Source organism: Streptomyces sp. NPDC031132 (assembly GCF_055570595.1).
In genome coordinates, this window is sequence record NZ_JBVIGX010000016.1 from 1 (window position 1) to 57,142 (window position 57,142).

At 74.7% G+C, this 57,142-nt stretch carries 46 protein-coding genes, 1 tRNA gene and 2 pseudogenes (1 of these 49 cut by a window edge); 33 read left to right on the plus strand and 16 right to left on the minus strand.

Annotation, left to right across the window (positions count from 1 at the left end):
- The 3 genes and pseudogenes from ACZ49B_RS23385 to ACZ49B_RS23395 form a co-directional block, all read left to right on the plus strand.
- Positions 1–95 (plus strand): annotated as a pseudogene (locus ACZ49B_RS23385) (ABC transporter permease); the annotation flags it as partial.
- Between the two features lie 17 nt (positions 96–112).
- Complete coding sequence (locus tag ACZ49B_RS23390; RefSeq protein ID WP_468309261.1) at positions 113–892, plus strand: sirohydrochlorin chelatase; 780 nt, start codon at positions 113–115, stop codon at positions 890–892.
- Between the two features lie 118 nt (positions 893–1,010).
- Complete coding sequence (locus tag ACZ49B_RS23395; RefSeq protein WP_468309032.1) at positions 1,011–1,451, plus strand: hypothetical protein; 441 nt, start codon at positions 1,011–1,013, stop codon at positions 1,449–1,451.
- A gap of 86 nt (positions 1,452–1,537) precedes the next feature.
- Here ACZ49B_RS23395 and ACZ49B_RS23400 read toward each other — a convergent pair whose 3' ends face one another.
- Positions 1,538–2,539 carry a ketopantoate reductase family protein gene (locus ACZ49B_RS23400; RefSeq protein WP_468309034.1) on the minus strand — a complete coding sequence of 334 codons (1,002 nt, stop codon included), beginning with the start codon at positions 2,537–2,539 and terminating at the stop codon, positions 1,538–1,540.
- Positions 2,540–2,584: 45 nt separating this feature from the next.
- Here ACZ49B_RS23400 and ACZ49B_RS23405 point away from each other — a divergent pair, with 45 nt between their 5' ends.
- Both ACZ49B_RS23405 and ACZ49B_RS23410 read left to right on the plus strand, forming a co-directional pair.
- Positions 2,585–3,433 (plus strand): aldo/keto reductase, encoded by an 849-nt coding sequence (locus ACZ49B_RS23405; protein ID WP_468309037.1) that lies wholly within the window; start codon positions 2,585–2,587, stop codon positions 3,431–3,433.
- 136 nt (positions 3,434–3,569) lie between these two features.
- Positions 3,570–5,432 (plus strand): DNA/RNA non-specific endonuclease, encoded by a 1,863-nt coding sequence (locus tag ACZ49B_RS23410; RefSeq protein ID WP_468309039.1) that lies wholly within the window; start codon positions 3,570–3,572, stop codon positions 5,430–5,432.
- Here ACZ49B_RS23410 and ACZ49B_RS23415 read toward each other — a convergent pair.
- Positions 5,429–5,998 carry a DUF1697 domain-containing protein gene (locus ACZ49B_RS23415; RefSeq protein ID WP_468309042.1) on the minus strand — a complete coding sequence of 190 codons (570 nt, stop codon included), beginning with the start codon at positions 5,996–5,998 and terminating at the stop codon, positions 5,429–5,431. The genes ACZ49B_RS23410 and ACZ49B_RS23415 overlap by 4 nt on opposite strands.
- Positions 5,995–7,265: pseudogene (gene mgt / locus ACZ49B_RS23420) on the minus strand (macrolide-inactivating glycosyltransferase). Before mgt ends, ACZ49B_RS23415 begins: the two are co-directional and overlap by 4 nt.
- Positions 7,266–7,416: 151 nt before the next feature.
- On the opposite strand from mgt, the gene ACZ49B_RS23425 reads away from it, so the two are divergent.
- The gene (locus ACZ49B_RS23425) at positions 7,417–8,268 is read left to right on the plus strand and encodes a phosphotransferase enzyme family protein (protein WP_468309045.1); all 852 of its coding nucleotides are present in this window, start codon (positions 7,417–7,419) and stop codon (positions 8,266–8,268) included.
- A gap of 168 nt (positions 8,269–8,436) precedes the next feature.
- Here the strand turns inward: ACZ49B_RS23425 and ACZ49B_RS23430 are convergent, their stop codons facing one another.
- A complete protein-coding gene (locus tag ACZ49B_RS23430) occupies positions 8,437–9,198 on the minus strand; it encodes an exonuclease domain-containing protein (RefSeq protein ID WP_468309047.1) in 762 nt (253 codons plus the stop codon).
- Between the two features lie 70 nt (positions 9,199–9,268).
- Positions 9,269–10,579 carry an SAV2148 family HEPN domain-containing protein gene (locus tag ACZ49B_RS23435; protein ID WP_468309049.1) on the minus strand — a complete coding sequence of 437 codons (1,311 nt, stop codon included), beginning with the start codon at positions 10,577–10,579 and terminating at the stop codon, positions 9,269–9,271.
- 294 nt (positions 10,580–10,873) lie between these two features.
- On the opposite strand from ACZ49B_RS23435, the gene glgX reads away from it, so the two are divergent.
- Positions 10,874–12,988: a glycogen debranching protein GlgX gene (gene glgX / locus ACZ49B_RS23440; protein ID WP_468309052.1), complete on the plus strand. Its 2,115-nt coding sequence runs from the start codon at positions 10,874–10,876 to the stop codon at positions 12,986–12,988.
- On the opposite strand, the gene ACZ49B_RS23445 is transcribed toward glgX, so the two are convergent.
- On the minus strand, positions 12,973–14,328 hold the full coding sequence (locus ACZ49B_RS23445; protein ID WP_468309054.1) for an MFS transporter: 1,356 nt from the start codon (positions 14,326–14,328) through the stop codon (positions 12,973–12,975). The genes glgX and ACZ49B_RS23445 overlap by 16 nt on opposite strands.
- Before the next feature lie 82 nt (positions 14,329–14,410).
- Here ACZ49B_RS23445 and treY point away from each other — a divergent pair, with 82 nt between their 5' ends.
- Positions 14,411–16,720, plus strand: coding sequence for a malto-oligosyltrehalose synthase (gene treY / locus ACZ49B_RS23450; protein ID WP_468309057.1), 2,310 nt, complete (start codon positions 14,411–14,413; stop codon positions 16,718–16,720).
- Here the strand turns inward: treY and ACZ49B_RS23455 are convergent.
- Positions 16,688–17,575 (minus strand): LysR family transcriptional regulator, encoded by an 888-nt coding sequence (locus ACZ49B_RS23455; protein WP_468309058.1) that lies wholly within the window; start codon positions 17,573–17,575, stop codon positions 16,688–16,690. The two genes, treY and ACZ49B_RS23455, sit on opposite strands and share 33 nt — an antisense overlap.
- A gap of 84 nt (positions 17,576–17,659) precedes the next feature.
- On the opposite strand from ACZ49B_RS23455, the gene lpdA reads away from it, so the two are divergent.
- Positions 17,660–19,090 (plus strand): dihydrolipoyl dehydrogenase, encoded by a 1,431-nt coding sequence (gene lpdA, locus ACZ49B_RS23460; protein ID WP_468309061.1) that lies wholly within the window; start codon positions 17,660–17,662, stop codon positions 19,088–19,090.
- Positions 19,091–19,193: 103 nt separating this feature from the next.
- Positions 19,194–20,528, plus strand: coding sequence for a M14 family zinc carboxypeptidase (locus ACZ49B_RS23465; RefSeq protein WP_468309063.1), 1,335 nt, complete (start codon positions 19,194–19,196; stop codon positions 20,526–20,528).
- Here ACZ49B_RS23465 and ACZ49B_RS23470 read toward each other — a convergent pair.
- Together ACZ49B_RS23470 and ACZ49B_RS23475 are read right to left on the minus strand one after the other, a co-directional pair.
- Positions 20,518–21,054: a GNAT family N-acetyltransferase gene (locus ACZ49B_RS23470; RefSeq protein WP_468309065.1), complete on the minus strand. Its 537-nt coding sequence runs from the start codon at positions 21,052–21,054 to the stop codon at positions 20,518–20,520. The genes ACZ49B_RS23465 and ACZ49B_RS23470 overlap by 11 nt on opposite strands.
- A gap of 206 nt (positions 21,055–21,260) precedes the next feature.
- Entirely contained in the window at positions 21,261–21,824 is a 564-nt protein-coding gene (locus ACZ49B_RS23475; RefSeq protein WP_399247867.1) for a DUF1707 and FHA domain-containing protein, read from the minus strand.
- 111 nt (positions 21,825–21,935) lie between these two features.
- On the opposite strand from ACZ49B_RS23475, the gene treZ reads away from it, so the two are divergent.
- Positions 21,936–23,690: a malto-oligosyltrehalose trehalohydrolase gene (gene treZ, locus ACZ49B_RS23480; RefSeq protein ID WP_468309069.1), complete on the plus strand. Its 1,755-nt coding sequence runs from the start codon at positions 21,936–21,938 to the stop codon at positions 23,688–23,690.
- 61 nt (positions 23,691–23,751) lie between these two features.
- Positions 23,752–24,522, plus strand: coding sequence for a class I SAM-dependent methyltransferase (locus tag ACZ49B_RS23485; protein WP_468309071.1), 771 nt, complete (start codon positions 23,752–23,754; stop codon positions 24,520–24,522).
- A gap of 18 nt (positions 24,523–24,540) precedes the next feature.
- On the opposite strand, the gene ACZ49B_RS23490 is transcribed toward ACZ49B_RS23485, so the two are convergent.
- Both ACZ49B_RS23490 and ACZ49B_RS23495 read right to left on the minus strand, forming a co-directional pair.
- Positions 24,541–25,662 carry an aminopeptidase P family protein gene (locus tag ACZ49B_RS23490; protein WP_468309074.1) on the minus strand — a complete coding sequence of 374 codons (1,122 nt, stop codon included), beginning with the start codon at positions 25,660–25,662 and terminating at the stop codon, positions 24,541–24,543.
- Between the two features lie 78 nt (positions 25,663–25,740).
- Positions 25,741–26,586 carry a LysR family transcriptional regulator gene (locus ACZ49B_RS23495; RefSeq protein WP_468309077.1) on the minus strand — a complete coding sequence of 282 codons (846 nt, stop codon included), beginning with the start codon at positions 26,584–26,586 and terminating at the stop codon, positions 25,741–25,743.
- A 174-nt stretch (positions 26,587–26,760) separates the two neighbouring features.
- On the opposite strand from ACZ49B_RS23495, the gene ACZ49B_RS23500 reads away from it, so the two are divergent.
- From ACZ49B_RS23500 to ACZ49B_RS23510, 3 genes are all read left to right on the plus strand, one after another.
- Positions 26,761–27,276: a hypothetical protein gene (locus ACZ49B_RS23500; protein WP_468309079.1), complete on the plus strand. Its 516-nt coding sequence runs from the start codon at positions 26,761–26,763 to the stop codon at positions 27,274–27,276.
- An 87-nt stretch (positions 27,277–27,363) separates the two neighbouring features.
- Positions 27,364–28,140: a CTP synthase C-terminal region-related (seleno)protein gene (locus ACZ49B_RS23505; RefSeq protein WP_468309082.1), complete on the plus strand. Its 777-nt coding sequence runs from the start codon at positions 27,364–27,366 to the stop codon at positions 28,138–28,140.
- Between the two features lie 50 nt (positions 28,141–28,190).
- A tRNA-His gene (locus ACZ49B_RS23510) sits at positions 28,191–28,263 on the plus strand.
- A gap of 59 nt (positions 28,264–28,322) precedes the next feature.
- Here ACZ49B_RS23510 and ACZ49B_RS23515 read toward each other — a convergent pair.
- Positions 28,323–29,078, minus strand: coding sequence for an alpha/beta fold hydrolase (locus ACZ49B_RS23515; protein ID WP_468309083.1), 756 nt, complete (start codon positions 29,076–29,078; stop codon positions 28,323–28,325).
- A 72-nt stretch (positions 29,079–29,150) separates the two neighbouring features.
- On the opposite strand from ACZ49B_RS23515, the gene ACZ49B_RS23520 reads away from it, so the two are divergent.
- Positions 29,151–29,888: a hypothetical protein gene (locus ACZ49B_RS23520; protein ID WP_468309086.1), complete on the plus strand. Its 738-nt coding sequence runs from the start codon at positions 29,151–29,153 to the stop codon at positions 29,886–29,888.
- Here ACZ49B_RS23520 and ACZ49B_RS23525 read toward each other — a convergent pair.
- Positions 29,875–31,935, minus strand: coding sequence for a phosphocholine-specific phospholipase C (locus ACZ49B_RS23525; RefSeq protein WP_468309088.1), 2,061 nt, complete (start codon positions 31,933–31,935; stop codon positions 29,875–29,877). The genes ACZ49B_RS23520 and ACZ49B_RS23525 overlap by 14 nt on opposite strands.
- 312 nt (positions 31,936–32,247) lie before the next feature.
- Here ACZ49B_RS23525 and ACZ49B_RS23530 point away from each other — a divergent pair, with 312 nt between their 5' ends.
- From ACZ49B_RS23530 to ACZ49B_RS23565, 8 genes are all read left to right on the plus strand, one after another.
- On the plus strand, positions 32,248–34,371 hold the full coding sequence (locus ACZ49B_RS23530; protein WP_468309090.1) for a thioesterase domain-containing protein: 2,124 nt from the start codon (positions 32,248–32,250) through the stop codon (positions 34,369–34,371).
- A 1-nt stretch (position 34,372) separates the two neighbouring features.
- Complete coding sequence (locus ACZ49B_RS23535; protein ID WP_468309093.1) at positions 34,373–35,695, plus strand: TRAFAC clade GTPase domain-containing protein; 1,323 nt, start codon at positions 34,373–34,375, stop codon at positions 35,693–35,695.
- Positions 35,692–38,196, plus strand: coding sequence for a GTPase-associated protein 1-related protein (locus tag ACZ49B_RS23540; protein ID WP_468309095.1), 2,505 nt, complete (start codon positions 35,692–35,694; stop codon positions 38,194–38,196). Before ACZ49B_RS23535 ends, ACZ49B_RS23540 begins: the two co-directional genes overlap by 4 nt.
- Positions 38,187–39,860 (plus strand): TRAFAC clade GTPase domain-containing protein, encoded by a 1,674-nt coding sequence (locus ACZ49B_RS23545; RefSeq protein ID WP_468309097.1) that lies wholly within the window; start codon positions 38,187–38,189, stop codon positions 39,858–39,860. The genes ACZ49B_RS23540 and ACZ49B_RS23545 overlap by 10 nt, the downstream gene beginning before the upstream one ends.
- A 52-nt stretch (positions 39,861–39,912) precedes the next feature.
- Positions 39,913–40,041, plus strand: coding sequence for a hypothetical protein (locus ACZ49B_RS23550; RefSeq protein WP_468309100.1), 129 nt, complete (start codon positions 39,913–39,915; stop codon positions 40,039–40,041).
- A gap of 36 nt (positions 40,042–40,077) precedes the next feature.
- Entirely contained in the window at positions 40,078–40,740 is a 663-nt protein-coding gene (locus tag ACZ49B_RS23555; RefSeq protein WP_468309264.1) for a vWA domain-containing protein, read from the plus strand.
- Positions 40,741–40,841: 101 nt separating this feature from the next.
- Positions 40,842–41,789, plus strand: a complete 948-nt coding sequence (locus tag ACZ49B_RS23560) for a PP2C family serine/threonine-protein phosphatase (RefSeq protein WP_468309102.1) — start codon at positions 40,842–40,844, stop codon at positions 41,787–41,789.
- The gene (locus tag ACZ49B_RS23565) at positions 41,786–43,117 is read left to right on the plus strand and encodes a protein kinase domain-containing protein (RefSeq protein ID WP_468309104.1); all 1,332 of its coding nucleotides are present in this window, start codon (positions 41,786–41,788) and stop codon (positions 43,115–43,117) included. Before ACZ49B_RS23560 ends, ACZ49B_RS23565 begins: the two co-directional genes overlap by 4 nt.
- A gap of 13 nt (positions 43,118–43,130) precedes the next feature.
- Here the strand turns inward: ACZ49B_RS23565 and ACZ49B_RS23570 are convergent, their stop codons facing one another.
- Positions 43,131–43,457, minus strand: a complete 327-nt coding sequence (locus ACZ49B_RS23570; protein ID WP_468309106.1) for a hypothetical protein — start codon at positions 43,455–43,457, stop codon at positions 43,131–43,133.
- A gap of 25 nt (positions 43,458–43,482) precedes the next feature.
- The gene (locus ACZ49B_RS23575; protein ID WP_468309108.1) at positions 43,483–44,979 is read right to left on the minus strand and encodes a hypothetical protein; all 1,497 of its coding nucleotides are present in this window, start codon (positions 44,977–44,979) and stop codon (positions 43,483–43,485) included.
- 228 nt (positions 44,980–45,207) lie between these two features.
- Between ACZ49B_RS23575 and ACZ49B_RS23580 the strand changes: the two genes are divergently transcribed.
- From ACZ49B_RS23580 to ACZ49B_RS23605, 6 genes are all read left to right on the plus strand, one after another.
- Entirely contained in the window at positions 45,208–46,230 is a 1,023-nt protein-coding gene (locus tag ACZ49B_RS23580) for a 3-oxoacyl-ACP synthase III family protein (RefSeq protein ID WP_468309110.1), read from the plus strand.
- Positions 46,227–46,973: a glycosyltransferase family 2 protein gene (locus ACZ49B_RS23585; RefSeq protein ID WP_468309113.1), complete on the plus strand. Its 747-nt coding sequence runs from the start codon at positions 46,227–46,229 to the stop codon at positions 46,971–46,973. Before ACZ49B_RS23580 ends, ACZ49B_RS23585 begins: the two co-directional genes overlap by 4 nt.
- A complete protein-coding gene (locus ACZ49B_RS23590; RefSeq protein ID WP_468309114.1) occupies positions 46,973–48,496 on the plus strand; it encodes a class I adenylate-forming enzyme family protein in 1,524 nt (507 codons plus the stop codon). The genes ACZ49B_RS23585 and ACZ49B_RS23590 overlap by 1 nt, the downstream gene beginning before the upstream one ends.
- Entirely contained in the window at positions 48,493–50,418 is a 1,926-nt protein-coding gene (locus ACZ49B_RS23595) for a cytochrome P450 (RefSeq protein ID WP_468309117.1), read from the plus strand. Before ACZ49B_RS23590 ends, ACZ49B_RS23595 begins: the two co-directional genes overlap by 4 nt.
- Positions 50,415–51,851: an NAD-dependent epimerase/dehydratase family protein gene (locus ACZ49B_RS23600; protein WP_468309119.1), complete on the plus strand. Its 1,437-nt coding sequence runs from the start codon at positions 50,415–50,417 to the stop codon at positions 51,849–51,851. The genes ACZ49B_RS23595 and ACZ49B_RS23600 overlap by 4 nt, the downstream gene beginning before the upstream one ends.
- A gap of 184 nt (positions 51,852–52,035) precedes the next feature.
- Positions 52,036–52,443: a hypothetical protein gene (locus ACZ49B_RS23605; protein WP_468309122.1), complete on the plus strand. Its 408-nt coding sequence runs from the start codon at positions 52,036–52,038 to the stop codon at positions 52,441–52,443.
- Between the two features lie 100 nt (positions 52,444–52,543).
- Here the strand turns inward: ACZ49B_RS23605 and ACZ49B_RS23610 are convergent, their stop codons facing one another.
- Positions 52,544–52,747 (minus strand): MbtH family protein, encoded by a 204-nt coding sequence (locus tag ACZ49B_RS23610; RefSeq protein ID WP_468309125.1) that lies wholly within the window; start codon positions 52,745–52,747, stop codon positions 52,544–52,546.
- A gap of 226 nt (positions 52,748–52,973) precedes the next feature.
- On the opposite strand from ACZ49B_RS23610, the gene ACZ49B_RS23615 reads away from it, so the two are divergent.
- The 3 genes in view from ACZ49B_RS23615 to ACZ49B_RS23625 are tightly spaced (each overlapping or abutting the next) and all read left to right on the plus strand, a layout consistent with a single transcriptional unit that may run on beyond the window.
- Complete coding sequence (locus ACZ49B_RS23615; RefSeq protein WP_468309128.1) at positions 52,974–55,355, plus strand: lantibiotic dehydratase; 2,382 nt, start codon at positions 52,974–52,976, stop codon at positions 55,353–55,355.
- Positions 55,355–56,860 carry an amino acid adenylation domain-containing protein gene (locus ACZ49B_RS23620; protein WP_468309131.1) on the plus strand — a complete coding sequence of 502 codons (1,506 nt, stop codon included), beginning with the start codon at positions 55,355–55,357 and terminating at the stop codon, positions 56,858–56,860. Before ACZ49B_RS23615 ends, ACZ49B_RS23620 begins: the two co-directional genes overlap by 1 nt.
- Positions 56,857–57,142 carry the 5' end (the start) of a threonine ammonia-lyase gene (locus tag ACZ49B_RS23625; RefSeq protein ID WP_468309133.1) on the plus strand. The gene runs 839 nt beyond the window's last position, so the window shows 286 of its 1,125 coding nt (coding positions 1–286); the start codon lies at positions 56,857–56,859; its stop codon lies beyond the right edge, outside the window. The genes ACZ49B_RS23620 and ACZ49B_RS23625 overlap by 4 nt, the downstream gene beginning before the upstream one ends.

Below are 57,142 nucleotides of genomic sequence, written 5' to 3' on the forward strand. Positions count from 1 at the left end.
TGATCCTCGTGGTCGGCATCGCCATCGACCTGCTCATCTTCAGCCCGGTCGAGCGGTGGGTACTGCGCAGCCGCGGCCTGCTGGTGAAGAGCTGAGCCCCGCCGTGCGATCCGTGTTCCGCGCCCCCGGCGCCGGCTCCGCCGGCGCTCCCGTCCTGCTGGTCATCGCCCACGGCAGCCGCGACCCGCGGCACGCGGCGACCGTGCACGCCCTCACCCGGCGGGTGCGGGCGCTGCGGCCGGGGCTGCGGGTGGAGACGGCCTTCCTGGACTTCGACACCCCGACGGTGGCCCAGGTGACCTCCGCCCTGTACCGATCCGGCGTACGGGAGATCGTGGCCCTCCCGCTGCTCCTGACGCGGGCGTTCCACGCGAAGGCCGACATACCCGCGGTGCTGGCCGAGGCCACGTCCCGGATGCCGGACCTCTCCTTCCGGATCGCGGACGTACTCGGCCCGTCCCCGCTGCTGGTCGGCGCCCTGGAGCGGCGCCTCGCGGAAGCGGGCCTCACCCCGGCGGACCGCGCCACCACCGGTGTGGTGCTCGCGTCCGCCGGTTCCTCCGACCCGGAGGCGATCGCAGTGATCGCTGAAATCGCGCGGGAGTGGCGGCACACCGGTTGGTGCGCCGTGCGGCCTGCGTTCGCCTCCGCTTCACTGCCCCGTACGGAGGACGCCGTACGGGCGCTGCGCGCCGAGGGCGTCCGCCGGGTGGCGGTGGCCCCGTACGTCATCGCCCCCGGGCGCCTGCCGGACCGCATCGAGGCGGGTGCGGAAGCCGCCGGGGTGGACCTGGTGGCCGGCGTGCTCGGAGCGGCTCCCGAGCTGGCCCGCCTGCTGCTGCGCCGCTACGACACGGCGCCGTGCGGCGTGCCCCTCCTCGCCGCGGCCTGATTCTCGTTCGAGTGAATCAAGGGCTCGGGCCAGTGGATCATGGGTAGTCCAGGCGCGAGGTTCCGTGCATCACACAACGGGATCGATCGTCCTGGCCGCCCCTGGAGGGCTTATGTCCATGTCACGCCGTACGCGCAAGCTCCTGACCACGTCCGCCGCCGCCCTGATCCTGTCCGTCGCGGGAGCGGGTCTCACCGCCCCCGCGAACGCCACCCCCGCCAGTGCGCCGAGTGCGGTGCGGGAGGCCCGGGCGGCGGCGTTCTTCAACGCCGGTGGTGAGTGGACCATCTACCAGACCAACGCCACCGTGCACGTGAACCTGACCCAGGACGGCAACGGGAACCTCTTCGGAACCACGTCGTCCGGAAACACCGTGGGGACCCTGGAGGCGGACGCCAAGGTCACCGGGAACGACATCTACTTCGTCGTCCAGTGGAACCACGGACCCCGGGGCCGGTACACCGGCACCCGCGGCGCGGACGGCCGCCTCTCCGGCCTCACCGTCGACCTGAACAACCCGTCCAGCCAGGCCAGCTGGCGCAGCGACCGCACGTTCTGACGTTCTGACGTCCGAGGTGCCTCCTAGGGGGTGTCGTCTAAGTAGCGTCGTCCGCCCACCGGCCAGACGGGACTTCGACGACACACCTAGGCCCTGGCCGCCGCCTCGTCGGCCAGGGCCGTCAGGTCCTCGATGGACATCGCGCCCGGCGGGAGGCCCTCGCGGGCGAAGATGTTCGCCGCGTGACGGAGGGTGTCGTTCACCGGGGTCGGGATCCTGTGGAGGCGCCCCAGCAGCGAGATCTCACCGTTCAGGTAGTCCGCCTCGATCGAGCCCGTGCCCCGATGCAGGGACTGCCAGGAGGAGCCGCCCCGCAGGCCCGGCGGCTGGTCCACCTTGCCGTCACGGGCCGCCGCCTGCTCCGCGTCCGAGGCGTACGCGATCCCGGCGGCGTCGAACGCCGCCTTCGCCTCGCGGACCGCGCGGAGCAGCAGCGCGCCCTTCGCCGGGTCCGGCTCCGGACCGGTCGTCGCCTGGATCGCGTTGCCGAGGTTCCCCAGCAGCTTCGCGTACTTCCACCGCATCACGTCCTCGACGACCGGCGCCTCGAAGCCGGACTTCTCCAGGTCGGCCGCGATCCGCCGGGCCCGTGCATCCGCGCCCCCCGCGGCCGGTCCGATGTGCAGGATGCCCGTCAGCGGCGCGCACAGCGCGGAGACCACCCCCGGCTCCAGGAACGTGGCGGGCAGCCATACGCAGACCCCGTACACGCGCGCGAAGCGGCGCAGCGCCAGCCGCTCGCTCTCCACCCCGTTCTGTGCGCACAGCACCGGCAGCCGCTGCGCCGCCGTGCCGCCGCCCGCGACCTCCGCGTCGCCCCACGCATCGAGCGCGGCGATCGCGTCCTGGGTCTTGACGGTCAGCAGCAGTACGTCGTCCGGCCGCAGTTCACCCAGCTCCGCCGGGCCCGTGACCACCGGGATCCGGTGCACCCGGGTCCCGTCCGCCGTCGTGAGCCGCAGTCCGTCCGCCGTGAGGGCCTGTGCGTGCGCGCCGCGCGCGACGAGCACGACCTCCGCGCCCGCTTCCGCCAGCCGTCCGCCGATGGTCGCGCCGATCGCGCCGGCGCCGATGATGATGTAACGCATGGCCAGGAGCCTGGCACATCCGGAGCCTTGAGTTACCGTCGGGGCATGGCGGACGACATGTTCCTTCTCGGCGGCGATCTCCCCGTTCGGCGGCTCGGCCTCGGTACGGGCGGTCTGGTCGGACCCGGCTACTGGGGCCCGCGCGGCAGCCGCGCCGAGGCCCGGGCCCTGCTGCACACCGCCGTCGACCGCGGTGTCACCTTCGTCGACACGGCCGACAACTACGGCCCCGACCTGGCCGAGGAGCTGATCGCCGAGGCCCTTCACCCGTACGCGGAGCAGCTCGTCATCGCCACGAAGGGCGGGGTGGTGCGCACCGGCCCGGACCGGTGGCATCTCGCAGGGCGTCCCGAGCAGCTGCGGGAGAGGTGCGAGGCGAGTCTGCGGCGGCTGCGGGTGGAGTGCATCGACCTCTACCAGCTGCACCGCTTCGATCCGTCGGTCCCGATGGCCGAACAGCTGGGCGCGCTCGCCGGGTTGCAGAAGGAGGGGAAGATCCGGCACATCGGGCTGGACACGGTCACCGCCGGACAGCTGCACGAGGCGTTGGAGCTCGTCCCGGTCGCCTCCGTCCAGAACCCGTACAACCTGCTGGACCGGTCCTCGGCGGAGGTGCTCGCCCTGTGCGAGGCGCGCGGGATCGCCTTCCTCCCGTACTACCCCCTGGGCAGCGGCGCCCTCACCCGCGAGAGCGCGGCCGCGGTGACCGCCGTGGCCACCGGGCACCGTGCGGGCCCGGGGCAGATCGCGCTGGCCTGGCTGCTGCACCGGTCACCGGTGCTGTGCCCCATGCCGGGCACCGGGTCCCCCGCCCACCTGGCCGAAAACATTGACGCGGCAACCATCCACCTGACGCCTCGGGAGCTGGCCGTCCTCGACGCGCTCGGCCAGTAGCCCGGCCGTAGGCTGGAAGTGCACGCACGGAGCGGGGAGCCCCGGTCTGTTTGCGTCGATTTCAACCATCTCGGGGGCCGGAATCTTCTCGGCGGGGCTTCTCTCGCCTGAACTCCTTGCCTGAAGGGAGCCCCTGATGGCTGTCAAGAAGCGCACGTCCGCCAAGCCCGCGAACGGGCAGGACGAACTGATCACCTCGCTCAAGCAATTCATCCGTACCCGCGGGTCGAGCTACCTCAGCGACCCGAACGTGTCCTCGATCGGCATCGGCTACAAGGAGAAGAACGGCAAGCGGAGCAAGGAACTGGCGCTGCAGTTCACGGTGGACAAGAAGGTCCGGCCGGAGGGCGTACGGGACGTGGACAGCGTCGAGATACCGCCGGTCATCGACATAGGCGGCGGCGTCAAGGTGCCGACCGATGTCGTGCAGCGCAGCTACAAGCCGCACTTCCTGGTGGTGCCCGAGGCCCAGACGCCCGAGCGGCAGAAGCGCGTCGACCCGGTCCGTCCCGGGGTGAGCGTCGGCAACGTCAAAGTGAGCGCCGGAACCCTCGGCTGCATCGTCTTCGACAAGAACGACGGCTCGACCTGCGTCCTGAGCAACTGGCACGTGCTGAACGGCCGCAAGGGCGTGCCGGGCGACGAGGTCGTACAGCCCGGGACCGCCGACGACAGCCGTATCGCCCTGAACCGGCTCGGCACGCTCAAGCGCTCCCACCTCGGCCAGGTCGGCGACTGCGCCGTCGCCGGCATCACGGAACGCGACTTCGACACGGCCATCCTGGACCTCGGCGTCACGCCGACGAAGCTGGGCGAGCCGCAGATCGACGACAAGGTCGTCAAGAGCGGGCGGACCACCGGTGTCACGCACGGGGTGGTGACGCGGCCCTTCGCCAAGGTGAGCATCGACTACGGACCGCCGGTCGGGGTGCGCGAGATCGAGTGCTTCGAGATAGGCCCCGACCCCGGCCATCCGGCGGACGGCGGCGAGATCAGCCTGCCCGGCGACTCCGGTTCGGCCTGGCTGTTCAAGGCGCGCACCGGCAAGCCGACCGACGTACTGGCCGGTCTGCACTTCGGCGGCGAGAGCGACGCGGACCCCGAGGACCGGGCGCTGGCCTGCTTCCCCCACTCGGTCTTCGAGGAACTGAAGATCACCCTCCAGCCGCCGGCCCGCGATTCGCTGGAGGCCGTGGCCGGGTACGACCCGGGCTTCCTCACGGTGCCGATATCCACCCCGCAGCTGGATGCGGCCGTCAAGGCGGATGCCGTGCAGCTCTCCGGGACCGAGGTCATCCCGTACACCCACTTCTCGCTGGCGCTGAACGGGAAGCGGCGGTTCGCCTTCTGGGTGGCCTGGAACATCGACGGCGGCGCCATCAAGAAGATCGACCGCAGCGGGATCGAGTTCAAGAAGGACCCGCGGCTGCCGGCCGACGTCCAGGTCGGCAATGAGATCTACAAGGGCAACCGGCTCGACCGGGGCCACATCGCGCGCCGCGCCGACCTGATCTGGGGCCCCATGCCCGAGGCGGACCGCGCCAACACCGACTCGTTCTTCTACACCAACATCACCCCGCAGATGGACGACTTCAACCAGAGTGCGAAGGCCGGCATCTGGGGTGAGCTGGAGAACGCCCTCTTCGAGGAGGTCGAGGTCGAGGGCCTGAAGATCAGCGTGTTCGGCGGGCCGGTGTTCCAGGACGACGACCGCGTCTTCCGGGGCGTGCAGCTTCCGCGCGAGTTCTGGAAGGTGCTCGCGTACTCCGAGAACGGCACCCTCAAGGCCAAGGCGTTCCTGCTGACCCAGAACCTGGTCCTGACGGAGGTCCTGGAGCTGGACGAGTTCCGGGTGTTCCAGGTCAAGCTGGGCGAGGTCCAGAACCGGATCGGCCTCACGTTCCCCGCCGCGCTGGTCCAGGCCGACACGCTGGCGGTCCCGAGGGCCGTGGAGGACCGCAGTCCGCTGGACAGCCTGGCCGACATCGACTGGAGCTAGGGCTGACTCGCTTCCGTCAGCTCGACGAGTTTGGCGACGGTGTTCCAGTTACGGGTCGTCGCGTCGATGCCCTTGAACACGGCGGGCCTGGCGAGGACCTCGGCCAGTTTGGAGCGGCCCAGCCCGTTCGGGGCGTAGAGGTAGACGACCCGGTCGCCGATCCGGTACTCCTCCGGGAGGTACGCGGGCCCGTCGATCGAGGCGAACCGCTCCTCGGCCGGCTGCGCGGAGAGGAAGGTGGCGTGCAGCTGCTTGCCCTCCAGCTCGGCGGCCGGGAAGGGGCAGGCCTCGGCGACGGCGCGCAGGTAATCGCCGTCGACCACCAGGCAGCGCACCACGAAGCCGAAGCGGGCCTCGATGGCCCGCTCCAGCTCGCGGGCCAGGGCGACCGGGTCCTTCTTCGTGCTGGCGAAGACGGCGTTGCCGCTCTGCAGGTACGTCTGCACCTCGGTGTGGCCGAGGCCCGCCAGGACCTCGCGCAGCTCGGCCATCGGGACCTTCTTGGCCCCGCCGACGTTGATTCCGCGCAGCAGGGCCGCGTACTTCTTCGTGGACTTCGTGGTCATGACCGAACGATAGGACGGCGCACCGACAACGCGGACAGTTCGGCTTCGATGAGGTCGGCGGCCTGTCGCGTACCGCCCTCGGCGGCCATCTGCGCGCGGACGGCCTCGGCGCGCGCCGCGACCTCGGGGTCCGCGACGAGTGCGAGGACGGCCTCCCGCAGGGTCGGTGCGTCGGCCTCCTCCCTCGGGACGTGCCGGGCGACGCCGAGTCCCTGGAGCATGTCGGCGTTGCCGAACTGGTCGACGGCCTGCGGGACGGCGACCATCGGGGTGGCGGTGGCAAGGCCTTCCTGGCTGCCGCCGGCGCCCGCGTGGGTGATGAAGGCATCGGCCTGGCGCAGGATGTCCAGCTGGGGAACCCAGCGGTGGACCTCCACGTTGGCCGGGACGGCGCCCAGTTCGGCCTCGTCGGTGAACTTGCCGATCTGGAGGACCACATGCCAGTCGGGCAGGTCCCCGAAGGCCTCGATGCAGGCGCGGTAGAAGGCGGGCTGCTTGGTGAAGGTGGAGCCGAGGGAGACCAGCAGCACCTTCTTCCCCTCTGCTGCCGCCGGGCGCTCCCAGGCACCCTGGTCGGCGCTGCGGTCGCCCTGGCAGGCGCCGACGAAGGTGTGGACGGACTCGTCGACGCGGTCGGCGTGGGGCTGGAGGGCGCGCGGGATGAGCACGATGCTGCGGCGCGGCCGGCCGACGAAGGGGTCGCAGTCCTCGTCGATGCCGTTCTCGTCGAGCCAGGCGCGGAAGCGGGCGTAGTACGCCTGCCCGCGCTCGGAGGCGCGCAGTTCGGCCGTCATCGGCTCGCCGACCTCCTGCTCGTACCCGGTCCAGGCGACCAGGTTCGGCGAGAGGGAGACGGCGGGGACGCCCCAGCGGTGGGCGAGGACGCGCGCCGGGTAGGAGGTGATGTCGTGGAGGACGAGGTCGGGCTCGTCGCCCTCGAAGGCGGCCGCGAGCTGCGGCAGGGCCTGGACGGCGTCGTTCAGGAACGGCTCGATGTTGTCGATGAGCTCGGTGCCCCAGGCCTCGGGCTCGTCGTCGGTGGGGAGGGTGGAGTTCCAGATCACCGGTGTGGCGCCGGTCTCCGCGATCTTCTCGGCGAAGGAGGCGGGGACGGCGTAGCTGACACGGTGCCCGCGGGCGACGAGTTCCCGGATCACTTCGATGCTCGGGTTCACGTGCCCGTGGGCGGCGATGGAGAACATGGCGAGGTGTGCGGGCTTGGCTGAGGTCATGCAGCGAGACTAACGAGACGATACGTCTCGTGCAACGAAGATATTCGGCCGCCTGGCCGGGAGCCGGTGGGGGCGAAGGCGAAGGCGAAGGCAGCGGCGAAGGCAACGGCGAAGACGAAGGCGGGACGAAGACGCGGAAATGCAAGACTTGGCGGATTCGTGGTGGTCCGGATGTGGAGAGGTGGCATGGACGAGGCGCAGGCCAGGGGCGTGCTGGGGGCGGCGGGGCTCACGGGGCCGGCCGTTCTGCTGGCGCTGGGCGAGAACGCGGTCTTCGCGGCCGGCGATCTGGTGGTGAAGGTCGGCCGGGAGGCGGCGCTGCTGGAGCGGGCCGAGCGGGAGCTCGCCGTGGCGGGCTGGCTCGAGGAGGCCGGGATCCCGGCGGTGCGCGCGGCCGAGCCGGAGCCGCGGCTGGTGGCGGGGCACCCGGTGACCCTGTGGCACCGCCTCGCGGATGCGGTGCGGCCTGCCGGACCGCACGACCTGGCGGTGCTGCTGCGGCAGATCCACGCCCTCCCGACAGCGCCGTTCGCGCTGCCCGCGCGGGACCTGCTGGGCGGGGTCGAGCGCTGGCTGCGGTTGGCGGGCGAGGCCGTCGACCCGGCCGACTCGGCCTACCTGCGGGCCCGGCGCGATGCGTACGCCGGCGAGGTGGCCGCGCTCACCTCGCACCTGCCGCCGGGCCCGATCCACGGCGACGCCCTCCCCCGCAACGTCCACGTGGGTCCGGACGGGCCGGTCCTGGTGGACCTGGAGACCGTCTCCGCCGATCTGCGCGAGCACGACCTGGTGGTGATGGCCCTGTCCCGCGACCGGTACGGGCTGCCGCCGGAGTCGTACGAGGCCTTCGTGGCGGCGTACGGATGGGACGTGCGCGACTGGGCCGGCTGTGCGGTGCTGCGGGGTGCCCGCGAGACGGCCAGCTGCGCCTGGGTCGCCCAGCACGCCCCGACGAACCCGAAGGCACTGGCCGAATTCCGCCGCCGGGTGGCCTCCTTGCGCGAAGGCGACCCGGAAACGCGCTGGCACGCCTTTTAAGGGGTGCGGTACCGCGAACCTTTTAAGAGGTGCGGTACCGCGAACCGCGCATGCCGGCACACCACGATCCACACCGCAGCCCGGCCCCGGCGCCCGCGCACCGGGGACCCGCCCGCCCCCGGCCCCGGCGCGGAGCCCGGGGACCGCGCGGAGTGGCCCGTGTAGGCCTCAGGCCGAGGCCGGCAGCAGGCTCCGCAGGGGCCACGCCGTGTCGATCACCGCGTCCGGGGTGCCCTGACGGCGCAGGTACGACTGGAAGTCGCGGGCCCAGCGCTCGTGCCAGCCGCCCTGGCGGACGTGCAGGTCGGCCGGGGTGAGCGCCGCCACCTCCGGGTGGCGGGCGGCTATCGCGCGGGCCACCTGCACCGCGGCCAGCGCGTCCGCGCCGGCATCGTGCGCGGCGTCCAGCCTGACCCCGTACACCCCGCACACCGCCTCCAGGGTGCGCTTGCCGCGCCGGTAGCGGTCCACCGCCCGGTCGATGGTCAGCGGGTCCACCACGGGCCCGGTCTGCTGCGCCCCGCCCAGCCGGTCGGCCAGCGAAGGCAGCCCGTGCCGGGCCAACTCGGCCGTCAGCAGGGTCAGGTCGAAGGCCGCGTTGTACGCGACGACCACCGCGCCCCGCCGCCAGTGCTCGACGAGCACCTGCGCGACCTCGTCCGCGACCTCGCGCACCGGGCGGCCCTCCGCCACCGCACGCTCCGTGCTGATCCCGTGGATCGCCGAGGCGCCCTCGGGGATCGGTATCCCCGGATCCGCGAGCCAGCCGCGCCGTTCGCGCACCTCGCCCGCCCGCACCTCGACCACCGCCGCCGTCACGATCCGCGATTCCCCCGGCTCCGTGCCGGTCGTCTCCAGGTCGAATCCGATCAGCACACCGCCGTGCCAGTCCCCCGTGCCGCGCCAGTTCTCCACCCCGTGCCCCCCCATACCCCGTACTCCCCGTGCACCCCGTACACCTTCGGTCAACGACTTTCAGCCTGCCACGGGGCACTGACAGTCACGACACCGGGCGGGAATCCTGCCAGATCGACTCGAATTCCTCGCGGTACGTCGGGAACAGCCCGTGCTCCGCGTCCCGCGAGGAACCGCGGGCTCCGCCGCCCCGCAGCACCAGCACCGGCGCCTCCATGCCGCGCGCCCGGCGCAGGTACGACTGCACGACCGCGATGCCCGAGGACTCCCCCTCCACCAGGTAGGCGGTGAAGCGGGGCGTCTCGTCGAAGACGTGGATCTCGAACCGCGAGGGATCCCGCAGCCCCGCCCGCACCCGACGCACGTGCAGGATGTTCATCTCCACCGAGCGGCTCAGCTCGCCCTTGCGCAGGCCGAGCTCCCGCTCCCGCCGCTTCACGGCGCTGCTGGCCGGGTTCAGGAACAGCAGCCGGACCCGGCAGCCGGCCTCCGTGAGGCGCACGAGTCTTCGGCCCGAGAAGTTCTGCACCAGCAGGTTGAGCCCTATGCCGATGGCGTCGAGCCGCCGCGCCCCGCCGAACAGGTCCTCCGCGGGGAGCTGGCGCTGCAGCCGGACCCGGTCCGGGTGGACCGAGATGACGTCCGCGTACCGGTCGCCCACCAGGTCCTCGACGGCGTCGATCGGCAGCCGGTCCGCCGCCGGGGAGCCCGCGCCGCCGCCCAGCACCTCCAGCAGCCGGGCCGAGGCCCGCTCCGCCTGCTCCAGCACCGCCCGCGACAGCGCCCGGTTGCGGGAGACCACGTTCCGGGTGACCTCCAGCTCGTCGAGCGCGAGCTCGATCTCCCGCCGGTCGTCGAAGTACGGCTCGAAGCACGGCCAGTGCTGGACCATGAGCTCCCGCAGCTGCGGCAGCGTCAGGAAGCTCAGCACGTTGTCGTCGGCCGGGTCCAGCAGGTAGCCCTTGCGCCGGCTGACCTCGCGGACCGCGACGGCCCGCTGCACCCACTCCTGGCCGGCGGGTCCGGCGGCCGCGACCACCCAGTCGTCCCCGCCGTGCACGGGCTCGTAGATCGGCCGCAGCACGGCGCCGACGACGGCGCGCAGCCGCTGCTCGATCAGGTTCAGCCAGATGTACGCACGCCCGGCGCGCTGGGCACGGGTCCGGACCTCGCTCCACGCGTCCGCGCCCCAGTCCAGCTCGGCCCCGGCCCGCACACTCCCCGCCGCCGTCGGGGCCAGCGACACCGCCCCGGCCGGCACCCCCGTGGGAACGCCGCCCGACACGCCGCCCGACACCCCGCCGGGCGCACCACCGGGTGCACCTCCTGGGGCGTCCGCCGGGCCGCCCTCGTGACCGCTGTCACCAGGGGGCAGCTCCAGACCTCCCGAGCTCACCCGTGCACCGCCTTCTGCGTCTGGACGCCCGTCTCCAGTGATCACGGAAGGGTACTCCGAGCGCGGCGCCCGATGCAGCCCGATGGCCCTTACACCGGTGGTCCGTTGACCCATTATCCGATGCCCGCATAGTCCGCTGACCCGCATATCAGCTCTCCGGGTCACCCGGGAGGAGCATCCCAAGTCCCCGCGTGCGGGCCCACTTTCGGGGAAGATCTGGAGAGACGTGGTCCACGCCGGATCAGCCCGAACCATCAGCCCGACAGTCGGGGGACGAGGGGAAGAGTCTTATCCATGCAGGTCTGGCCGGGACAGGCGTATCCGCTCGGCGCCACGTACGACGGCGCCGGCACCAATTTCGCGGTCTACTCCGAGGCCGCCCGACGCATCGAGCTGTGCCTGCTCCACGACGACGGCTCGGAGACCGCCGTCGAGCTGCGCGAGACCGATGCCTTCGTACGCCACGCCTACCTGCCCGGGGTCATGCCGGGGCAGCGCTACGGCTTCCGCGTGCACGGCCCCTACGAGCCCGAGCGCGGGCAGCGCTGCAACGCGGCCAAGCTGCTGCTGGACCCGTACGCGCGGGCCGTCGCCGGCAGCGTCGACTGGGGCGAGGAGGTGTACGGCTACCACTTCGGCCGCCCGGATTCGCGCAACGACCTCGACTCGGCTCCGCACACGATGAGTTCGGTCGTGGTCAATCCGTACTTCGACTGGGCGAACGACCGCCCGCCGCGCCACGAGTACCACCACACCGTGCTGTACGAGGCGCACGTCAAGGGACTGACCATGCGTCATCCCGATCTGCCCGAGGAGCTGCGCGGCACGTACGGGGCCCTGGCGCACCCGGCGGTCATCGGGCACCTCACCAAGCTCGGGGTGACGGCGCTGGAGCTGATGCCCGTACACCAGTACGTCAACGACCACCGGCTGGTCGACGACGGGCTCAGCAACTACTGGGGCTACAACACGATCGGCTTCTTCGCCCCGCACAACGGCTACGCCTCCGGTGACCGCGGCCAGCAGGTGCTGGAGTTCAAGTCGGCGGTGCGGGCCCTGCACGAGGCCGGGATCGAGGTGATCCTCGACGTGGTCTACAACCACACCGCCGAGGGCAACCACCTGGGCCCGACGCTGTCCTTCCGGGGGCTCGACAACGCCTCGTACTACCGCCTCGCGGACGATCCCCGGCACTACATGGACACCACGGGGACCGGGAACTCCCTGCTCATGCGCTCCCCGCACGTGCTCCAGCTGATCATGGACTCGCTGCGGTACTGGGTCACCGAGATGCATGTGGACGGGTTCCGCTTCGACCTCGCCGCGACGCTCGCCCGGCAGTTCCACGAGGTGGACCGGCTGTCCTCGTTCTTCGACCTGGTCCAGCAGGATCCGGTGGTGAGCCAGGTCAAGCTGATCGCGGAGCCCTGGGATCTGGGCGAGGGCGGCTACCAGGTGGGGAACTTCCCGCCGCTGTGGACCGAATGGAACGGCAAGTACCGTGACACTGTACGGGACTTGTGGCGCGGCCAGCCGCGGACCCTCGCGGAGTTCGCGGGGCGCCTGACCGGCTCCTCGGACCTCTACCAGGACGACGGCCGCCGCCCGCTGGCGTCCATCAACTTCACCACCTGCCACGACGGTTTCACCCTGAACGACCTCGTCTCGTACGACGAGAAGCACAACGAGGCGAACCGGGAGGGCAATCGGGACGGGGAGACCCACAACCGGTCCTGGAACTGCGGGGTCGAGGGGCCGACGGAGGATCCGGAGGTCCAGGAGCTGCGCGAGCGCCAGATGCGCAACTTCACGGCCACCCTGATGCTTTCGCAGGGCGTGCCGATGCTCAGCCACGGCGACGAGTTCGCCCGCTCGCAGGGCGGCAACAACAACGCCTACTGCCAGGACAACGAGCTGTCGTGGGTCAACTGGCCGGAGCCGGGCAAACCGGCGCCGTCCCTGCTGGAGTTCACCCGGCGCATGGTGTGGCTGCGGCGCGACCACCCGGTGTTCCGGCGGCGCCGGTTCTTCCACGGCCGGCCGGTGGAGGGGACGAACGACGAGCTCTCCGACATCGCCTGGTTCACCCCGCACGGGGAGCCGATGCGGGCCCGCGACTGGCAGGCGCAGCACGCGCGCTCGCTGACGGTGTTCCTCAACGGGGAGGCGATCTCCGAGCCGGGCTCGCGCGGGGAGCGGATCACCGACGACTCGTTCCTGCTGATGTTCAACGCGGGCGCCGATCCGCAGGACTTCACGGTCCCGGCCGGGCACGGGGCGCAGTGGCGGCTGGTCGTGGACACGGCGCGGCCGGACGTACTGCCACCCGGCACCGGACCGCAGTTCGCGGCCGGGGACCGGGTGGCGCTGACAGGACGGTGTCTGGTGGTGCTTCAGCGCCCGGCGTAGGAGGAGCCCGCGGGGCCCGGCGGGACCGTCGGGTCCCCGGTCGCGTTCGGGGAGGCGGTCTGCTGCGCCGGGATGAAGGCCTTCGGCGCGGCGGGGTGCGCCCGGGCGGCGGGCACCCGGGTGACCAGGGCGAGGAGCAGCGACAGTGCGGCCGCCCCGACGGCCACGGCGAAGGCCCCGGCGGGCCCGTACGACTCGGCGAGCCGGCCGGAGGCGGCGAGCGCGGCGGCCTGCCCGGCCACGAGCGAGCTGGCGGCGAAGGCCGTGGCCTCGGCGAGCCGGGCCGGCTCCACGACCCGCTCGGTCAGCGCGAACGCGGTGATCAGGTGGGGGGCGTAGGCGGCTCCGAGCACGGTGACGACCGCGTACAGCGGCCACAGGGTGTCGGTGAAGAGCAGCGGTACGGAGAGCACCAGCGCGGCGGCGGTGGCCGCCCGCCAGCGCAGCCGCAGCCCGATCCGGGCGGGCAGCGCCCCGAGGGCGAGTCCCACGGCGGCGCTGACGATGCCCATGGCGGCGTACACGATGCCTGCCTGGCCGGGGACGCCCAAACGAGCGGTGAGGGCGGCGATTCCGGCCTGGCAGGCGCCGAACATGGCTCCCTGGAGCAGCAGGGAGCCCCGTACGGCGTACACGACGCGCGGGTGCCGGCTGCGGCGCTCGGCGTCGGCGGGGGCACCGGCCCGGGCACCCCGTCCCCGCGGGGCGTGCTCCTTCGCTCCCGCCCCGGCCGTGACGGCGGCCGTCGGGTGCAGGGCGAAGGCGGTGGCGAAGACGGCGACGAGGGCGGCGGCCCCGGCGAGGGCGATCGCGGGGTGCGCGACGAGCGCGGCGAGTCCGACGAGGGCCGGCCCGAAGACGAAGGAGACCTCGTCCAGGGTGCCCTCGAGCGAGTGGACGGCGCCCACCACGCCCTCGTCGGCCTCGGCGCGGTGGGCGAGGGCCACGGAGCGGGTCCGGGCGAGTGGTCCGATCAGCGGTACGGAGGCTCCGGTGACGGCGCCGATCGCGGCGAGCGGGGCGGTGGCGAGGCCTCCGAGGGCCCCGGCGACCAGGGCGCCGGTGGCGACCGCGTTGACCGCGGCGGCGGTCAGGACCACGGGCCGCTGCCCGTACCGGTCGGCGAGCCGGCCCAGGACGGGCCCGAAGACCACCTGTCCGGCGGAGAGGGTGCCGCCGACGATGCCCGCGGTGGCGAGGGAGCCGCTGGTCTCGGCGACCAGCAGCACGCTCCCGAACTGGGACATCGCAACGGGGAGCCGCGCGAGGAAGGAGAGGAGCGGGAGTAGGGGCCCGGTCAGGGCGATGACTCTTCGATAGGTGTTGACGGTTCCGGACACTTGATCGACCCTAACGCGGTGCAGTCACCCGGATGCATTGGGTCATGGCACGGAATCCGGCAAGGTGGGTACGTACGTTCTCATGAGCCAGCCGTACCCGAGCAGCCAAACGGAATCTGACGTTCCGACAGCCGTCACTCCGGGGCCACCTGCGGCCCCGTCACGTGCGGCCCCGTCGTCGACCTACCGTCTTCAACTGCGACCGGAGTTCCCCTTCGCGGCGGCCGAGGCAGCCGTACCGTACCTCGCCTCGCTCGGCGTGTCGCACCTGCACCTCTCGCCCGTGCTGGAGGCCGTCCCCGGCTCGGCGCACGGGTACGACGTCACCGACCACTCCGCGGTGCGGGCCGAGCTCGGCGGCGAGCCGGGGCTGCGGGCGCTGGCCGCGGCCGCCCGGGGGCACGGGCTCGGCCTGGTGCTGGACATCGTGCCGAACCACATGGCGGTGCCGACCCCGCTGCGGCTGAACCGGCCCCTGTGGGAGGTGCTGCGCGAGGGGCCGCGGTCGCCGTACTCGTGCTGGTTCGACATCGACTGGGAAGCGGGCGGCGGCCAGGTGCTGCTGCCGGTGCTCCCGGGGCCGGCCGAGCCCGGCGCCTTCGCGGTCGACCGGGACGACGGGGTACTGCGTCACGGGGAGCTGGAGTTCCCGCTGCGCGAGGGCACGGCGGGGTTGGCGGCGGCCGAGCTGCTGGCCGCGCAGTGGTACCGCCCGGCCTGGTGGCGGGAGGCCCGCACGAGCCTCAACTACCGGCGGTTCTTCACGATCTCGGACCTGATCGGGGTCCGCATGGAGGACCCGGAGGTGTTCGCGGCGACGCACGCGAAGGTGCTGGAGCTGGTGCGGGACGGGGTGGCCGAGGGACTGCGGATCGACCACGTCGACGGGCTGGCGGACCCGGAGGGGTACCTGCGGCGGCTGCGGACGGCCGTGGGCGGGAACTGCTGGGTGGTGGTGGAGAAGATCCTCGCCCGGCAGGAGCGGCTGCCGCCCGGCTGGCCGGTGGCCGGGACCACCGGGTACGACGCGCTGCACCGGGTGGACGGGGTGTTCACCGACCCGGCGGGGGCCCCTGAGCTGGCCCGGCGGTACGTGGAGTTCACCGGAACGCCGGACTGGGAACAGACGGCCCGGGCCTGTGCGCGGGAGGTGCTGACCGGCGATCTGGCGGCCGAGCTGGCCACCCTCGAGCGGGCCGCAGGTCCGGAACTCGCCGCCGGTGTACGAGAGTTGTTGATCGCCTATCCGGTCTACCGGCCGTACCCCGGGGAGTCGGGGCTCGACCCGCAGGCCTTGGCGGAGGCCGCCGCGTCGGCCGGTCCGGGCGCGGTGGCCGGCGTACGGGACCTCGTGCTGCGCGATCCCGCCTTCGCGGCGCGCTTCGCCCAGACCTCGGCGGCCCTGCGGGCCAAATCGCTGGAGGACCGGGCCTTCTACCGGCACGCCCCGCTGCTGTCGGCCACCGAGGTCGGCGGGGATCCCGGGCAACCGGCCGTACCGCCCGCAGAGTTCCACGCGTACTGCGCCGCGCTCGACCGGGACTGGCCGAGCTCCGGGACGGTGCTGTCCACGCACGACACCAAGCGCAGCGCGGACGTCCGGGCCCGGATCTCCGCGCTCTCCCAGGCGCCCGAGCTGATGGGCCGGCCCGGCGGCGCCGATCCCCAACTGGCCTGGGTGGCACGGCAGACGGCGCTGGGCCTCGGGGAGGTACCGGAGCGCACCGAGCGACTCGTACAGGCGCTCCTCAAGGGCGTCCGCGAGGCGGCCCTGCACACCAGTTGGACCGACCAGGACCCGGCGTACGAGGCCTCCGTCGCGGGATACGCACCGGACGACCCGGAACTGCCGGCCGAGCTGGCCGCGGCGGCCCGGGCGAACCTGCTCGGCATGGCCCTGCTGCACCTGGCGATGCCCGGCGTCCCGGAGGTCTACCAGGGGGCCGAGACGGAGTACCGGGCCCTGGTCGACCCGGACAACCGGCGCCCGGTCCTCTTCCCGCGTGAGGACCTGGCCCGGCTGGACGCGGGGGCCGCACCGCAGGGCCAGGCGGAGGAGAAGCTCGCGCTGACGGCCGCCCTGCTGCGGCTGCGCCGGGACCGGCCCGAGCTGTTCACCGGCTACGCCCCCCTGTGGGCCCGGGGCCCGGCGGCGGAGCACTGCCTGGCCTTCTCCCGCCCGGCGGGGCTCCTCGCCGTGGCAACCCGGCTCTCGTGCCGGCTCGCCCGGGCCGGCGGCTGGCGGGACACGACCCTGGCCCTCCCGCCGGGCCGGTGGACCTCGCTCCTGGACCGGGGTGCCCCGTACGAGGGCGAGGTGCGGCTGGCGGACCTGCTCTCGGCCCGGCCGGTCGCCGTCCTACTGCGCGACGGCGGGCCGGGAGACGAGTAGCCCGGCGAAGGCCTCGGCCGCGCCGGTCAGCGGGACGCGGGAGAACACGGAGAGGGGGCGGTGCCACGGCGGGTCGAGGGAGAGCAGCGCGCAGTCCTCGCCGAGGGCGCCCCGGACCACGTGGGCCGGGGCCACGACGATGCCGACGCCGGCGGCCGCCATCCGCACGGCCGTCGAGGTGTGCTCCGTGCGCAGCACCGTGCGCGGGGTGAAGCCGATCGTGCCGCATGCCCAGTCGAGGAACGCCCGTCCCTGGACGGAGGGTTCCATGGCGCAGCGGATCCAGCCGCGGTCGGCGAGCTCGGCCAGCCGGACGGAGCCCCGGCCGGCCAGCGGGTCGTCGAAGGGGACCACCAGCACCAGTTCCTCACGGCCCACCGGCAGGACCGGGCCGGTCCACTCCTTGGGCTCCGGGCCCACCGCGAGGTCGGCGACGCCCCGTTCGAGCTGCTCTTCCAGGGCCTCCGTGGATCCGTACTCGCGCAGGACCAGCTGGACGCCCGGGTACAGGGACCGCCAGCGGGCGGCAACACCCGGGAGCAGTCCGATGGCGACGGCATGGACGGTGGCGAGGTGCAGTTCGCCGCCTGCGGCCCCGGCGGCGGCGCGGGCGGCGCGCTCGGCCTGCCGCGCGCTGCGGACGGCGAGCTGAGCGTGCGGCAGGAAGGCCCGGCCCATGGAAGTGAGCCGGACCCCGCGCGGCAGGCGCTCCAGCAGCTCGCCGCCGACGGACCTCTCCAGGGCCTTGACCTGGTGGGAGAGGGCGGGCTGGGTGACGTGCAGGGCGTCGGCGGCGCGGGTGAAGGAGGACTCCTCCACGACGGTGAGGAAGTACTCCATCTGACGCAGGCTCATGGTCGGGAAGCATAAAGAACGTGCATGGAACCGAGAAGATCATTGCCTTGGACTCATGGCACGGGCCGACCGCAGGCTTGTCCCATGAACACCGACAGCACCGGCAACTCCGTGCGTTCCGTGGACGTCATCGTGATCGGCGGCGGGACGGGCGGCTACAGCACCGCATTGCGCGCCGCGGCCCTCGGCCTGCGCGTCGCCCTCTTCGAGCGGGACAGGGTCGGCGGTACCTGCCTGCACCGCGGGTGCATCCCCAGCAAGGCGATGCTGCACGCGGCCGAACTCGTCGACGGCGTGACCGAGGCGCGGGAGCGGTGGGGTGTGCGGGCCACCGTGGACTCGGTGGACTGGTCGGCCCTGACCGCCACCCGCGACGACATCGTCTCCCGCAACCACCAGGGCGTGGAGGGCCACTTGCGGCACGCCGGCGTCCTCGTCGTGCGCAGCGGCGCCCGGCTGACCGGACCGCGCTCGGTCCGGACCGAGGACGGGCGGGAGTTCACCGCGGCGCGCGGCATCGTGCTGGCCACCGGCTCCCGGCCGCGCGTCCTGCCCGGGCTGGAGCCCGACGGGCACACCGTCGTCACCAGCGACGACGCCCTGTTCGCGCCGGGGCTGCCCGCCTCGGTCCTGGTGCTGGGCGGCGGGGCCATCGGCGTGGAGTACGCCTCCTTCCACCGCTCCATGGGCGCCGAAGTGACCTTGGTCGAGGCCGCGGAACGGCTGGTCCCGTCGGAGGACGCCGACGTGTCCCGGCACCTGGCGCGCGGCTTGAAGAAGCGCGGGATCGACGTGCGGACCGCGGCCCGGCTGGAAGGCTCCGAGCGGCTCCCCGGCGGGGGCGTGCGGGCCACCGTACGAGGGGCGCGCGGGGACGTCGGGGAGGTGGTGGCGCAGCGGCTGCTCGTCGCGGTCGGCCGCGTCCCGGTGACCGACGGGCTGGACCTGGCGGCGGCCGGACTGACCACGGACGAGCGGGGGTTCGTGACACCGGCCGACTGGTCCCGGCTGGAGACCGCCGTCCCGGGGATCCACGTGGTGGGCGACCTGCTGCCGCCGCCCTCGCTCGGCCTGGCGCACGCCTCGTTCGCGGAGGGGCTGCTCGTCGCCGAGACCCTGGCGGGGGTGGCGAGTGCCCCGGTGGACTACGCGGCGGTGCCGCGGGTGACGTACTCCGCGCCGCAGACCGCCGCCGTCGGGCTGACGGAGGCACAGGCCCGGGAGCTCTCCTACGACGTCGTCGTGAACACGATGCCGTTGACGGCGGTGGCGAAGGGGATGGTGCACGGACAGGGCGGGACGGTGAAGGTGGTCGCCGAGCGGGGCGGGCGGGTGCTGGGCGTCCACCTGGTGGGGCCGCACGTGTCGGAGATGATCGCGGAGAGCCAGCTGATCGTGGGCTGGGAAGCGGAGCCGGCGGACGTGGCCCGCCACGTCCACGCCCATCCGACGTTGTCGGAGGCGGTCGGCGAGGCCTTCCTGTCCCTGGCCGGCCGCGGACTCCACCAGCAGTAGCCGACGGACCGGGCCGTACCGGCAAGGCGTTGGCCAGGGCATTCCGGGAAGTGTGGGGCGTGCGGAGCAGTAGGGGGCGTGCGCGGCGGGCATTGCATCAGACGTGACCCTCCTCCGTGACATGTGCTACCCCACACCGTCCGAGCTCGCGCTGGCCGCCCGCGCGCTGGCGGACGAGCACCCCGGCCCGGCCCGGCTCCGCCGCGCCGGCACCTCCCGGGGCGGCCGGCCCCTGTGGCTGCTCTCCGTCGAGCCGAGCGGCAGCCCGCAGGGCGCGGGCGTGCTCGTCGTCGCCGGGGCCCACGCCAACGAGCCCGTCGGCGGTGCCACCGCGCTCGCGCTGGCGCGGCGCGTCCTCGAAGACCCGGCGATCCGCGCCGGGCGGGGCTGGCACTTCCTGCTGTGCGCCGACCCCGACGGGGCGGCCCTGCACCGTACGCCCCGCCCGCACTCCCTGCTCGACTACCACCGGAACTTCTTCCGGCCCCCCGGTCCGGAGCAGCCCGAGTGGGCGCCGTCTTTACTGCCTCCGGACCGGCTGCCGCCCGAGACCCTGGCCCTGACGGCCCTCATCGACGAGCTGCGGCCCGTCCTGCAGGTCTCGCTCCACGGCACCGACCTCGGCGGGTCCTGGGTACAGCTCACCCGGGACATACCGGGCCTGGCGGAGCCGTTCGCCAAATCGGCCGCCGAGCTGCGGATCCCGGTGGAGACCGGGGCCTCGGACGCGGCCGGCTGGCCCTCCCCCGGGCCCGGGATCTTCGTGATGCCGCAGGCCGGGGCCGACGCCGCCGGGGCGTTCCACCCGGAGGACACCCGGCTCAGCACCTGGTACCACGCCCACCGGTACGACGGCACCACCGCCATCGTCGAAGTCCCCATGTGGGCCTCGGACCTGGTGGACGACCCCGCCCCGCATCCGGACCCGCGCGGCGCCCTGCGGCTCCTGGCGGGGCGGCTCACCGCCGACGCCGCGCTCGTGGCCCGCGTACGGGACCGGGTGGCCGGGGCCCCGGAGCCCGGCGGGGGCACCGGCTCGGGCTCCGGCCACGGCCCCGGCGCCGATCCCACCGCGGACCCCGGGGCGGCCGCGCTGCTGCGCGCCGTCGACTGGACGCTCGCCCTGATCCCCCGGATCACCGTGGAGTGGACCGGCCCCGGGGCCCCCGCCGAGGCCACGGCGGCCGCCGTCGGCAGCATCGACGCCTTCGGGCGGCGCCTGTCGCTGCGCGCCGCCGCGATGCTGCTGCGGGTGCTCCGGGCTCAGGGCCACCCGGCGGCGCCCGGGCTGGACCGGCTCGTCACCGGCTGGTGCGAGGAGTTCGGCGCCCGGTTCCAGGCCCGCCGGGTCCCGGTGGCCACCCAGGTCGAGCACCAGACCCGTACCGTCCTGGCCACGTACGAACGGCTCGTGGCGGCCGGGACGGTCAATGTGTAGGACACCCCATGGAGGCCGCGGGGCCTTCGCCCGGTACGGACAGGGCGTAGCGGCGCTTGGGTGCGCCCGTGGCGCCGAGCCGGTCGTAGAAGCGGATCGCGCCCTCGTTCCAGTCCGGGGTCTGCCACTGGACCTGGTCGAGGCCGAGCTCGCGGGCGAGGCCCGCCACGCCGTCCATCAGGGCGGCGCCGAGGCCGTGGCCGCGGGCCTCCTCGGCGAGGTAGAGGCAGTCCATGTGGAGGTAGTGCCGGGCGTCCCAGAACGCGAACTCGGCCGAACAGGCGGCATATCCGGCGACCGAGCCGTCCGGGGCCTCGGCGAGCAGCACCCACACGCGGGCGCCCTCGGCGAACAGCTGGGGCCCCAGCTGGTCGGCCAGGTCCGGGGGGCGGGGCGCGGACTTCTCGTACGCGACGTGCTCGTGGACGAGTTCGACGAGGCGGGGCAGGTCCTCGGGGCGCGCGGGGCGCACGACGGCCGGGCGTTCCTTCGGGTCCTTCGGGTCTTTCGGGTCTCCGTGTTCCATGGACCCCATCATCCGCCCCGGCAAGATCGCGGAACGGGGCGGGCCCTAGGGGGTGTCTTGCCGATCAGGCCGGATCAGGGAGCGGCGTCCGGTGCGTGCGATCGCGAGGCCGAGGAGGGAGGCGACGCTCGCGTCGTCGACCGACGACAACGCGGCGAGCGCGCGTGCCGGGCCCCGCCGGCCAGACGGGACTTCGACGACACCCCCTAGCTGGAGGACAGCCGGAAGTTCATCCGGCCGAAGCCGATCTGGTCCCCGGCCCGGACCGCCACCGAGCCGGTCACCCGGCGTCCGTTGACCGTGGTGCCGTTGGAGGAGCCGAGGTCGGTGAGCACCCACACCCCGTCGCGCAGCCCGAGCTCGGCGTGCACCCGGGAGACCGTCTCGTCCGTGAGCCGCAGCCCGTTGCCGGGGTCGCGGCCGATCCGCAGGGCCCGCGCGCTCGGGTGCGGCAGCAGCAGCTTGGGCAGCCGCTCGGCGGTCCACGCCCGCCGGACCCCGGCGGACACGGCCGAGGCGCGGCCCACCCAGGCGAAGACGCGACGCGTCCACGGGCCTTCGCCGCTCCCGCGGCTCTCGAGGTCGGCGGTGAGGACCACGAGGTCCTCGGAGCGGCGGGCGACCAGGGCGAGTTCCATACGGCGCAGGAACGTGTCGTGGGACAGCTTCCCGAGGGCCGCACCCTCGCGGAGCTGCTCCAACGCCCGGTCGCGCTCCGCGTCGGACAGGCGCGGAACCGGGAAGGCGGGGAACTCGAAACTCGACGTCACAGGGTGATTGTCGGCCCGTCAGGGCCGGAGTGTCCAGAACTCCTCCGGCCGTCCCGCGATGATGGGGCAAGCACACGTTCCGGGTACCGCCGCAGACGAGGGGAACCGTCCGTGCAGTTCGAGGTGTGGGCACCGCTGACAGACCGGGTCGCGCTGCGGCTGGGAGACGCGACGTACGAGATGGCACGCGATCCGGACCGGCCCGGCTGGTGGCTCGCCGAGGCCCCGGCCGCCGACGGGGACCGGTACGGATTCCTGCTGGGCGTGGCCCCCGGGGAGGGGATCGTACAGCCCGACCCGCGCGGGCGGCGGCTGCCGGACGGGCCCGACGGCCTCTCGGCGGTGGTGGATTTCGAGCCACTCACCCCGCAGGCTCCGGCGCCCGGCACGCGTCTCCAGGACGCGGTCCTCTACGAGCTGCACATCGGCACCTTCACCCCCGAGGGCACCTTCGACGCGGCCGCCGCCCGCCTCGGGCACCTCACCGCGCTCGGGGTCACGCACGTGGAGCTGATGCCGGTCTGCCCGTTCCCCGGCCGGCACGGGTGGGGGTACGACGGGGTCGCGCCGTGGGCGGTGCACGAGCCGTACGGCGGCCCGGCCGGGCTCGCCCGGTTCGTGGACGCGGCCCACGCGGCCGGGCTCGGGGTGGTGCTGGACGTGGTCCACAACCACCTGGGCCCCTCCGGCAACCACCTCCCGGCCTTCGGGCCGTACTTCACGGAGACCCACCACACCCCGTGGGGCGCGGCGGTAAACCTGGACGCCGCCGGCTCCGACGAGGTGCGCGCGTACCTCCTGGGCAGCGCCCTGGCCTGGCTGCGGGACTACCGGATCGACGGGCTGCGGCTGGATGCGGTGCACGCGCTCGCCGACGACCGGGCGCTGACGTTCCTGGAGGAGCTGTCCGCGGCCGTGGACGAGCTCGCCGCCGAGTCCGGCCGTCCGCTGTTCCTGATCGCGGAGTCCGACCGGTGCGATCCGCGCACCACGACCCCGCGGGCCGCCGGCGGCCTGGGCCTGCACGCCCAGTGGAACGACGACTTCCACCACGCCCTGCACTGTGCGCTGACGGGCGAGTCCCAGGCGTACTACGCCGACTTCGCCGAGGCGCCGCTCGCCGCCCTGGCCAAGACCATGACCCGGGCCTTCTTCCACGACGGCACCTGGTCCTCCTTCCGGGGCCGCAGCCACGGCCGCCCGGTGGACCGGCGCCGCACGCCCGCGCACCGCTTCCTCGGCTACACGCAGACCCACGACCAGATCGGCAACCGGGCCCTCGGCGACCGGCTCGCGGGCTCGCTCTCCCCCGGGCTGCTGGCCTGCGGTGCGGCGCTGGCGCTGACCGGGCCGTTCGTGCCGATGCTGTTCATGGGCGAGGAGTGGGCCGCGGGCACGCCGTGGCAGTACTTCACCGACCACCCGGACCCGGACCTCGCCGAGGCGGTACGGGCCGGCCGGCGCCGGGAGTTCGCGGCGCACGGCTGGAAGGCGGAGGAGATTCCCGACCCGCAGGACCCGGCCACCCGGGACCGCTCCTGCCTGGACTGGACGGAGCCGGAGCGCGCCCCGCACGACCGGCTGCTGGCCTGGTACCGGACGCTGATCACGCTCCGGCGCACCCACCCGGACCTGCGGGATCCGGACCTGGCCGCGGTCCGCGTGGCGTACGACGAGGAGCGTCGCTGGGTGACGTTCCGCAGGGGCGACGTACGGGTGGCCGTGAACCTCTCCCCCGAGCCGGTGACCATCGCCCTCGGCCGCAACGGGGTCCGGGTCCTGGCCGCCTGGGAACCCGTCGAGCACCCGGGCCCGGACGGCCGGGTCCACGTACCGGGCGAGTCGGTGGTGCTGCTGGGGCCGTGACGGCTTCGGCCCACGGCGGAACCAGTTGATCACGGCGGGCCGTTCTGGTGCAGTCGGCCCCATGGAACAGGTACGGGAAGAGGAAAACGGGCCGACGGCCGCGTACGACCGCATAGGGATCGGCTACAAGCAGGTACGGCGGCCCGATCCCCGGCTGGGCGCGCTGATCCGTCAGGCGCTGGGCGGCGCGCGCACCGTCGTCAACGTCGGTGCCGGGGCCGGGTCGTACGAGCCGGAGGACGCCGAGGTCACCGCCGTCGACCCGTCGCAGGTGATGCTCGACCAGCATCCCGGCTCCCGGAAGGTGAAGGCGGGCGCGGAGGAACTGCCGTTCGCCGACGGCGCCTTCGACGCCGCCATGGCGGTCCTGACCGTGCACCACTGGCGGGATCTGCACCGCGGGCTCGGCGAGCTGCGCCGTGTCTCGCGCCGCCAGGCCGTCTTCACCTGGGACCCCGAACACCGGCCCGAGCTGTGGCTCGTGGACGAATACCTGCCGGAGATCCGGGAGTTGGACAGCTCGCGCTTCACGCCGGTGGCGGAGGTCGTGGAGGCGCTGGACGCGCACACCGTCCTGCCGTTCCCGATCCCGCACGATTTCACGGACGGCCTCCAGACCGCCCACTGGCGCCGGCCGGAGGCCTATCTCGACGCGGCCGTACGGGCGGCCAGCTCGACCTTCGCGACGCTGCCGCCCTCCGTCGTGGAGCCGGCGATGGAACGGCTCCGCGCGGACCTGGCCTCCGGGGCCTGGGAGCGGCGCCACGCCCACCTGCTCGGGCAGGAGAGCGTGGACTACGGCTACCGCCTGGTCGTCGCCGGCGAGTTGTGACCGCTCGTACTCCTGCTCCTACTCGACGACGGCCAGCTCGCGCGGGGCGTTGTTGAAGCTGCGGCCGCCGTCCTCGGTGACCGTCACGATGTCCTCGATGCGCACCCCGAAGCGGCCGGGCAGGTAGATGCCCGGCTCCACGGAGAAGCACATCCCGGGCACCAGGGGCTGCTCCTCGCCCTCGACCATGTACGGGGGCTCGTGGGTGGTCACGCCGATGCCGTGGCCCGTGCGGTGGATGAACCGGTCGCCGTACCCGAACTCGGTGATCACCGCGCGGGCCGCCCGGTCCACGTCCTGGCAGGCGATGCCCGGGCGGACGGCAGCGGAGGCGGCCTGCTGGGCCTCGCGGACGATGTCGTGGACGCGCTGCTCCTCGGCGCTCGGCTCGCCGACGTGCACGGTGCGCGAGATGTCGGAGCCGTAGCCGTGCTTGAGTCCGCCGAAGTCGAGGACGACCATGTCGCCGTGCCCGATGGTGCGCTCGCCGGCCTCGTGGTGCGGGTCGGCCCCGTTGGGGCCGGAGCCGACGACCGTGAAGTCCACCTGGGAGTGGCCGTGTTCGCGCAGCAGCGCGGACAGGTCGGCGGCGATGTCGGTCTCCCGGCGCCCAGCGAAGGGGACCTCGAGGATCTGCGCGTACGCCGCGTCCGCGGCCGCGCCGGCCGCCGCGAGCCGTTCCAGCTCCCGCTGGTCCTTGACCGCGCGGAGCATCGGCAGGACGTCGGTGAGCGGGGCGTACGAGGTGGCCGGCAACTCCCGCTGGAGGCCGAGCAGATGCAGCGCCCAGGTGTTGTCGCTGACCCCGAAGCGGCCGCCGGCGTCGAGGAGTGGCGCAGTGACGCCGTACGGGTCCTTCCCGTCGGCCCAGTCGCGCAGGGCCAGCGCGGGCGCCCCGGGGGCCTTGGCCGCGTCGGGCGCCTCCAGGGCGGGCACGACGAGGACGGGCTCCTGCCCGGCGGCGAGCACGAGCAGGGTCAGCCGCTCGGTGTCGACCGGCCGGTAGCCGGTGAGGTGGGCGAGGTCGGGCCCGGGGGCGATGAGCAGCCCGGCCAGCCCGGCATCGGCGGCGCTCTGCGCGGCGGCGGCCATCCGGGCGGCGTAGTCGGCGTGCGTGAACGGATCGGGTTCGAAGTCCATGCTGCGATCCTGCCGCCGCGCCGGGCCCGCGCGCGAGCGGTCGGGGGTGTCGCCCCGGCCCGGCCGGCAAGACACCCCCTACCGGGACGCCGTGAGCCGGGCGGCGAGGGCGGAGGCTTCGGGTGTCGGGGTGCCGGGGGCGAGGAGTTCCGTACGGTGCACGAGGCGCGGGTCGGACAGCGGTACGGCGACGCCGGCCCCGGCGGCCCCGGCCACCCGGCGGGGCAGCAGGACCAGGCCGTACCCGGCGGCGGCGAGGGCGCACAGGGCGTGCAGGTCGGTGCCGTCGTAGCGCAGGGCCGGAGCGGTCCGGACGGCGGCGGGCACCGGCACCGCGCCGGGGGCGTCGATCCAGCGGGCGTCGGCGAGGTCGTCCAGCCGGAGTGCGGCCCGGCCGGCGAACGGGTGCCCGGCCGGGAGCAGTACGGCGAGCTCCTCCTCCCCGACGCCGGTCACGGTGAGGGGGGCCACGTCGGGCAGCCGCAGCGGGTCGCTGGGCGCGGCGATGCCGTCGACCAGGCCGAGGTCGCAGCCGCCGGTGGCGACGGCGGCCGGCACCTCGGCGGCCGGCAGCACCCGCAGGGCCACGCCGGTGGCCGGCAGCGCGGCCAGCAGCCGGGGCCCGACGGAGAGCGGGGACGCGGCGAGGGTGACCTGCCCGGGCGGCGCGGCGGCCAGCCTCACGACGTCCGCCCGGGCCGCTTCGAGCCGCAGCAGCAGCGGCCCGGCGTGTTCCAGCAGCCGCACCCCGGCGGGGGTCGGTTCCACGGGCCGCCGGGTGAGGAGCTCGGCCCGCAGGTCGCCCTCGAGGGCGGCGATGTGCTGGGACACGGCGGACTGGGTGTAGCCGAGCTCGCGGGCGGCGGCGGAGAAGGAGGACAGCCGGGCGACGGCGACGAAGGTGCGGAGCAGGTGCGGGTCCATGGCGCCAGCGTGCCACCGGCCCCGCGGGCCCGGTCCGCGGAGCCCGCGGCCGCCCGTACCCGTCCGTGGAGGTCGGCCCCGGCCATGGAGGTCGGCGGCCCCGGCACGCCCCGGGATTCCGCCGTCCGGCGCGCCCGGCCGGCGACGGGACGCGGCGTCCCTATCGTGGGCGGGGTGAGCATCCCCAGTGGCCCGTCCGCAGGCCGCAGCAGGCCACAGCGCCCACCCCGGACCGACACCGCCGGAGCCGTGTACGGCTCCCTCCTGGCCACCTCCGTGGTGGTTACGGCCACCACCGTCGGCGAACATCCGCGACTCCACCTCGTGCTCCTCCTGCTGATCACGGGTCTGGTGTTCTGGGCCACGCACGTCTATGCGCAGCTCGCGGGGGAACGGCTGGTCGGCCAGCCGTGGAGCAGGCGGGAGATCCGACGGGTCGCCTTGCACGAGTGGCCGATCGTGGAGGCCGCCGCGCTGCCCGCGGCCGCCGTCGCCGTGAGCGGCCTCCTCGATCTGGACTACGCGGCGACGGCCTGGCTGGCCATGAGCGTGGCGGTGGCGCAGCAGGTCGTCTGGGCGTGCCTCGGTGCCGCCCGCGCCGGTGCCACCCGCGGGCAGCTGGCCGCCGAGGGGGTCGTCAACCTCGTCCTCGGCCTGATCCTCGTGGTCACCAAGGCCTCGCTGAAGTAGCACCTGGAGCTGCGATCAGATCTGCTGATCGAACGTGCAGGAACAATCGTTGGTGCTGAACGGGTGGCGGGTCGCAGGATGACCGGTATGACCACGGCACAGACCACCGGGCCTGCCCGGACCACCCGGCCCGCACGGGTCGCCCTCGTCGGCGACCGCTCCCCGCACGTGAAGTCCCACACCCGCCTCCCCGCACTCCTCGACGCCCTCGCCTCCCGCGACGGGCTCGTCCTCGACGCGTACTGGATCCCCACCGGCGACGCCGTGGCCGGGGCCGCCTCCGGGGCCCTGGCCCGGTTCGACGCGGTCTGGGTGCTGCCCGGCAGCCCGTACGCCAGCGAGGCGGGGGCGCTCGCCGCGATCCGGGTCGCGCGGGAGGAGGGCATCCCCTTCCTCGGGACCTGCGGCGGGTTCCAGCACACGCTGCTGGAGTACGCCCGCTCGGTCTGCGGGCTGGCCGGCGTGGCGCACGCCGAGAACGACCCCGGGGCCGAGGACCTGCTGATCGCCCCGCTCGCCTGTTCGCTCGTCGGCCACGAGGGCCTCGTACGGGCCGAGCCCGGGTCGCTCGCCGAGTCCGTGCTCGGCGCGGAGCGGTCCATGGAGCGCTACCACTGCAGCTACGGTCCGGAGCCGCGGTACCTGCCGGTGCTCACCGCCCACGGGCTGCGGCTGTCGGGGCACGACGAGGACGGCCAGGTCCGCATCGCGGAGCTGCCGGGGCACCCCTTCTTCCTGGCCACGCTGTTCCAGCCCGAGCTGTCCGGTGACGGAAGGCGCCCGCACCCCGTCGTCAAGGCGCTCGCGGCGGCGGCCGTCGCGCACGCCGCGGCCGGACAAGGCGTGGCGGGACCACCCTCCTGATCAGCTATGCTGTGCATGCACATCGAACGGGCGGTCCGCCGCCCTTCGTGGTGGGTGTAGCTCAGTTGGTAGAGCACCTGGTTGTGGTCCAGGTGGCCGCGGGTTCAAGTCCCGTCACTCACCCTGATCCCCTGGGGGTACGAGGTCTCCTCGTACCCCCAGGGGCTTTTTGCGTCCTGCGGCTATCCCCGCAGGAACGCCTCCACCGCGGTGGCGAAGGCGACCGGGGTCTCGTGCGGCGGGTAGTGCCCGGCGCCGGGGACGGGGTGGACCCGGCAGTTGGGGTACGAGACCTGCCACGTGGCCTGCATCACCTCGGGGGTGAGGGCGAGGTCGTACTCCCCCACGAGGACCAGCACCGGGACGGTACTGCCCTTCACGGCGGCGGAGAGGTCCAGCGGCTGCCAACTCGCGAGGTACGCGGCGAAGGCCTCCGGGCGGGAGACGGCGAGGGAGTGCGCGACCATCCGGTCCAGCCAGTGGCGGCTCGCGCGGTGGCCCGTGACGAGGTCGAGGATGGTCCGCCGGTTCCCGGCGCTGTCGGCGGCGCCGTGGAAGAGGGCGTGGGTCGCGTCGTCCATCTCGTACGGGGCGGCGGGGACCGGGTTGATCCCGATCAGCTTCTCGATCCGCTCGGGGGCCCGGACCAGGACCTGCTGCATCGCCTTGCCGCCCATGGAGTGGCCCATGAGGGAGAAGGTGTCCCAGCCGATCTCGTCGGCGAGCGCGAGGACGTCGTCCGCGATCTCGGGGAGGCTGTAGCGGCCGGCGACGTCGCGGCGGTCGCCGTAGCCGCGGTAGTCGAGGAAGGCGTACGAGAAGCCCTCGGGGTCCAAGTAGTCCAGCACGGAGCCCCAGTTGGCGGAGGTGCCGAACCAGTCGTGCAGCACGATGACGCGGACGGGGCCGGTGCCGATCCTGCGGTGGGCCATGGCCATGCGTTCTCCCTCGGTGGCGGGGCGGTGGGAACTGCCGCCGTACCTTCTGCCCGGCGCACCTACGATCACACCGTGAAGCCGATGTCCCGTGCGGTCCGCGCCGTCGTCAGCAGCAGCCGCACCGACGGGCAGGCACACCCGCACCACCCCGCGGAGTACGGGATCACCGACCCCGAACAGGTCCGGGAGCTGCTCGCGACGTGGCCCGACGACACCGGGGCCGCAGATCACTTCGCCTGCATGTGCCTCGGCCACGAGGGCCGGGTGACGCTGTACGAGGCGAGCGGACAGCTCGTACGGACCGTGCACCTTTCCCCTTCCGAGCCGATGGCACACCTCCTCGACCCCGCGGACGCGGACGGGATCCCGGGCAGGCACCGCACCCGCTGGGCACAGGCAGCGCCCGCGGGGCTACGCGAGTATGCCGGGGCCATGGCCCTCGGGAGCGCGCCGGACCACCGTCCCGCGGTGCCGCTCTCCGTGGTCTTCGGCTGGCTCGGCACACCGCTCCCGCACGAGGCGGATGCCGCCTCGGTCCTGGCCGTCGAAGCGCCGATGCGGCTGCTCGCCGACGAGCCCACGGACGAACTCGCCTGGGCGGTCCGGGAATCCGGTCGCGTCGGCCTGGAGGGGGCCGTACGGTTCTTCGCGAGCGAGGAGTTCACCACCCGCCACCCCAAGCGCCGCCGGGTCCCGGACACCGCCCGCAACCTTTTGCTGGCGCACGCCCGCAGCCACCGCCCCGCCGACCTTCCGGTCCTGGAGCGGCGGCTGCTGCGTACACCGGACGACCGCGTCAGACGGTCTTGATCGCCGGGTCGGAGAGGCCCGGGGCGCCCGTCTCGACGTGGCCGGCGAAGCGGCGGAGGAAGGTGCTGTCCGCGTCGGAGACGACCTTGACGTCGTACCAGCGGCCCGTGGTGGACAGGTCCGCCGTGTACGTGGCCGTGCCGCCCGCCGCGACGCGCAGGGTCTGGGCCGGGCCGCCGTAGGCGTTGGTCACCGTGAGGTTGACCGCCGCCGAGCCGGAGTTGGTCAGCGTCAGCTTCAGGTTGCCGGTGGGCGCGTCGTGGCGGGCCGTGACCTCCGGGCCGGCCTTCTTCGCCGGGCCCTTCCAGGTGCGCAGGAACCCGTTCGGGCCCCAGACCGTCAGGTTGATCTGGTTGCCGGTGGAGCTGCTGGTGCTCCAGGTGTCCGAGAGGGTCTTGCCCGCCTCGACCGTGTAGGGCCAGGGGCCGTCCGTCCGGTTGCCCGAGGTGCTGTGGAAGTGCGCGCCGAGGCTGGGACCGGAGGAGAAGGTCAGGGTGAACTGGCCCGTGGAGACGGTGGCCTTGCCGTCCACGTAGGGGGCGTAGCCGAGCGCGCGCGTGGGCTTGCGGCCCGCCTCCTGCTTGGGCAGGGTGCCCGTCGCCGGCGGGACCGGGTGGTAGGACGGGTGGGCGTTGTGGTCCGGCGGGACGTAGCCCGCCGTGGAGGGCAGGGCCGCGGGCGAGGCGTCCGCCCTCGAGAAGTCGAACGCCGAGGTCAGGTCACCGCAGACGGCTCGGCGCCACGGCGAGATGTTGGGCTCCTGCACGCCGAAGCGCTTCTCCACGAAGCGGATGACGGAGGTGTGGTCGAAGGTCTCCGAGCAGACGTAGCCGCCCTTGCTCCACGGGGAGACCACGATCATCGGGACGCGCGGGCCGAGCCCGTACGGGCCGGCCGCATAGCCGCCGCCCCCGGCGTACAGGTCCTTCGAGACGTCGGCCGTGGACAGGCCCCACGCCGCGGACGCCGGCGGGTACGGCGGGACGACGTGGTCGAAGAACCCGTCGTTCTCGTCGTAGGTGATGAAGAAGGCCGTCTTCGCCCACACCGCCGGGTTGGCGGTGAGCGCGTCCAGGACCTGCGAGATGTACCAGGCGCCGAAGTTGACGGGCCAGTTCGGGTGCTCGCTGAAGGCCTCGGGTGCGGCGATCCAGGAGACCTGGGGCAGCGTGCCGTTCACCACGTCGGCGCGCAGCTTGTCGAAGTAGCCCTCGCCCGCCTTGGCGTTGGTGCCCGTGCGGGCCTTCTCGTACAGCGGGCTGCCGGGCGCGGCGTTGCGGTAGTTGTTGAAGTACAGCAGCGAGTTGTCGCCGTAGTTGCCGCGGAACGCGTCGCTGATCCAGCCCCACGAGCCCGCCGCGTTCAGGCCGTCGCCGATGTCCTGGTAGATCTTCCAGGAAACCCCGGCCGCCTCCAGGCGCTCCGGGTAGGTCTTCCAGCCGTAGCCGGCCTCCTGGTTGCCGAGGACCGGGCCGCCGCCGGTGCCGTCGTTGCCCGTGTGGCCCGTCCACAGGTAGTAGCGGTTCGGGTCGGTCGCGCCGATGAACGAGCAGTGGTAGGCGTCGCAGACCGTGAAGGCGTCGGCGAGCGCGTAGTGGAACGGGATGTCGTTCCGCGTCATGTACGCCATGGTCGTGGCCGTCTTGGCCGGGACCCACTTGTCGTACTTGCCGTTGTCGTACGCGGCGTGGCCGCCGGCCCAGTCGTGGTTCAAGCCCTCGACGAACTTCATGCCCAGGTCGTTGACCTGCGGGTTGAAGGGGAGGATGTCCTTCGTGCCGTTGGACTGGTAGAAGACGGACTTCCCGTTGTCCTGGAGGACGGGCCGCGGGTCGCCGAAGCCCCGGACGCCCTTCATCGAGCCGAAGTACTGGTCGAAGGACCGGTTCTCCTGCATGAGGACCACGATGTGCTCGATGTCCTGGATGGTGCCGGTGCTGCCCTGCGCGGGGATGGCGGCCGCGCGCGCGATGCTCTCGTTCAGCATCGCGGCTGCGGCGCTTGCGCCCGCGATCTGCAGGAACCTGCGGCGATTGAGCTCAGCCATGGGGGACGACCTCTGCGAGTGAGGGGGGTGTCGAGGGGCGACCCAAGGACAGCGGTCCCGGGGTACAAGACGGGGATCAGTTCGTGACACCGCGCGGTACAGCTGGAGAACGGAAAGACCTCCCGGACGGTCCGCGCATCTGCTGGAATGACCTCCGAAACACACTGCACGGGGGGTGCGGAGCAGATGGCGGGGACCGAGTTCGGGCATGCCCTGGGGCGCTCCCGCGCGCTTTCCGGCCTGCCGGCCGCTCCGCTGGTGGCACGGTACGGGGAACTCGTGGCGGTACAACAGGCCTTGGGCTTACGCCACTTGGGCGAGTTACTGGTTCCGGCCGGCGGGCGGTTCCGGGTGCTCGACGGGATCTTCGCCGTCGAAGGGCCGGGGCGGCGGCGCCATGTGGGGGCCGAGGCCCTGAAGGGGCTGCGGGCTTCCCGGGGGGCTGCCGGGGGCGGTTCCGAGGCCGGTGCGCTGCTGGAGCGGCTGGCCGCGATCCAGGAGCGGGATCCGGCCGCGCTGCGGCGGATCCTGCTGTACCAGCTGGTGCGGCTGCTCCACGACCACCCCCGGGGGGACCTGCCGGACACGGCCGCCGGGTTCGGGGTCGATCCCGACGAGGCGGCGGCCCTGGTGCACGCCGCCGCGGGGAGCCCCCGGCTGGATGCGGCGCAGCGGGCCGCCGCCGAGGGGCTGGAGGACGCGTGGCTGGCCGGGCGGGTGCGCGCCGCCGCCCGGAGCGCCGCCGTACTGCCGCCGTCGGTGGCCGGCGGGGACCCGCTGCTGGCGCGGCGGCTGGCCGGGCTGGCCGGGCGGGTACGGGCCGCCGATGCGCTGCTGGACGAGGCCCGGGAGTACGAGGACCGCGAGGATCCGGAGCAGGCCGCCACGGCGTACGCCCAGGCGGCCCGGCTGGCCTGGGACTGCCCGCGCGCCGTGCGGGGCCTGGTCCGCACCCACCGCCCGGCCGACGGGGACCCCGGGCCGCTGGAGGCGTGGTCCCTGCCCGACGGGGTCGCCCTGCGCAGACCGCCCGGCGCCGAGCCGGACGGGGCCTGGCGGGTGGTCCGGCTGACCCGGCGCGAGCCGCTCACCACACCGCTGCCGGAGGTGCCGGGCCCGCTCGGCGCGGGGCCGCTGACGGACCGCCGGGCCCCGCTCGGGCGCGAGGTCCGGTACGTGGCCCTCCCGGCCGGGGACGGCGCCCCCCTGATCAGCGCCCCGCTGCTCGTGGCCCCGGAGGTGACGGAGCTCCGCGTCACCGACGGCCGGGCCCGCGTCGAAGCCTCCTGGCTCCGCCCGCCCGGAGCGACCGGGGTACGGGCGGCCCTGACCGACCCCGGGGGCCGTGCGACGGACCTCGGCACCCCGATCGCCCCCGGCGCGGCGGGCGGGCGGGAAGCCGTACGGGCCGAGGGGCTGGGGCCCGGGGAGTACGTGGTGCGGGTGCGGTGTCGGTATGCGGGCGTGGGGGGCGAGGTGTGGTCCGGCGGGGTCGAGGCGGCCGTCGCCGTGCATCCCTGGCCGGAGCCGGTGGCCGGACTCGGCGCTGTTGCCCGGGACGCCGGTGGGCTGGAGTTCCGGTGGACGGGGGGCGCCGGGGGCGACGTACGGTTCGTGCAGTGGCCGGGGACGGCTCCCGCCGAGGGTGCCGAGCTGGCGGCCGCCGCGCTGCCGGCGGCGCTGCCCTGGGTGGACGCGGACGGCATCGCCGAGCCGCCGCCCGGCACGCTGGCCACCGTCAGCGCCGTGGCCGTCCTGGGCGAACGGGCGCTGGCCGGGCCGGGCGTGGTGGTCGAGGCCCCCGAGCCGGTCATCGGGCTCACGGTCCGGCGGACCACCGCCGGGCGGGCCCGGATCAGCTTCGACTGGCCGGAGGGCGCCGGCCGGGTCACGGTCGCGGTCACCCCCGAGTCCGGCGGCGAGCGCGCCGAACACCCCGTCGTACGGGCCGTGTTCCTGCGCGAGGGGCTGGAGCTGCCGGTCGGCCCGGGCGCCGTCCGCGTCACGGCGTACGCCGCCCCGCGCAGCGCGCTCGCGACCGCGGCCGCCCCGCGCGAGGCCGAGCAGGCCGTCCTCCCGGCCGACGTGGCCATCGCGTACCGACTCCTGCCCGGGCCCCGGCGGATGCTGCGGCGCGGTCCCGCCGTGCTCCGGGTGACCCTCCTCGCGCCCGGCGGGGATCCCGGCTCCGGGCTGCCGGACTTCGTCCTCGTCGCCGGAGCGGGCGGCGGTGCCGCCCGGCCCCACCGGCCCGCCGAAGGCGCCGAGTTGTGCCGGGTGACCGGCGCCGAGCTCGCGGCCTCGGGGACCGTCGAGCGCGAGATCGTCCCCCGCGCGCCCGGCGGCCCGTACGCCGTGCGCGGTTTCCTCCTCGGCGGCCGTGCCGCCTCCGTCCGGCTCGACGAGCCCTCCCTCACCTCCCTGGTGGTCCGCTGACATGACCTCCGTCGTCTGCCCCTACTGCTTCGACCGCTCGGCCGCCGCCCGGCTGCCGTTCCGCTGCCAGATGTCCGCCACCGGGGTGCGCGGCGGCAAGCCCTGCACTGCAGAACTCGACGACACGTGGGCGGAGTTCATGGGACCGAGCGTGCCGCCCGCGCTGAAGATGCGCGGCCCGGTCTTCACCGCCCCGCGCGGCCTCGCCGGCCGTCTCGGCAGCGGCGGCGCCGCGCGGGCGGACTGCCCGCACTGCGGGGTGTCCACCCCGGTCCGGGTCTGCCTGCGCTGCCACAGCGACTTCCCGAGCGACTACACCGACCAGGACACCCGGATCATCGCCCTGCTGGGCCCCAAGGCCTCGGGCAAGAGCACGTACGTCTCCGTCCTGATCAACGAGCTGCGCAACCGGGTGGGGCGGGCGTACGGCGCCTCCATCACGGCGATGGGCGGCGAGACCCAGCGCCGGGACCGGGAGATGGCCGAGGACCTGTACGACCGGCTGCGGCTGCCGGAGGCGACGAGACCGGCGGCGCTCGGCTTCAACGACCCGCTGCTGTACCGGCTGAGCCTGCCGCTGCGCCGCCGGCTGCGCGGGGACGGCAGCCGGCACACCGCGCTCGTGTTCTTCGACGCGGCGGGCGAGGACCTCGGCAGCGCCGAGGCCATGGACCGGTACACGCACTACCTGGCGGCCGCCGACGGGATCATCCTGCTGGTGGACCCGCTCCAGATGCGGGCCGTACGGGACCAGCTGCCGGTGGACGCGGGGCTGCCGCTGCCCACCGTGGAGACCCCGCCGCAGCAGATCGCGGCGGACCTGGCGGCGCAGCTGCGGGCCCACGGGCGGGGCACCTCGCGCGGCCGGGTCACCACGCCCGTGGCGGTGGCGGTGACCAAGACGGACTCCCTGTTCTCGCTGGTGGGGCCGCACTCCCCGCTGCGGCGCAACGCCGAGCACGCGGGTGGCACGGTGGACGACGAGGACCGGCTGGCCGTGCACGAGGAGATGCGGGGGCTCCTCGACGGCTGGGACTCGGGGGCGCTGTTCCGGCAGCTGGAGCGGGACTTCGCCCAGCTGTCGCTGTTCGGGCTCTCGGCGCTCGGCTCCCCGCCGCCCGCGCACGCCCCGGCGGACGCCCCCAAGTCGGGGCCGCAGCCGCTGCGGGTCGAGGACCCGCTGCTGTGGCTGCTGGGGCTGGGCGGGCTGCTGCCGCGCACCGGGACCGGCGGCGCGGGCCGGCGTACGGCGGCGCCGGTCGGCCCGGCACCGGCTGCCGGCACGACGGCGGACCGGTCGCACGCGTCGGGAGGAGGCGCATGAACCTCGCGCAGATGCACTACACCTCGGCGCCGCCGGGTCCCGACGGATCGGGCTTCCGGTTCACCGCCGTCAGCCCCGGGGTGCCCGCCTCGCTGCTGCGCGAGGCCGAGCAGCTCATCGGGTACGAGCCGCCCCGGGACGCGCCGCCGCGCCCGAGCGCGGACCAACTGGGCTCCTTCCCCCAGGCCTTGAGCCTGAACGTGCTCGCCGACGGGAGCCGGCTGCTGGCCCGCTCCGTGTACACGGGCGCCGACTACAGCGGCCGCTGGGGCAACTTCCACGCCCACGCGGTACATCTGCCGCAGCCCGCCGACCCGGGCCGGCCCGCCGAATGGCCGCTGCCGATCACCTCCTGGGGCTCCCGGCAGTGGGCGGTCGACTCCCCGCCGGCCGGGGCGCCCGTGCCGCCGCTGGCGTCGGTGCCGGCCCCCGGCCCGCTCGACGTCGGCGCGCTCGCGGCCTTCGTGACCGCCCGCGGGCCCTGGCTCGCCGGGTTCTTCGCCGACGTGCGCCGGCTCGTCGAGGACCCGGCCGCCCCGCAGCTCGTCCTCGTGGAGCAGGACAGCGAGGCGGTGGCCTGGTGGATCCTGCTCGCCTGCAGTGTGCTGCCGCACCGGCGCGGCCAGTGGCTCACCTTCACCACCTACACCCGGCGGCCGCAGCTCGCCCGGCAGCAGATCATCGGCGTGGTGCCGGAGGACGGCCTGAGCCTCGCCGGGCAGGAGCACCGCTACCGGGTGTACGACGCCGCCCGCGCGGCGGCGCCCGCGCCGGACCCCGACCCGTGGGCGCAGACCGCCGCGCTGATCTGGCGGGCGCAGCGGCAGGACCTCTTCGCGGACGTCCGGCGGCTGCCCGGCGAGCGGTCCGGCCCGTACGAGGCGGGCCCGCTGGCCGCGCTCGCCCTCGCGGCGGGCATCGGCCTGGACTCGGCGGGCCGGGCCGCGGCCGCCGACTGGGCCGCCGGACACCCGGCGGCGCTGGACGGCGTACGGCTGCACGCGCTGGCCCGGGCGCTGGGCGGCCCGGCCGCGGACCGGGGGCCCGAAGAGGCCGCCGCGAGCGGGCGGCTGCTGACGGCCCTGGCCGGCTGGGCACCCCCGGCGGTGAGCGAGCCGCTGGTGGAGCTGGCCCTGGCCGGGGCGGTCCGCTCGGGCGGCGCCCTCCCGCCCGCCGTGGTGCTGGGCGAGGCCGCCCGTGCCCGGCTCGCCGCCGAACTGGGGCCGGAGCTGCGGGCGGCGCTCACCGACCCGGAGCGCGAACCGGACGACCGGGCCGGACTGTTGCGGATCGCCGGCGAACTCGGGGTGGGCACCGCGGATCTCCTGCCCGATGTGGCACGGCAGTTGGCGCGCGCCCTGATCGCCGATCCCGAGCGGGCGTACGGGGAGGCGGTACGGGGCGCGCTGGCGGATCCGGCGGAGCAGGCCGGGCTGCGCGGCCTCGTACTCGACCGGCTCGACGCGCTCGCGGCGGGTGATCCGGCCGCGGGGGCCCGGCTGTTCGCCCTGACCCCGTTGCGGCTGACCGGGGCCGAGGCGCTGCCGCACCTGCGGATGTGCGCACAGGCGGCGGGTGGGGCACGCGGGGACCGGGTGAAGGCGCTCACCGGGCTCGTGGAGCACTCCGGCGCCTCGCTGGAGGAGGAGCCGCTGGTGCTGCGCACGGCGATGCGGCTCGTGTGGGGCGGGGAGCCGCCGACGGCGGGCGAGGCCTGGCTGGCCCTGTCCGCGCTGGGCGACCGGGCCCACCGGGAGGCCGGCACGTGGGAGCTGCTCGCGCAGGCGGCGGTCTCCGCGCCGGCCGGCGACCGGTACGCGGAGGAGCTGGCGCCGGAGCTGCTGCGGCGGTTCTCCACGGAACTCCCCGCCCCGCTGCGGTCCTCGCTGCTGCTGCTGGAGCTGGCCCGGAACCTGCGGGCCGGGGAGACGGGCGCGGGCTGGGTCCGCCAGGCCCTGGACCTGCGGACCCTGGACCCCACGCCGACGGCGCGGGAGCACGCCTACGCGGCGGTGGCCGCCCGGCTGCTCGCCGAGGACCGGCCCGGGAGCGAGCTGCGGGCCCTGGTCGAGAGCAACGACGCCGAGCTGCTGGACGCGTACCGGCGGGCCGCCCGGGAGCCGCAGGTCTCGGACCGGCTGAGGCGCGATCCGCGGTACGCGGCGGACTGCTTCGCCACCTGGTCCTCCCAGCCCCAGGCGGGCCCGGTGTGGCAGGAGGCCCGCACCGACCTGCTCGACGGCGTGCTGCGCCCGGTCGTACGGGGCCTGGCGCCGGCGGAGCTCAAGGCGCTCGAGGAGGCCCTGGCCCGGCTCGGCGGCCGCTGGGCGGAGGACTTCCGCGGCTGGCAGCGGCCCGGCGCCTTCGGGCGGCTGCGCGACCGCTTCGGCGGCTCCGGGCGCCGCGGCGCGAAGCCCGCGCCCGGCAGCCCGCCGCTGCGGGGCGGATCCGGGGGGCCCATCGTCCCCGGCGACTCCGCAGGGGAGGGGCAGTGGGAGTGAACGCGGGGCTCGTCCTGCAGATCCTCGGGGTGGCCACCGGCGTGATCGGGGCGGCCGTGTGCCTCGGGTACGGGCTGTGGCGGTTCCTGGCGCTGGCGCTGGGCGCCGCCTGGACCGCCCTCGGGCCGCGTACGCCCGGGACCCCCGACCCGCGGGTCAGCCCGTACGGTGGCACGGAACCGGCGCAACCCGCCTACTGGGCACGGCAGATGTGGATCGACGCCGTGGCCGCGGCGCAGGCGGCCGCGCACACCGTCCGGTACCTGCTGGTCCACCACTGGCTCGACGAAATCGTCCGCCACCGGCTGCTGAGCGGCCGCAACGGATCGACCGGGGACCGCGCCGAGCACGCCCTCGGCCGCCTCCTGCTGCGGCTGCTCGCACCGGCGACGGCGCTGGCCGCGCTGCTGTCCGCGCTGCTGTCCTCCGCCCTGCTCCTCGGTGTCGCCCTGGCCTTCGCCGTCCAGCTGCTGCTGGTCTGGGCCGTGGCGCTGGCCGGGGTGCTGGCCGGGCGGAGCGCGGAGCGGCTGTGGAAGCTGGCCCGCGGCATCCGCATGAAGTGCCCGTACCCCGGCTGCTACCGGCCGTTCCCGCTGGCCGTGCACGTCTGCCCGGGCTGCGGCGCCGCGCACCGCGAGCTGCGGCCCGGCCGGTACGGGGCGCTGCGGCACGTCTGCCGCTGCGGGCGGGCCCTGCCCACCACCGCGCTCGCCGGGAGGCGGGGGCTCACGGCCCGCTGCCCGCACTGCGACCAGGGGCTGCCGCCGGCCGTGGGCACCACGCGGGTGGTGCACGTACCGCTGATCGGGGGCACCTCGGCGGGGAAGACGATGCTGATGGCGGCGATGCTCGACGGGCTGCGGGCCTGGTCGCACGAGTCGGCGCTGACCGTCGAGTTCGCGTCCCCCGCCGACCGGCGCGAGGCCAACACGCTGGGGCGGCAGGTGGAGTCGACGGGGTGGGCGCTGAAGACGCAGGGCGGGCAGCCCCGGGCGCTGATGCTGCTCGTCGGGCGCGGGCGCGGCCGGCTGCGACTGCTGCGGCGGCAGCGGCTGCTGTACCTGTACGACCCGATGGGCGAGTCGCTGCGCGATGCGGACACCACCCGGCGCCAGGAGTACCTCGCGCACGCGGACGGGGTCCTGCTGGTCGCGGACGTGCTGGCCTCGCCCGCCGTACGGCGCGCCCTGCGCGGGGGCGACGGGCAGCTGGCGGTGGCCGCCCGGCCCGCCGACCTCGGTCCGGTGGAGACGTACGCGGGGTTCACCGGGGAGCTCCAGGGCCTCGGCGGCCGGCGGCGGCGCCTCGGCGTGGCGGCGGTGGTCACCAAGCGGGACGTGCTGGACCGGCTGGACTCGCTGCCGCGGCCGGAGGGCGCGGTCGACGCCTGGCTGGCCGAGATCGGGCTGGGCGAGCTGGTCCGCGCCCTGGGCCACGACTTCGCGGCGGCCCGCTACTGGGCGGTCAGCGCCCGTGCCGCCACCGGGGCGGGCGCCCTCGCCTCCGAGCAGCGGCGGGCGGCGGAGCCGGTGCTGTGGCTGCTGTCCCGTACGGGGCTGCGGATCGGCGGGCCGGCGGCCGGGGCCGAGGCTCCGCGCCTGCCCCGGCTGCCCCGGCCGCGGGGCCGCACCGGCCGGACGGCACCGGATCGATCAAGCCTGTGACGTGGGCCGGACCGAAGGCTAGGGTCCAAGTCGAGAAGAGGAGCAACACCCCATGGTGACACCGCAGATCGCGCGGGGGCGGCTGCTGATGCTGGTCCTGTTCGTGCTGGCGGTCGTGATGACGGCGGCCGCCGGGATGGCGGCGCTCGTGCGGTACGTACCGCAATGGCTCGGGAGTTGAAGGAGATTAGCGGTGAGTGACATCCCCGGCGGGCCGATGGCGAACCGGCCCGTCCACTTCATCTGGCTGCTCGACTGCTCGTACTCGATGCAGGGCGAGAAGATCGGCCAGCTCAACTATGCGATCAGAGAGGCCGTTCCGGAGATGCGCTCGGTGGCGCAGGACAATCCGGCGGCCCAACTGCTGCTGCGCACGATGACGTTCTCCACCACGGCCCGATGGCACCACCAGGACCCGGTTCCGGTGGAGAACTTCACCTGGCAGGACGTCCAGGTGGACGGCATGACCAATCTGGGCGAGGCGCTCCAGCTGGCGGCCCGGGAGCTGGACACCCCGCCGATGCCGCAGCGGGCGCTGAAGCCGGTGCTGGCGCTGGTCTCCGACGGGGTTCCCACGGACGACTGGAAGGCGGGGCTGCGGGCGGTCGACTCGACCCCGTGGGGGCGCAAGGCCGTACGGGTGGCCATCGCGATCGGCGCGGACGCCGACCGCACCGTGCTGCAGGAGTTCCTCGGCAATCCGGAGCTCCAGCCGCTGGACGCGAACAGCCCCAAGCAGCTGGCGGCGGCGATCCGCTGGGCCTCGACGGCCGCGGTCAAGGCGGCCTCGCAGCCGGTGGCGGGTTCCGGGGACGCGATGGCGAAGCAGCCGCCGTACGCTCCGCCGGTGCTCGACGACGACGATGACGACGTGTGGTGAGCGGGCCCGTGTCACCGGAACCACCACCGGTCCCGCCGCGGGTACCACCGCCGCCACCGCCGCCACCGCTCTGGGCCACGTTCCGGGAGAGCGTCCAGGGCGTGAACAAGGCTCGCAACCAGGACTACTGCGAGGTCGCGGGGCGCGGCACCGCCGAGGAGCCGCTGATCATGGCGGTGGCCGACGGCCACGGCTCCGCGGTGCACGCCCGCAGCCATCTTGGCTCCCGCTTCGCCGTGGACCTCTTCGTCGAGGAGGCCCGGCGGTTCGGGGCGCTCGCCCAGCCCCGCGGCGAGGAGCGGCCGCCGAGCCTGGCCTGGCTGATGCACTACGCCGAGCACGCGTTCCCCCGCCAGCTGGTCAGCGCATGGCGGGAGAAGGTCCTCGGCAACTGGGAGCGGACCAGCTCCCACGAGGAGCCCGGCCTGTCCGAGGAGCACAAGCTGCTGCTGTACGGGAGCACGCTGGTCGGCGCGGTCCTCACGCCCCGGGTGTTCGCGGCGTGGCAGCTCGGCGACGGCGAGCTGACGGTGGTGGACGACGACGGACGGGTGACCGTACCGCTCGCACCCGCCGAGGCGGACCTGGGGGACGAGACGGAGTCGCTGTGCAGCCCGGCGGCGTGGCTGCGCGTACGGACGCACTGGGCGCCGGTGACGGCCCCCTGGCGGGCGCCCCGGCTGGTCGCGGTCTCCACCGACGGGCTGTCCAAGAGCTTCGCCTCGGACCGGGGCTTCCTCCAGTTCATGGCCGGACTGGACGACCGGCTGTCGGCGGAGGGCGCGGACACCGTCCGGGCCGTCCTGCCGGAATGGCTGGCCAAGGCCTCGCAGCACTCCGGGGACGACACGACGCTGGTGGCGGCCTGGCACCCGGCACCGGCGGCAGCCACCGGGGCGTACGAGGCGACCGGGGCGTACGAGGCCACAGCGGCTTACGAGGCGACCGGGGCGTCCGGGGCTTACGAGGCCACCGGGACCCACGGGCCTGCCGGGGCGACGACCACTGACGCGGCACCACCGACCGACCCGCACGGGAGAGACGAATGAGCGGCATGCTCGACAGCGGAACCCTGCTGACGACCGACAGCGGCATGGGCGCGGAGGTCTTCGACCTGCTCGGCGCCGGCGGCCAGGGGGAGGTGTACCGGGTGCGGACCCCCGCCGGGTACCAGGCGCTCAAGTGGTACTACCCGGCCTGCGCCACCCCCGCCCAGGAGGACATCGTCCGCCAGCTGGTCGGCCGCGGCTTCGACGACGACCGCTTCCTGTGGCCCCTGGACTTCGTGGCCGACGGGCGCGGCGGGTTCGGGTACCTGATGGACATCCGCCCGGACCGGTTCAAGGGCCTGCCCCTGCTGTTCCGGCGGCAGCTGCGCACCACGCCCCGGGCCCTGCTGACGGCCTGCCTCTACACGGTCGAGGCGTACCAGGCCCTGCACTCGCGCGGGATCGCGTACCGGGACATCTCCTGGGGCAACATCTTCTTCGACCCCGCCACCGGCGACGTGCTGGTCTGCGACAACGACAACGCGGTGGTGGAGGGCGACAGCACCGGCATCTCGGGCACCATGGAGTTCATGGCGCCCGAGCTGGTGCGGGGTGATCCCGGGGTCGCCCCCGGCACCCAAAGCGATCTGCACTCGCTGTCCGTGCTGCTGTTCATGTTGCTGATGAACCATCACCCGCTCAAGGGCAAGCGTGAGTTGGCGATCCACTGCCTCGACGAGGCGGCGGAGCGCAAGCTGTACGGGAAGCAGCCGCTGTTCGTCTTCGACCCGCAGGACCGGTCCAACGCGCCCGACCCCACCGAGCAGGCGACGGTACTGGCCACCTGGGCGGCTGCGCCGGACTCCCTGCGGGAGCTGTTCACCAAGAACTTCACGACGGGCCTGCACGATCCCACCACCCGGGTCCGGGAGTCGCAGTGGCGGGACACCCTGCGGGCCGTGCTCGACGCGGTGGTGGAGTGCGCGCGGTGCGGGAAGCAGAACATGACCGAGCCGCGGGCCGCCGATCCGGGCACCTGCTGGAGCTGCGGGAGCACGCTGGTGCTGCCGCCGCGGCTGGTGCTGACCACTCCGCCGCCGCGCACCGAGCACCACATCCTGCTGCACCGGTCCTCGCGGGTGCAGGCGCACCACCTGGCCCCGGAGCCGGCCCGGCACGACTACGGCGATGCGACGCTGGTCGCGCAGCTGACCGAACACCCGCAGAAGCCGGGCCGGTTCGGGCTGGCGAACCGGTCGGCCTCGGCGTGGACGGGAACCCGCGCGGACGGCTCCACCCAGCGGATCGACCCGGGGCAGACGGTGCCGCTGCGCTCGGGCCTGGAACTGGACTTCGGCGGCGCGCGGGCCGTCGTACGGGCGAAGTAGCGAACCAGGGGGCTCAGTTCGCCAGGAGGCGGCTGATCTCCTGGGCGAGGGCGAGGCCGCCGCTGCCGGCGCCGAGACCGAGGGTGATGGTCTCCAAGGAGCGGCGGATCACCCCCGGCTCGGCGGCGCGCCGTTCCTGCGCGGCCCGGTCCAGTTCGCCGCGCAGCGTCTCGGCCGCGGTGATCCGCTCCTGGGCCGCGCCCTGGTCACGGAGCCACTGCGCGAGTTCGGCGGCCAGCCGCAGGGTCTCGGCGGCGGTGTCCTGCCGTCCGATGTTGACGGTGCCGTTGTCGCCGATGATGCCGGCGGTGACTTTCTCGTTGAAGTTGAAGGTGCCCATCTGTCCCTCCCGGTGGTGACGGCGGTCAGGGCGTCCCTCGGCCCTGTCCGGGGTGCCCGGCCTGCGCACCGGGCCCGTTGTGGTGGTTGACCGTGCCGTTGTCGCCGATGACGCCCGCCTGCACGCTGCCCTGGAAGGTGTAGGTGTGCGTGTTGATGACCTGCTGCGCCTGGTCGTAGGAGCTGGTGTCGATGTTGTGGTCCTTCAGGAACCGCTCCGTCGCTATCAGCACACCCTGCTGGAGCCGCTGCAGGAAGTCCTGGGAGTCCGTGCGCTCGCTGAATCCCAACTGCTCCCAGTCCGCCACGCGTTCGCGGATGCTGTCCACCGCGCCGTAGTCGTACAGCGCGTGCCGTTTGTCGATCTCGCGCCGTACCTTCTCCAGGGCGCGGGCGCGCCTGCGCTGCTCGGAGGCCCGCTGCATGAGCCGGGAGGAGGCTTTGAGCAGGGCGGTCCCGGTCCGGGACGTGGCGAAGGAGACCAGGCTCCACCAGCGCTCGAGCCCGTCCAGCGGCAGCCGGTTCACCCGGTCGAAGCGCGCCTGGAGCGGGGGGATGCCGTACGCCGACACCTCCCAGGTGAGGCTGGGGTGGTGGAGGCGGGCCCGCAGGTGCATGGAGACGATGGCCCGGCCGCCCTCTCCTGCCCGGACCAGGCTCAGGTAGGTGCGCATGCCGGCGCCGGACTGCATCAGGCCCGCCTGGACCAACTGCTTGGGGATCTGCGCGCGCGGCCGGCGCAGCCGGTCGGGCAGCAGTTCCGCTCCCACGTACGGGACGTTGGTCCCCATGACGTAGAGCCGGTTGCGGACCTGGAGCCCCTTGAGGCCGGCGATCTTCTCCATTTCGCGGGCCACGTAGGTGTGCAGGTCGACGGCATCGAACGGCTTGATGGGCAGCTTGCCGCCGTTGCCCGCCGGGTCCTCGGCGGGCCGGCTGACGTCGATGGGCTGCCAGACCATTTCTTTGAGCTTGGAGCCGCTGCCGACGAAGGGGTTGGTGCGCTCGGCGCTCGCCGTGTAAGGGACCACGTTGGCCCGCTTCGTCTCCAGCAGCCGCTGCTCCACCTCCGGTTCGACGGCCGGGGCCAGGTCCGCCGGGCGGTCCGCGCCGTGCTCCACGGCGAGGGCCGCCGTACGGGAGCGGCTCTCGGCCTGGTGGACGAGCCACCAGGCGCTCCCGTACGCGAGGAGGACCAGTGCGGCGGCGGCGTACGCGAGCTCCCACCGGGCAGTGGCCACCGCGTACAGCAGCAGCGGCAGCGCCGCCCACACGCCGACGGCGCAGATCCAGGCCAGGCGCCGGTCCCGTACGTCGATCCGCCGGACCGCGGCGCGCGCGTGGCGGGCCAGCGCCACCAGGTCGATGCCGAGGGAGAGGCCGGTGGCGCGCAGCCCGTCCGCGGTGAGCTCCACGTCCACGTCGCGGGCGAAGTCCTCGTCCAGGTGCGCCCCTGCGCACAGTTGGCGGGTCACCGCGTCGGTGCGGTACTGCGCCAGCGCCGGTAACCGGCGTGCTGCCATGTGCCTCTCCCCCGTGTCCCCCGCGTGCCTTTCGGCCTTCGGCTTTCGACCTTCGGCACACCCTACGGACACGGGGCGTCGGCTGTCCGGCCGTTGGGCGTGATCAGCAGGGGTGCGCCTCGGCGAGCCGGAGGAGGCGCACGTACTCATGCCGGGTGTGCGGCGCGTCGGGCCGATCTGAGCATCCGTACTCAGGTTCTGCCGCCCGCGGGATCGCATCGTGGGGGCATGCTCATTCAGTCGTGTGATCCGTCGCCGCGCGCCGGGATAACCGCCGTCGGCAGCCTGTTGCCCGAGGAGGTCCGCTCGTCGGAGGACCTCCAGCAGGAGGTGGCCCGCCGCAGCGGCCTCGCCTTGCCGCCGAGGCTGCTGACGCAGGCCACCGGGATCGTTTCGCGCCGGGTGGCGGGCGAGGGCGTGTACGCCTCGACGCTCGCGGTCGGCGCCGCGCGCCGGGCGCTGGCCGCCGGCGGGCTCACCCCGATGGACATCGACCTGCTGGTGTTCGCCTCGGCGTCGCGCGACATGGTCGAGCCGGCGACCGCCCACATCGTGCAGGCCGAACTCGGCTCGCGGGCCCATGCCCTGGACGTCACCAACGCGTGCAACAGCTTCGTGAACGGCATCGACCTGGCCCGGGCGATGGTCCTGGCCGGGCGGGCCCGGCGGGCGCTGGTCGTGACCGGGGAGACGCCGAGCCGGGCGGTGCAGTACGCGCCGGCCGGGCTCGCGGAGCTGCGCGAGGGTTTCGCCGGGTACACGTTCGGCGATGCGGGGGCGGCCGTCGTGGTGGAGGCGGTGGAGCGCGGCGGGATCCTCGACGTGGACACCGAGACGCATTCCGAGCACTGGGAGGTCGGGGGCATCCCGGGCGGCGGTTCGCGGCACCCGCGCGGGGATGCGTACACGTACTTCCGCGGGGACGGGCACGAACTGCGGGGCGTCTTCGAGAAGGTGGGCACGGCGGTCATCGACCGGACGTTGCACCGTACGGGGATGAGCTGGGACGACTTCGCCAAGGTGCTGGTGCACCAGGTGACGGTGCCGTACCTGGAGCGGTTCGCGGAGCTGACCGGGGTCCCGGCCGGGAAGCTGGTGGTCACCGTGCCCGAGCTCGGGAACGTCGCGAGCGCGAGCATCGGCGTGCAGCTGGACCGGGTGTTCGGGGAACTGGAGTCGGGGGAAAGGGTGTTGTGCGTGGGGCTGGGCGGCGGGATCAGCATCATGACGATGGTCTGGGAGAAGTCGTGACCGGGCGGCTGTGGGTGGTCGTGCCCGCGCATCAGGAGGAGGCCCGGCTGGGCGACACCCTGCGGGCGCTCGCGGCCCAGCGCGACCGGGACTTCACGCTGCTGGTCGTCGACAACGCCTCGGCGGACAACACGGCTTCGATCGCACGGGAGTTCGCCGTGGGCGCGCCGTTCGCGGTGGAAGTGATCGAGGAGCCGGAGAAGGGGGTCGGCTCCGCCGTGGACACCGGGTTCCGGTACGCGATCGGCCGGGGCGCGACCCTGCTCGCGCGCACCGACGCCGACTGCATTCCACGGCCCGGCTGGACGGGCGCGGCACGGGCCGCGCTCACGGCCCACCCGGGCCTGGTGTGCGGGCGGATCACCGCCCGGCGCGACGAGCACGGGCCGCTCGGCCGGGCCGGATTCGCGGGACTGGTCCGGCTGGCCGCGCTGTTCGGTCGGCTTCGGCCGGAGCACGCCGCCCGGCGGGGCGGCTTCAAGGCCCCGTACCGCATGCACGCGGGGAACAACATGGCCATCACCGCCGAGCTGTACCTCGCCGTCGGCGGGATGCCGCGGCGTCCCTCGCCCACCGACCGTCTCTTCCTCAACGCCGTACGACGGCACACCGACCGGATCACCCACTGCCGGCGGATGGTCGTGGAGAACTCCACGCGCCGGCTGAAGGCGTACGGGATCGCAGGCACCGCCCGCTGGTACCTCGACCAGGGCAGCGGCACCCACGGAACGGACCCCCGCTGATGCTCGACCGACTCGACCATGCGCTGCGCGCCCGCCCCGAGCGGGCCGCCGTACTCACCGCCGGACGCACCGGGGCCACCCGGGTCCGCGCCACGCGCGGCGAACTCGCCGAGCTGGCCGACGCGTTCGCCGCGGGCCTGCACGCGCGCGGGCTGCGCGCCGGGGACACCGTGGGGGTCGCCGTCCGGCCCGGGCCGCGGGCACTGGCCGTGCTGCTCGCGCTGTGGCGGCTCGGGCTGCGCGGTGCCGTGCTCGACCCCGGCGCGGGGCCCGACGTACTGCGCGCCCGGCTGGCGCTGGCCGATCCCTCGCTCGTCCTCGCCGACGCGGCCGCGCAGGCCGTCGCGGGCTGGGCCCGCCCGCTGGCCCGCCGGGCCCGGCTCGCCCTGCCGGACTTGGCCTCGCTGGGCGCCCCCGTGGCCACCGTCGGGCGCCGGCTGCCCGGCTGCGCGCCCGCGCTGGACCTGGGCGCGCCGCGCCACGGGGTGCCCGGGCAGGGGCGCCGCCCGGCGTACGGGGACTCCGACGCCGACGCGGTGATCGTCTTCACCTCCGGGACCACCTCGCGGCCCCGGGCCGTGGTGCACACCCGGTCGAGCCTGGCCGCCGGGATGGCGTCCGTCTCCGCGCTGTTCGGCGCCGCGGATCCCGCCCGGGCGGGCGACCCGGTGCTGGGCGGCACGTTCTTCGTCCTCGTGCCCTCCCTCACGCACGGCGCCCCGGTGGCGCTCCCGGCCCGGTCCCCGGCGGTCCTGGCCCGGCAGCTGCGGCGGCTGCGGCCGCGGGACACGTACCTGACCCCGCCGCAGCTGCGGGACGCGCTGGGCGCGGGGGCGCGCTTCCGGGGGCGGGTGTGGACGGGCTCGGCGCCGGCGAGCGCCGAGCTGCTGTCCCGGGTGGGCGGCGCCGGCGCCGAGGAGGCGTGGGGCGTGTACGCGCTGACGGAACTGTTCCCGGCCGCCGCGGTCGAGGCGCGCGAGAAGGCGGCGTACGAGGGTCCCGGCGACCTGGTCGGCGCCCCGCTGCCCGGTGTCACGGCGAAGCCGGACGAGGACGGCCAGCTGATGCTGGCGGGGGCCGCGGCCCGGGACCGCTACCTGGGCGAGGAGCCCGAGGCGTGGGTGCGTACGGGAGACCGGGCGCGGCTGGACGGCGCGGGGCGGATCGTCCTCGAGGGCAGGAGCAAGGACATGGTGCTGCGCCGGGCCGAGAACATCTACCCGGGGCTGTACGAGCCCGCGCTGCACGTGCCGGGGGTGGAGCTGGCCGTGCTCGTCGGCATCCCGGCCGGGCGGGGCGCCGAGTCCGCGGGCGACGAGCGGCTCGTGGCCCTCGTACAGCCGCAGCCCGGTGCCGCCGAGCCGGGGCTGCGCGCCGCGTTGGCGGAGCCGCTGGGGCGGATGGGCTCCGCCCGTCCCGACGCCGTGCTGTTCGCGCGGATCCCGCTGGCGGGACGCTCCCGCAAACCCGACCGCGCGGCGGCCTCGGCGCTGGCGGCGGCCCGCCTGAGGGGGACCCGGTGACCCCGTCCCGGGCCCGGCGGCGCGACCGCCGGGTGTACGTACGCAGCCACCCGCTGCTGTTCGCCTTGCTCGCCGCCACCCGCGGCCGCCCCGTACGACGCCTCGGGCGCACGCTGCTGATCCACGACGCCGCGGCCTACCGCGAAGCCCTGACCCGCCTCCCCCTGGACCGCGCGGCCCCCGGCACCACGGGCGCGGCGGCCCGCACGGCCCTGACACCGCCTCCGGCCCCGTCCAGCCCGAAGCCCGCAGGGCCGACGGAGCGCGACCGTGCGGGGGCCGGCGCGGCGCTTGCGGGGTCGGCGGAGCCTGACCGCACGGCAGCCGACATCGGCTCGGCGGAGCCCGACCGCACGGTCAGTGCCGCACATGCAGCGCTCGCAGGGTCGGGTGAGCCCGACACCGTGGCTGACCGTATGACGGCCGGCGCCACCGGCAGCGGGGCACCCGCCGCGCTCGCCAGATCGGCGGACCTCGGCCGGACAGGGCTCGCAGGGTCGGCGGAGCTCGACCCCACGGGGGCCGGCACCACCGGCGGAGTGCTGTTCGATCAGGAGGGCAGCGGGCACCGCGCGGACCGGCGGGGGCTCGCTGAGGAACTCGGTGCCGCCGGCGTGGAACAACTGCGCGCAGTGTGGCAGCCGTTGCTCGCCCTCCGGCTGGCGCCGCTCGCGCAGGGCGGCGAGGTCGACATGGTCGCGCTCGCACGGGAGCTGGCCGGCTCGGTGGTGTGCCGACTGCTGGGCTCGGACGCCGACCCGGTGGCGGTGGCACGGGCCGCCGCTGATGCCGCGGCCGCCTCGGTGCGCACCCACCTGCCGGGGCCCCACCGCCCGGGCACGCACGCAGCTGCCGCCCGCACGGCCCGCACGCTCCAGTCCCTCCTGGCCCGCCCCCTCGACGCGCAGCCCCCCACACCCGCGCCCGGCTGCCCTCATGCCGCGCACGGCCCCGTGCCGTCACTTTTGACAGCAAGCGCCGGTGGCGCGGAAGCTGCCGAGCACGCTCGACGCGGCCCGGCCGCCGCCCCCGAGCAGCTGTCGCGGCCGCAGCGCACCCCCGCGACCCCGCCGGCCTCGGGCGATGCCCCGGTGCATCCCGCCGTGTCCGCCGGCTCGTCCCCGGCGACCCACCGCGTCCCCCGCACCGTCGGGGCCGGAGCCGGCCGGCACCTTCGCGGCGGAACGGCAGCCGCTGCCGAGCAGCAGTCCGAGCCGCACCGCACCGCCTCGGTCCTGCCGCCGTCGAGCGATGCCCCGGTGCTTCCTGCGGCATCGACCGGCTCGTCACGGTGGGCTCCCGGCGCCCCGCGCGCCGACGAGGCCGACGCCGCCCAGGGCTTCGCGGGCGGACCGGCAGCCGCCGACGAGCAGCCGATCCGGGCCGCCTCGGCTCTGCCCTCGTCGTTGGCCGAGCGGGCGGCCGGGGGCGATGCGCTCGGGGCGATGGTGGCGGTGGCCGCCGTCAACACCACCGTGGCCGCGCTGCCGCGGGCGGTGGCGTGGTGCGCCGACGCCGGTCTGTGGGACCAGGCCGCGGACCCCGCGCTGCGGCTCCGGCTGGCCGACGAGCTGCTGCGGGTCACCGCGGCCTCGCCGCTGCTGCCCCGGGTGGCGGCGGCCGACGGGACGGTCGGCGGCTGCCCGGTCCGCAGCGGCGACCGGCTGCTGCTGGTCGCCCGGCACGCCGCAGAGGCACACCACCGCGACCCGGACGCCCTCGCCCCGGCCGAACCGGCCCTGGCCCACCTGGTGTTCGGCGCCGGCTCACACGCCTGCCCCGGGGCCCGCCTGGCCCGCATCCAACTGGCCGACGCCCTGGCGGCCCTGGCCCCGTACCGGCCGGTGGTGACCCGTGCCCGGGTCGACCGCCGCGCCGCCCTGCCCGGCTGGCGCCTGCTGACCGTGAAGGCCACCGCATGAACGCCGATCGGACCGACCTCACCGGATCCGGAGCCCGACCCGCAGCGACCGGCCCCGCGCACACCACCGACGCGCACCGCACGGCTCGCGCCGCCGGAACGGCGACCGGTACGACCGGCGATCCCCGTACGGCCGAAGGGCCCGCGGCTGATGCGTCGCGGACGGCCAGTGCTCCCCGCAACGCCCGTGTGGCCCGCGCGGCTGGTGAAGCCGGGACCCGGCGTACGGCCGTGGCCTCCGACACCCGTGCGGCTCGTACCGCCACCGGTACGACCGGCGCGCGCCATGCACCCGGTGCGGCCGGTGCAGCACGCGCAGCCGGTGCAGATGAGGCTGGGCGGACGGCTGGGGCCGTCGACACGAACCGCACCACCGGCGCCACCGGTACGACCGACGCGCGCCGTACGGCGGGAGCAGCCGGTGCCGGCCGCACGGCCCGGGCCACCGATGCCGCCGCCGCGGACCGCGCAGCCCGGGAGCGTTCGGTGGGCCGGAAGGCCGCGGGCAGGCTGCGGGTTGCCGTCACCGGGGGGAGCGGGTTCTGCGGGGGGCACGTGGCGCGGGCCGCCGTGGCGGGCGGGGCCGAGGTGGTGTGCCTGGGGCGGCGGCCCGGGCCCGTCGGGGAGCACCGGTTCTGGGATGCGGCACGCGAACTGCCGGACCTGGCCGGGGTCGACGTCGTCGTGCACTGCGCGGCGGCGGTCGGCGACCCGGCCCCCGGTTCCCCCGCGGAGGCGGAGATGTACGCGGTCAACGTCAGCGGCACCGAACGGCTGCTGCAGGCCGCCGGCGACCGGCCCGTGGTCTGGGTGAGCAGTGCCAGCGTCTACGATCCGCGCCGCGACCGCACCCTGGTCCGCGAGGACCACCCGCGCGCCGGGCAGTTGAACGCCTACGGCCGCACCAAGGCGGCGGGCGAGGCCCTCGCGCTCGCCGCGGGGGCGGTGGTGCTGCGGCCGCGGGCCGTCTACGGCCCCGGCGACGGCACCCTGCTGCCCCGGCTGCTCTCCCGGGTCCGGGCCGGGACCCTGCTGCTGCCGGGTCCGGACGTCCCGCTCAGCCTGACGGCGGTGGAGAACCTGGCCGGTGCCGCGCTCGCGGCGGCCTCCGGATGGGCCCCGGGCGCGTACAACGTGGCCGACGCGGCGCCCTACGCGCGCGACGCCGCCGTACGCAGGGTCCTGCACGCGCACGGCGTCCCCGCCCGGATCCGGCACCTCCCGGTGGGGGTGGCCCGTACGGCGGCCCGCGCCGCGGAGGCGCTCGCGCGCCGCGGCGAACCCGCCCTCAGCCGCTACGCGGTGGACCAGTTGGCCCACCCGGTGGTCCTGGACCTGACCCGGGCCCGGTCCCAGGGCTGGACCCCGCACCGCACACTGGACGACTACCTGGCCACGCTCGCCCCGGGCAGCCGGCCCGTCCCCGGCAACTAGGGGGTGTCCGCAGAGTCCTGCCCGGCGGGACTTCGCGGGGCGCCCTGCGGGCATGTCCTGCCGGCGCGTCAGACTTGCCCTCACATGCGCTGCGCCGTGACCGTCAAGGAGGTCCCGGCGAGTGGAAACAGCCGGCTGAAGTGGGGATGCTCAGTGAGGTGTCGAGCGGATACGCGGCGGCTGGATGGTCGTGCTTCCGCTGGCCCCGCTGCTGCCGGTCGCGCTGCCCGTGCCCCTGCAGTACCTGATCATCGTGGGCACGCAGCTCGTCTACGTGCCGGGGGTGCTGCCCTGCCAGGATTCCCGTGACACCGCGGACGTCCTGCACGCGCTCGCCGACCGGGCCCTGCCTGCCGCGCACCGGGCCCGGATCGCACGGGCGGTCGCAGGACTCGACGCCAGGCCGGTGGTGGAAGCCCTGGTGCATGCCGCGGCCGACGAAGAGCCGGAAGTCGCCGAAGCCGCGCTGGAGACGCTCTGCACCATATGGCAGCGCAACGGCGTCGTCGACGAGGACCTGCTGCTGAAGATGCACCCGCAGGCCCAGGATCGGGTCCGCGCCCTGGACCTCAAGGTCCGCAGTCCTCGCTGAGGACTGCGGGGGGACCGGTCGGCGGGGCTCGGTCCCCCCGCGCCTCAGCCTCGCCGACCGGCGTTCAGGCCCCCGTTCAAGCCCCCGTTCAAGCCCCCGTTCAGGCCGTCGCCATCCTGCGGCGCAGGCTCGCCGGGCGCATGTCCGTCCACACCGTGCCGATGTGGTCCAGGCATTCCTGCCGGGTGCCCGTCGTCCCCTCGGCGTGCCAGCCCGCCGGCAGCTCGCGGTCCGCACGCCAGATGGAGTACTGCTCCTCGTCGTTGCGCACGACCCGGTAGCCGCTCTCGTCGGTGTCACTCATGGCTTCGGTCCTCCCGGAGTTCTTCGGTCTCGACGGGTCACAGCGTGACGCCGGGGCCCGGGCCGCCATAGGGACAAACGCGCAGAAGGACCGGCGGTCGGTGCTGCCGCTCCTTCCCTGGTGGCGCCGGCCTGCGCGGCGGCAGTGTTCGGGGCAGCCAGGGTGGCGTCCGAGAGGTACAGCGCCGCCGGCCACGCCACCCCATCAGGCTGGAAGGAGCTCCGCCATGTCGGACACCCCAGAGACCGTGCACCTGCCCACCGGCGGGTGGCGGTTGTGGGAGCACTTCGCACTCCGCGGTCCGGGCTTCCCGGCCGAGGGGGTCCTGCGCATGGCTCCGCCCGGACTCGCCCTCGCCGCGGACAAGTTCGGGCCGGGCGACACCCTCGCCGGCCCGGACTGGGAGGCGTTCACGGGGGCCTTCGACACCGGCGCCGTCCGCACCGCCGAGCTGCTCCAGGACATCGCGGCCTCGCCGCGCTTCCGGGCCGCCGTGGCCTGGCAGAACCCGGCCGTGCTGCGCACCGGCATCGCGCCGTTCCTGAACTGGACGCCGACCGCGGCGAGTCGTACCAGCATGCCCCGCCAGCGCGAGGAACTGGTCGCCCACTACTGGCAGCGGTTCTGCGTCAAGAACGACACCATCGGGTTCTTCGGCCCGGTCGGCTGGGGCCGCTGGGATCTCGCCACCGACGGGGTGCAGGTCGACCCCGGCTCCGGCGGGTTCCTCGCCGACTCGCGGGTCTACTTCGCCAGTTGGGCCATCGACGCCCTGGCCAAGTCGCTGAACGCGGACCCCGCGCTGCGGGCCTGGATACCTCCGCGCCGGGTGTCCTTCGTACGGGCCGAGGGCCTGTCCGTGCATCTGCCGGGCCGGCCTCCGCAGCCCGTCGGCGAGACTGCCCGGGCCGTACTGGACCTGTGCGACGGGACCCGGCCGGTGGCCGCGATCGCGGAGGCGCTGGGGGTCCCGGTGGCGGAGGCGACCGAGACCGTGCAGTGGCTGCTGGCCAAGCGGTGGGTGCACTGGCGCCTCGACGTGCCGACGGGGACCTACCCGGAGCGGGAGCTGCGGGCCGTCCTGGAGCGGATCGGCGATCCGGCGCTGCGGGAGCCGGCCCTGGAGAAGCTGGCCGTCCTGGAGCGCGGGCGGGACGCCGTCCAGGCGGCCGGTCTGGACGCCGAGGCGCTGACCTCGGCGATCGGCGCCCTGGAGACCGATTTCGCGGCGCTGACCGCCACCGACGCCCAGCGTTCCAAGGGCGAGCGGACCGCGCCCTGCCGGGGGCTCGTGTACTCGGACGCCCGGCGCGCGGCGACGGCGACCCTCGGCACCGCCCTGCTGGACGAGCTCACCCCGCTCGCCCAGTGCCTGACGGCGGCGCGCTGGCTGACCAACCGGTTCGCCGAGCGGGTCGGGGCACGGCTCCGCGAGGTGTACGAGAGGCTGCGGGCGGCCGGCCCGGTGGACCTGGGGTCGATGTGGCTGGGCTGTCTGCCCTCGCCGTACCCGGAGGCGGGCCGGGACCTCGACGCCGTCCAGGCGGAGCTGCGCGCGAAATGGGCGCGGATCCTGGCCGTGCCCGAGGGGGCGCGCCGGGTACGGGTGTCCTCGGCGGACATCGCCGAGCAGGTGCGGGCGGAGTTCGAGGAGCCCGGCGCGGGCTGGTCGCTGGCCCGCTACTTCAGCCCGGACGTGCTGCTGCTGGCCGAGAACGCGGACGCCGTGGCCCGCGGCGACTTCGAGATGGTGCTGGGCGAGATGCACAGCGCGCTCAACACGATGGGCGCCTCCCTCTTCGTCCACCAGCACCCCGACCGCGACGAGCTCATCGCGGAGACCACCCGCGACTTCCCCGGGCCGCGGCTGCTGCCGATGCTGCCCAAGGAGCTGCCGCTGAAGTGGTCGACGCGCAGCAGGCCGTCGCTGGACCGGCCGCAGGACTACTACGTCTCGCTGGTCGACGACACCGGCGACCCGCACCGCCCGCGCACGGTCCTGTGCGCCGACGTCGCGGTGGAGGACCGGGACGGCCGGCTGACGGCGGTCCTGCCCGACGGCGCCGCGTTCGACCTGCTCGACGTGTACGCGAACACCCTGACCCAGCGCGTCATGGACCGGTTCACGCTGCGCCCGGAGGGCGACCACACGCCGCGGATCAGCATCGACAAGATGGTGGTGGCGCGCGAGACCTGGGCCTTCCCGGCTTCCGAACTCACCTTCGCCGACGAGAAGTCCGAGGCCAGGCGGTACGTACGGGCCCGGCACTGGCGCGAGGAACACGACCTGCCGCGCTTCGTGTTCGTGGTCTCGCCGGCCGAACCCCGACCGTTCTACGTTGACTTCGACAGCCCGGTGTACCTGACCATCCTCGCGAAGGCCGCCCGCAGGCTGGCCCGCAAGGACCCCGGGGCCAAGCTGAAGATCAGCGAGATGCTGCCGACCCCGGAGCAGGCCTGGCTGACCGACGACCAGGGCGACACGTTCACCTCGGAGCTGCGCTTCGTCGCCGTCGACCAGACGGTCGTCGAGCAGGCCGGCGCCGAGCAGACCGCTCTCGACCGGACCGCCACCGACGTCTCGCAGCCCGCGGACGGGAGCGCGTGATGCGGACCTTCGTCGACGACATCGCCGCGCACGCCGCCCTCGCCCCTGACCGGGTCGCCGTCACCACCCCCGCCGGCGAGGTGACGTACGCGGAGCTCACCGCCCGCATCGACGCCCTCGCGGCGGTGCTGCGGGCCCGCGGCGCCCGGCCGGAGACGGTGTGCGCGGTGGCCGTGGAGCGCGGCGTGGACGCCGTGGTGGCACCGGCGGCCGTGGTGCGCTGCGGCGCGGCGTTCCTGGGCCTGGACCCGGAGCAGCCGCCGGCCCGGCTGGCGGCGCTGGCCCGCAGCGGCGGCGCGGAGCTGCTGGTGACCACCTCGGCGCTGGCGGGCGGGCTCGACCTGCCGGTTCCGGGGCCGCCCGTCCTGCTGGACCGGCCCGGGAGTACGGCCGGTGCGGACGGGGGGCCGGGCGGGCCGCTCGGCGGGCGCTCGCTCGCCTACGTCAGCCACACCTCAGGGAGCACCGGGGAGCCCAGCGCCGTCCTGGTCGAGCACCGCGGCCTGGACTCGTACCTGCGCTTCATCGCCCGCGACTACGGGCTGGGGCCCGACACCGTGGCCCTCCAGCTCGCCCCGCTCGGCTACGACGCCTCCCTGCGGGACACCTTCGCCCCGCTGCTGGCGGGCGGACGGCTGGTGGTGGTGCCGCGCTCGGCGCTGCTGCGGCCCGAGGAGTTCGGCGCCGTGGTGCGGGAGCACGGGGTGAGCGCGGTGCTGAGCACGACGCCGTCGTTCCTGTCGTTCCTGGCCGGGCAGCCGAACGGGGCCCGGCTGCTCGCCGGGGTCCGCCTCGTGGTCTCCAGCGGCGAGTCGCTGCGGCCGTTCCTGGCGGCCGGGGGGCGGCCGCTGGTGCGGGGCAGCCTGGTCAACCAGTACGGCCCGACCGAGTGCACGATGACCTCGACCCGCTACGCCGTGCCGGCCCGGCCGGACGTCCTGACCGACACCGTCGGCACCCCGATCGACGGGGTGGTCGTACGGCTCCTGGACGCCGGGATGGCACCGGTGCCCGACGGGGACGTCGGGGAGGTGTACATCGGCGGGGCGGGCGTGGCCCGCGGCTACCGTGGGCGGGCCGCCCGTACGGCCGAGTGCTTCGTACCGGACCCGTTCGGGCCGCCGGGTGCACGGCTGTACCGCACCGGCGACCTGGCCCGGACGGGTCCCGACGGGCTGGAGTACCTGGGGCGCGGCGACCGGCAGGTGAAGATCCGCGGGTACCGCGTCGACCCGGCCGAGGTCGAAGGGGCGCTGCTGTCCCACGCCGGGGTCACGGGGGCGGTCGTCACCAGCGAGACCGACGCGCAGGGGCGGGTGTTCCTCGTCGCCCACGTCACGGGGGACCTGGCGGGCACCACCGACGCCGCGCTGCGCGCGCGCCTGGCCGCCGGTCTGCCCCCGCACCTGATGCCGCGGCGGTTCGTACGGCTGGCGGAACTGCCCACCACCCGTGGCGGGAAGGCCGACCGCCGGGCCCTCTCGCAGACAGGAGGCCGGTCATGACCACCGCACCCGCGGCGCCCGCCGCACCCGTCATGGCCGCCGTGTCCGCCACGTCCGGCGGACCGGCCGGCGCCGTGCGCGGCCGGCTCGGCCCGCTCGGACCGCTCGGACCGGCCGACGTGGAGGCCGCCGCCGCACGGATCGCCAGCCATGTCCGGCGCACCCCGCTGCTGCCGGGGCTGCCCGCGCCCGACCGCCACCGGACGGGCCGGCGGCTGCTGCTGAAGGCCGAACACCTCCAGTACGGCGGGTCGTTCAAGCTGCGCGGCGCCGCCAACGCGG

Bases quoted from the DNA above. Each gene is read 5' to 3' on its own strand.
- ACZ49B_RS23495 (WP_468309077.1), bottom strand. From the start codon at position 26,586: ATGGACCCGCACCTGCTCCGCACCTTCGTCGCCGTCGCCCGGCTGTCC.
- ACZ49B_RS23470 (WP_468309065.1), bottom strand. From the start codon at position 21,054: ATGGAACACGGAGACCCGAAAGACCCGAAGGACCCGAAGGAACGCCCG.
- lpdA (WP_468309061.1), top strand. From the start codon at position 17,660: ATGAACACCGACAGCACCGGCAACTCCGTGCGTTCCGTGGACGTCATC.
- ACZ49B_RS23600 (WP_468309119.1), top strand. From the start codon at position 50,415: ATGAACGCCGATCGGACCGACCTCACCGGATCCGGAGCCCGACCCGCA.
- ACZ49B_RS23515 (WP_468309083.1), bottom strand. From the start codon at position 29,078: ATGGCCATGGCCCACCGCAGGATCGGCACCGGCCCCGTCCGCGTCATC.
- ACZ49B_RS23570 (WP_468309106.1), bottom strand. From the start codon at position 43,457: ATGGGCACCTTCAACTTCAACGAGAAAGTCACCGCCGGCATCATCGGC.
- ACZ49B_RS23525 (WP_468309088.1), bottom strand. From the start codon at position 31,935: ATGGCTGAGCTCAATCGCCGCAGGTTCCTGCAGATCGCGGGCGCAAGC.
- glgX (WP_468309052.1), top strand. From the start codon at position 10,874: ATGCAGGTCTGGCCGGGACAGGCGTATCCGCTCGGCGCCACGTACGAC.
- ACZ49B_RS23620 (WP_468309131.1), top strand. From the start codon at position 55,355: ATGCGGACCTTCGTCGACGACATCGCCGCGCACGCCGCCCTCGCCCCT.
- ACZ49B_RS23615 (WP_468309128.1), top strand. From the start codon at position 52,974: ATGTCGGACACCCCAGAGACCGTGCACCTGCCCACCGGCGGGTGGCGG.
- ACZ49B_RS23410 (WP_468309039.1), top strand. From the start codon at position 3,570: ATGGCTGTCAAGAAGCGCACGTCCGCCAAGCCCGCGAACGGGCAGGAC.
- ACZ49B_RS23610 (WP_468309125.1), bottom strand. From the start codon at position 52,747: ATGAGTGACACCGACGAGAGCGGCTACCGGGTCGTGCGCAACGACGAG.
- ACZ49B_RS23455 (WP_468309058.1), bottom strand. From the start codon at position 17,575: ATGAGCCTGCGTCAGATGGAGTACTTCCTCACCGTCGTGGAGGAGTCC.
- ACZ49B_RS23565 (WP_468309104.1), top strand. From the start codon at position 41,786: ATGAGCGGCATGCTCGACAGCGGAACCCTGCTGACGACCGACAGCGGC.
- ACZ49B_RS23535 (WP_468309093.1), top strand. From the start codon at position 34,373: ATGACCTCCGTCGTCTGCCCCTACTGCTTCGACCGCTCGGCCGCCGCC.
- ACZ49B_RS23555 (WP_468309264.1), top strand. From the start codon at position 40,078: ATGGCGAACCGGCCCGTCCACTTCATCTGGCTGCTCGACTGCTCGTAC.
- ACZ49B_RS23505 (WP_468309082.1), top strand. From the start codon at position 27,364: ATGACCACGGCACAGACCACCGGGCCTGCCCGGACCACCCGGCCCGCA.
- ACZ49B_RS23590 (WP_468309114.1), top strand. From the start codon at position 46,973: ATGCTCGACCGACTCGACCATGCGCTGCGCGCCCGCCCCGAGCGGGCC.
- ACZ49B_RS23605 (WP_468309122.1), top strand. From the start codon at position 52,036: ATGGTCGTGCTTCCGCTGGCCCCGCTGCTGCCGGTCGCGCTGCCCGTG.
- ACZ49B_RS23580 (WP_468309110.1), top strand. From the start codon at position 45,208: ATGCTCATTCAGTCGTGTGATCCGTCGCCGCGCGCCGGGATAACCGCC.
- ACZ49B_RS23485 (WP_468309071.1), top strand. From the start codon at position 23,752: ATGGAACAGGTACGGGAAGAGGAAAACGGGCCGACGGCCGCGTACGAC.
- ACZ49B_RS23395 (WP_468309032.1), top strand. From the start codon at position 1,011: ATGTCACGCCGTACGCGCAAGCTCCTGACCACGTCCGCCGCCGCCCTG.
- treY (WP_468309057.1), top strand. From the start codon at position 14,411: ATGAGCCAGCCGTACCCGAGCAGCCAAACGGAATCTGACGTTCCGACA.
- ACZ49B_RS23405 (WP_468309037.1), top strand. From the start codon at position 2,585: ATGGCGGACGACATGTTCCTTCTCGGCGGCGATCTCCCCGTTCGGCGG.
- ACZ49B_RS23490 (WP_468309074.1), bottom strand. From the start codon at position 25,662: ATGGACTTCGAACCCGATCCGTTCACGCACGCCGACTACGCCGCCCGG.
- ACZ49B_RS23400 (WP_468309034.1), bottom strand. From the start codon at position 2,539: ATGCGTTACATCATCATCGGCGCCGGCGCGATCGGCGCGACCATCGGC.
- ACZ49B_RS23415 (WP_468309042.1), bottom strand. From the start codon at position 5,998: ATGACCACGAAGTCCACGAAGAAGTACGCGGCCCTGCTGCGCGGAATC.
- ACZ49B_RS23575 (WP_468309108.1), bottom strand. From the start codon at position 44,979: ATGGCAGCACGCCGGTTACCGGCGCTGGCGCAGTACCGCACCGACGCG.
- ACZ49B_RS23550 (WP_468309100.1), top strand. From the start codon at position 39,913: ATGGTGACACCGCAGATCGCGCGGGGGCGGCTGCTGATGCTGGTCCTG.
- ACZ49B_RS23430 (WP_468309047.1), bottom strand. From the start codon at position 9,198: ATGGGGGGGCACGGGGTGGAGAACTGGCGCGGCACGGGGGACTGGCAC.
- ACZ49B_RS23425 (WP_468309045.1), top strand. From the start codon at position 7,417: ATGGACGAGGCGCAGGCCAGGGGCGTGCTGGGGGCGGCGGGGCTCACG.
- ACZ49B_RS23540 (WP_468309095.1), top strand. From the start codon at position 35,692: ATGAACCTCGCGCAGATGCACTACACCTCGGCGCCGCCGGGTCCCGAC.